We start from the raw sequence: 48100 nt of genomic DNA, 5'->3' as shown, positions 1-48100 counted from the left end.
GTGAATCCATATGAATGGCTTAAATATACCCTGGAGAATATTATGTCCATCAACCATAAAAATATCCGGAATCTCTATCCTCAGAATTATAAAAAATTACAGCTAGACTGAACATGATTTTATTATAAAAAAATAGATAATAAAATTACGCTAAATTAAAAGATGTAGTTGGTGGGGCGCATACTTTATATCTATGGAAACAAAATCTATGGAGTTTGGTAAATTTGAAAAGTAGCTTAAGTAAACTTTTTCAGGAATTATATTTCCAGAGAATCGGTTAAAAATATTGATCTGTTTAGAAAGTTCCAGATTATTATACTGAATTTGCTCACACTTTGTACACATTTGTTCCTGAGGTAAATATTTCATTTTATTGTTTGTTTTGTCCGGCTAAAATAAAAGCTGAAGAAGACAGCCTATGTCGTTGTTTTATAGAATATGTCAGCTTGTATTTTTGAAAAATGGAGAAAACTCTTTTTACTAAGTTAGATCCAACAAAGCCACCAACACCCATCTATCTGGAATACCTTCAAAATAATAAACCGGTTCGCCATATTTATCTTTTCGTTTTAAAACTTTACCATCTAAAACCCAGATTTTAGGTCCGTATTTATCCCTGTATCGAATGTGATATCCATCGAATTCGTATAAGCGATTGCCATATTTGTTTTTAAGCTTTACTGTGCTGCCATCCAGGTAATACAGGCTCTCTCCGTATTTATCTTTGAGTTTGATTTTGTTGTTATCCCGGTAGAAAAGCGCATCGCCATGCTTGTTCTTCTGTTTTAAAACATTTCCTTCTACAAAATAGATTTCTTCGCCATATTTATTTTTTTCTCTTATGACCTGTGCGTAAATTGGATTGTTGAAAAGGAAGAGGAGTAGAAGTGATATAAAAAAATGCCTGGGTTTCATATTTAAAGAGTTCTAGGAGTTATTAATTTTTGGAAAGTTTTAAGTGACTTTGTAAAAGATAATTTGATTTGTCATTGCGAGACCTCATTCAAAAAAAACTTGGAAAACGGCGATATTGACATAATGGATTCAGATTGGAAGTTTAAAAAAAGTTGCCACAAATATTTAAAGTTTGATAATTTTTAAGCTTGGAAAACTGATTTTTAACTAATTAAATTTACCTAAATTCTATCCCATATCAACCCTTCCGACTCCTTCCGCTGTCGCAGAAGAAGCCTCCTTCCCTTCAAAAGGGAAGGAGCACTTTCAATTCGCCTAACTAACCTGATAAGCGCTCCCCTACTTGGCAAGGAGGGGATGAATTCAGCTTTGCTGAAGAAGGGGTGGTTGCGTTTTTTGTTCATTTTTTATTTAAAATTTAAAAATTATTATAATTTTAAGTGGCTCATAATTAGAATATTACAAATTCAGTCAATGATAGGAACGAAGCAATCTCAACTTGTTGGTAATCAATAAGCAGATTGCTTCACTTCTCCCGATGGCTATCGGGACGTAATGACGTTAAATCTTGCTTTTGAGACAGCTACTTAGTTGTAATTGGCCAAACTACGTTCTAACTCTTCCTTAATTTGAGTTCTTAAACTTTTTGGTTCTATTACTTTTACCTGATCTCCATAAGAGAGGATTTCCATCTTAAAATCGTAGGTAGGGCGAATAAAATATTTAAACTGAATTTCATTTTTATTCTTTAAAATTAACTCCTGACTATGATGTAATGGGAGCGATTCTACATACCTGCCTTCCCGGGGCGTAAAGGAGAGAACAACTTCCACGGCTTCTTCGTCGGTTCCATTTATAATCCCGAAACAATCTTTAAACTCCTCATAGGCCTCGTATTCAATTGGTGCAAACCTGTCTTTAGTAATTTCCAATTCCATAATTCTATCTAAGGAAAAGTTTTTGATTATACCATCTTTAGTGTCTTCAGCGATAAGGTACCAGCGGTTTTGAGCTTCTTTAAGTGCGATGGGTTTTACCTTGCGTTTGCTCACCGATGTATCCCAAAATTTATAATATTCAAATTCCACTGCTAAATAATTCTGACTGGCGTGTAATAAACCGGCTAAATGTTGAGTGCCCAGGGGTTTCCTTTCCTCGAAAATCAGTTGATTACCAAAACTTTTTGAAAGCCTAATGGCATTTAAGAGATCAAAATTTTCCCGCAATCTTTGCGTGTGGGTTTCTTCAACATCCTCGATAATAGCATATTTTTTAGTGCTACGGTTACACTTAATTTCTATTTTGTGAATAGTTTCAATGTCTTTTATATCTCTTTGAAACGTACGTTGAGAACTGAATAAATCTTCTTCTACGGCATCGGGATCATCGGCCATCATATCCTGAACTTCTTCATAAGTCATAGGTCGTAACCTAAGCAGGGAGATGATTTTGTAATGGCGTTTTATGGTTTGACGAACAGACATGGTTTTTACTTTTGTGGTTTAATGCGATGGAAATTAATTTGAGTTCAAAAACGTCAGTTCGAGTGATTTTTCTTTGAAAAATTTTATCGAGAACAAGTTTTTGAACTTCATTCGCTGTTCTCGATACAAAATCCTTTCAGGATTTTACTCGAACTGACGGACTAGTGTAATAGATTTAAGCACAAATATCCCTAAAGAATTTCTCTACCTGATCTGTAAAAACATCTATAGGAATTCGATGACCTAATTGCGGTAGCACTTTGATGTTCAATTCTGATTTTTGCAGATTTTTGCCTAAAAAGTTTAGGGTTTCGGCTGCATTCACCACCTCGTCACTTCCGCCCAGTAAAATCTTTTTATAGGAATAGTTGCCGGTAAATTGATTATCGAGGTTTAGGCTTTGGTGCTTAACCAGTGGCGGATTAAACAATAATGCCGGTCTGCCTATAATTTCTGAAACCGCATAGGCGTTAAGCGCGCCCATACTGCTCCCCATTACAACATCAATTTCTATAGTTGAGTACTGTTTTAAAATCGTTTCCGGTTGGAAATGTTTTGCCGAATAATCAATATCAGGCGCGAAAACCTGTCCGTAGTCTTCCAGGATTTCTCGCTTTTCATCACTTAATTTGCTGTTGAGGCCGTGCAGGTAAAGTATTTTCATATTACTTGGTTTTTTCTTTTTTACTTAAATCAGTTCGGTAAGATTTGCCATCTTTTCCCCAATTCCAGCTATCCGAAATTTCCTTTTTCTGTGGAAGTTCTTCATCTGAAACTGCTAATTTTTCCCTTACAATCCTTCTTAATTTGCGATTGGCTTTCTGCTTTTCAGCTTTTTCTGAAGCAGCCTTGCAGTTAGGAAGAATTGGTGTTTTGCGTTTAGATCTACTCACTTTTATTTGATTTTAGAAAGACTCGTCTTCAAGATCATTTTCGGTTATCGCATTGATATTGACCAAAGAATTCATCATGTTTTCAAGTTCATCAAAGAAGCCAATTAATATTTTGAGATTAGTATCTTCGGTGCCGCGAAATTGATCCAGATCAAATTTATAGGTGTCGCCTGGTTCAAAAACAGTATTTATTTCAGCATATTCGCCGGTCATTCCTACATTGATGATTCTGGTGAGTAGTTCTTCATGCACCTTAAGTAGATGCTTGTAAGTAAGAATAATTTTCTCTCTGTATAAATCCATTTTTTTTATGCTTAGCGAGGTTTAGTTTTTATTGAAACTCCATTCTACTTCACCTAAATCTATCCTATTGATTTAATACCAATTTAATCATGTAATAACGCATTCAAACTCGTTCATTTTCCGCTCTATTTTCTTGCTCATAATTTCCATAGCTATGGCTATGCAAATCAATCGCAGCGTCATAGAACAAAAAAGCAACTTCGTTTTCTGTGCGACATTTCAAAATTAAGTTGGTATAATTCATTTCCAGGTAAGTATAAATATTAGGTACGCCCACGTGAAGCGTGATTTCAAAACCACCTAAAGTTTCTTCTTCCAGCATTGTTCTTCCGCCGTACTTGATCTCTTGTTGAATATGCTGGTATTGCTCTTCGGTAAGTGTTATTTCTAGTTTTCTCATTTCCCTTTGATTGAATTACAATAATACGGCAGGTAGGCGACAAAATATGACGCCTTTATTAAAACCATTAGATTTATATGTTTTAAATTGATAGGTGAGTTAATATAAATTAAGAGAAATCTATGACAACCTGGGGCGCTTTGTGTCCATATATAATGTTTCCCCTTCAGTCTCAGGCTGGATCAAATCGAAATTGAATTTTTCTTTATCAGCCAGTTGAATACAAACTCTTGCGTGATCATAAATTTTTTCCGGGCTACAGTTGGGATAAAGTTTTTGCAAAGCAATTTTCCGCAATTCAAAAACATCCTTTTTTTCCAGCGTTAATTTGTCAAGATAATACTCGGTATGTTTAAGGGGGAAGTAATCTTTATCATAACCGGGTTTTTGATTTGCTGATTTTTTAAGTTGCTTAAAAGGAAACTCATCTACCACATAATTTTTTGCCACGCAATAATCGAAAATAAGATTCCTCATAATGTTTTCTTGCAATTTAATATCGGTTAGACCATCCTGAGCTTTTGATTCCGCTTTACATATATTTGCTGAAATTATTTCTATTTTAGATTTAACTTCTTCAAATTTTATTTCTTTTGATGAATTAAGGTTATGAACCTCCTTAAATACTTTGTAAGTCAGAGTTTTTAATTCGCGGGAATTTTCCATTAATTGAAAATTGAGCTCCATTAAAAGGAGCAAGTGAATTTTGTTTTTGCTAAGCTACCAGGCTTAAGTGGCATTTCATTACGGTTTTCCGTAAAACACTACTTAATTTTTTTTAGTCTCCTGGGCTTGATTTTTTTCAGCTGGAGATAAATATAATTCTTTAAACCGTTTATGTGGTTTTTAATTTTCGATTCAGTCAAGTGATTTCTCGCTGTATATTCAGAAATTACTTTTCAGTAATTGTTGTTTCTATGATTCTCATTTATCTTCGTTTGAATTGCAATAGTACAAGAAGGAGGCGACCAGATATGTCGTCTTTATAAAATTAGTCCAATTAAAATTATTGAGCCGAATATTTACCTTATTCAGCTCAAAAAAGACGTATATTTGAGTTGAATAAATAACTTTTTTAGCTCATTATGTATAATTGGCAACTAAAAAATTGGCCGGCTTTCGACTATAAATCGAATGCTATAGAGGATATAGTAGTCGAATTTGCCTCTGAAACCTGGGAGGTAAAAGGTATTATAGATACTTTGCCACCCGATTTTAAAACAAGATGCAGTTATACAATTTATGATCGATGAGGCGATTAAGACTTCTGCTATTGAAGGGGAATATTTTAGTCGGCAGGATATAATGTCCTGAGCGCAGCCGAAGGGAGTCTCGTCCCACAAAGAAAAGCCTCACTAAAGTGGGTTTTTTATGCGTTTATTTCAAATATTTAAATTGCTACAGAATAGATGATATTTCCCATCATCATTCCTTTTTTCGGGTGTTGGAATATTCCTTTAAAATCACATTCAATATTTTATGATTTAACGAATAATCAACCGGTAAATCAATCACTTGCACTCCTTTTGCGTTTAGGGCTGTTTTTAAGTTATCTTCAAAATCTTCAACGGAACCTGGCTGATATCCCGTGGCCCCAAAACTTTCTGCATATTTTAAAAAATCAGGATTGTCGTAGTCCATACCATAATTTTCAAAACCATCCCCTTCCTGCTTCCATTTTATCATTCCGTAGGCATTATCATTTAAAATGATGACCACCAGATCGAGCTCCATTCGAATAGCGGTTTCCAGTTCTTGCGAATTCATCATAAATCCGCCATCGCCGTTAATGGAAATTACTTTTCGGTCTGGATACAATTCCTTCATCATTATGGCAGAAGGCAAACCGGCTCCCATCGTCGCCAGCGCATTGTCCAATAACACACTATTTTGCAAATAAGCCGGGTAATTTCTGGCAAACCATACTTTGTAAATTCCATTGTCCAGGGTAATCATCCCATCTTCCGGAATGCTGTCTCTTATTATCCTAAGGCAGCGTTGCGGTAGGATTGGGAAACGATCGTCCTGTTGGTATTTTGCCAAATGCGAGGCCACATTTTCTTTTATTTCTAGGAATAAATCGGTGTTCCATTGTTTTGCATTTGGCTTTAAAGCAGATGTCAACTGCGTAACACTATTGGCAATATCGCCAATTACGTTAAGTTGTGGAAAATAGACTTCATCTACTTCCGCAGGGAAAAAATTGAGGTGAATTACCTTTCTATCGTCCTCAGGATGCATAAAAAACGGTGGTTTTTCTATGGTATCATGCCCCACGTTTATAATTAAATCTGATTTATTTATTGCTTCGTGCAAAAAATCGAAATCGGAGAGTGCGGCGGTACCCAGGTATAACGGATGCCGTTCATCTATAATTCCTTTTCCCATTTGAGTATTAAAAAACGGAATCCCCAGCTCATCAACGAATTTTGTTAGTGCAATACTGGCGCGTTTGCGATTGGCGCCCGCACCTAATAGTAGCAGCGGTTTTTTGGCGGACTTTATGAGTTTTGCTGCTTTGTCTATTGTTTCTTTTCCTGCGTAAGGGATTTTATAACCCACTACATCAAAGAAGTGCGGGTCTTTTATTTCCTCCTTTGCAATATCCTCCGGGAACTCCATATGTACTGTTCCCGGTCTTTCTTCCTGCGCTAACCTAAAAGCTTCCCTCACAATAGAAGGCACGTTTCTACCGTGCGATATTTGTCGGGTGTATTTCGTAAGCGGGCGCATCATCTCCACCACATCAATAATCTGAAATTTACCCTGCTTACTTGTTTTTATCGGTTTCTGGCCGGTTATTAAAACCAGGGGCATGGCGCCCAATTGTCCGTAGGCCGCGGGAGTGACCAAATTGGTTGCACCGGGACCTAAAGTTGATAAACATACTCCGGCTTTTCCGGTAAGCCGCCCGTAAGTTGCTGCCATAAAACCGGCGCCCTGTTCGTGGCGTGTGACAATAAATTTTATTTTTTTTGATTTCCGAAGGGATTCCAGAAAATCTAAATTTTCTTCTCCCGGTACGCCAAAAATATATTCTACACCTTCATTTTCCAGCGCTTTTATAAATACATCAGATGCTTTCATTATCGAGGATTAATTTTATACACTATGCAAAAAGCGTATTTTGATTAGAATTAAATATACTTAAAATTTATGGGGTGCCCATAATAGTTAAGTTAATGACTCATATCGCCTTTGTACATACTGTCTCGTCCCCAATTTATTTCGATTTCTATTTTTAAACTCCAACCTTTCATAGCGCAAGAGAACTGTAATCCAGATATTTATAGTTTTAGATGAAACATAGATTTTAACCCTTCTCTACTTCAAGAAGGAGGTTTAAAATATAGTAGGGATAATTTGTTAGTTATTTTTTATATACCTATACTTCCGCCTTATCAATTATATTTTTTAGAAAATCTATAAGGTTAAAAACTTTAGATTTTCAATAGCCCACATTTTTATAAGTTTTTTTATTTAATTTTTTCTGTGCAATTTTAAGCCGGAAATTAATATGATTTGTGGGATCTAAATTGAATAAGATTTGCATTCTTAGTGAACTTTATTTTTAAACAAATTATATATGTCGATTAAAGTCTCCAGAAAAGAAAATGTTTCGAAATTTTTAGGCTTAGTAGTTAATAAGACTGTGTTTCTTTCCACTATCGCCGTAATTATTTTTAGCGTTTTATTTACATTAATTTTTAAAGAAGAAGCCGATCTTTATTTTGGGCAGGCGCAAACTTTTGTCTCGGCCCACGGTGGGTGGATTTACACTTTAGTCGCTAACTTTTTTATTATTTTTTGTTTTTACCTGGCTTTTAGCAGGTTTGGTTCACTAAGGATTGGTGGGAGCCAGGCGAGACCAGAATTTAGTGGCTGGTCCTGGTTTGCGATGCTTTTTAGTGCAGGGATAGGGAATGGATTAGTTTTGTTTAGTATTGCAGATCCTGTACGAGACTTTTTAAATCCGCCCAGGTTAGCTGGAGAATCCCCGGTGTTAATTGCTCAGGAGGCAATCAATTTTTCTTTTTTGCACCACGGGATTCACGGCTGGGCTATCTACTGTTTGGTAGGATTGTCTTTAGCCTATTTTACCTTTAATAGAAAAATGCCACTCACCTTGCGTTCTGTGTTTTATCCCGTTTTTGGAAATAGGATCTACGGCTGGTTGGGTGATGTTATAGATATCATGGCCGTGATTACTACTTTGTTTGGATTGGCTACCACTATAGGTTTTGGTGTAGGTCAAATAAACTCAGGATTGACTCACGTTTTTGGGCTGCCCAGTTCTTTATTCTATCAAATTATTATAATTACTGTGGTTACACTTGCCGCAACTCTTTCAGCCTTTAGCGGGGTGGACAAAGGAGTGAAAATTTTAAGTCAGTTAAATGTACGGGTGGCCTCATTAATTTTCATCTTGGTACTTTTGCTTGGCCCAACTACGTTTGTTTTTAAATCATATATCCAAAACTTAGGGAGTTATCTCGTTAATTTTGTAGAAATGGCTACCTGGACGGAAGCCTTACAGGGTACCGACTGGCAAAAAATTCGTACCATTATGTATTGGGGATGGTGGATCTCCTGGTCTCCATTTGTAGGTACATTTATCGCTCGAATTTCTAAGGGTAGAACCATAAAGGAGTTTATCTTGTGCGTGCTCATTCTGCCTGCTCTAGTTACTTTTTTATGGTTTAGTGCCTTTGGCGGCATTACCATGAGAGATATACTTGGTGGCGATACCGCTATGATTGCTGCGGTAAATGATAATATTTCCACAGCCTTATATGTGTTTTTTGATAAATTTCCATTAGCGATTGTATTAAAATGTTTGGGGCTCGTGCTAATTTGTAGTTTCATTATTACTTCTGCAGACTCTGGAGCCTTGGTGGTAGATAGTATTACCTCTGGCGGAAAGTTGAAAACCCCGGCTTTTCAGCGTGTTATTTGGGCAGGTGCAACTGGAGTTATCGCAGCGGTGCTTATGTACGGCGGGGGTTTAAATGCTTTACAAACAGTAGTTACTATTTCTGGTCTTCCCTTTGCAATTTTGTTGCTCATGATGTGTTATTCTTTATATACAGGAGTAAAAGAAGATTACAATAAAAATAAACGCAAAGAGAAACTCGTGGAAAAAGAGACCTATAGAAAGAATATTATTCAGTTAGTAAATAAAGATCGAGAAGAGAAAAAATTAAAAAAAATAGAAGATAATTCACAAGATCAGGACACATCTCCTATTAACGACAAGTAAGCTGAAATGAAAAAAAAGATAGACCCTAACGGCGAATTAACTTTAATGCTAGCTCTGGATTTAACCAAAATGGATGAAATTTTGTTAAATTACGTTAGCTTCTTATGCAAAGTGTGGAAAGTAAAGCACCTTTATATAACACATAACATTAAACAGTATAAGATATATGATCTATATGATGATTTTTTACGAGAAGACATTACCGTAGAAGATATTGTAGATAAAGCATTGCAACGAAATATTGAGAAATACTATACCGGTAGTGTAGATCATACATTAATAATTACTGCTGATGATTATACCGAAAGCATTCTTACCCATCTTACCCGCGAGTATCAAATAGACTTGCTTATAACGGGAAATAAAGATGAACTGCAAGGGACTGGTGCTCTTAGTCAAAAACTGGTGCGCATGATTGATGCTCATCTTTTATTGGTGCCCGAAACAACAAAACACCAAATTAAAAAGATCCTGGTACCTACAGATTTTAGCTCTGGTTCTGCAAAGTCTTTTAAAATAGCTAAAAGTTTAGCCGAGCAAACACAGGCAGAAATTGGTGCGCTTCACGTGTACAATATCCCTTCCTACTTTTTTCCCTATATTAATAGTGAGAAAGCAGTAGATAAAACGGAAAGACACTTGCAGACAAAGGTTAAACAGTTTCGTAAAAAGTATGAATTAGGCCAGGATTTGAAATTTCGTTATACCGATAGGGAAGAACTCTCTGTTGTGGAAGCCATTGAAAATCATGCGTTAAAAGGAAATTTCGATATTATTTTGGTTTCTGTGCGTGGAGGTAACAATATAACTTCACTATTTGTTGGGAGCGTTACCAATGCCTTATTAATTAGACATAGGGAAATGCCTTTGTTGGTTGTAAAATAACCTGAAGATTTGATAATTTAAGATCAATAGCGTCCTAAACACTTTTGGAGATATTTTATAAGAAACTATTATGATCGGGTTCCGATAGCTTTTTATAATGATTGGGATGATTTTTAGTTACGGTTTCTTCGGCCTATCGAAAATTTAGGGATTGAACGATAAATTTAGATAAAGTCTAGCTTGTCCCGAGCGAAGTCGCGGGATAAGCCTAGACTTTTTTGTTTCTTGTTTGGGCAATGCAATAAAGATAAAATCTATTTTAAAATTAGGACAATACAGCTTCGGCAAATCTTTTTTATGCTAAGAACGAATAATCTTAGATAACCACATTTCATTCAGATTTAACCCTTTTCTAACAAAGCTCACGAGTAAGCTCAGGCATCGATATAAAAAATCTGTTTTACGGAAAACCCGTAAGATGATTTCTTCCTCGGAATCGCTTTTTGAGTTCCAATAATTATTAGAATTTGCGGTTTCCATCGAATATTCCGGGATTGTTTTCTTCTCAAAGAAGTATAATAATCCAGAGAGTTTTATTGAGGCTTATCTTCATTTTTGTTTCTCTATGAGTTCTCGAACAAAAGTTAAGAAAATCATAAAATAATTGTAATTTTGGGCTATGATAAAGGCAGTAATTATTGATGACGAAATAAATGCGCAAAGCTTATTGGAGAAAACCCTGGATAGGTATTTGCCAAATAGAGTGAATATTGTTGCAAAATGTAATGGAGTAGATGCAGGTGTGCTGGCAATAAAAAAACATGAACCCGACCTGGTTTTTTTAGATATTCAAATGCCCGAAAAGAATGGTTTTGAACTCTTTAAGTATTTTAAAGTTATAAAGTTTGAAGTCATTTTTACCACTGCCTATGATAAATTTGGCATAAAGGCAATTAAACGTAGCGCTCTGGATTATCTACTTAAACCAATAAATCATTTAGAGCTGGCTGAAGCCATAAGGAAGTATGAAAAGAAAGACGAAGGTAATTCTGCTCAAAGAAAATTGTCTTTATTACTTGAAAACCTGAATGTAAACGATCAAAATGTAAGTAAAATTGCTTTTCCAACCCTGGAGGGATTTGAACTTATACATACCAATCAAATATTGTATTGCAAGGCCGAAAGTAATTACTGCCGTATAAAAAAGATAGACAGCACCGCAAAATTAGCTTCAAAGACTTTAAAATTTGTGGAAGAATTACTTCCGGTCAATTCTTTTAATAGAATTCATAAGAGCTACGTCATCAACTTAAATTATGTGGTAAGGTATAATAAGGCAGACAAGGAAATTGAATTAACCAACGGAGAGAAGCTTCCTGTTTCCTTTCGAAAAGAAGAAGAGTTTATTAATGCCATTCTGCAAGACCACTAAATTACTTCTTTTAATAATCTTTTGGTTTAATTTTGCTTTTTCTCAAAATTATCCCACTAGCAATTTTACTTCAGCTACAGATTTACCAAATAATTCGGTGAGATCCTTATTGGTGGATAGCAATAATAGTCTATGGATTGGAACTGAAAATGGCGTAGTTAAAAAACAAAATGACGAATTTCAATATTTCTTTGAAGAAGATGGACTGGCTCAAAACTCTTGTTGGGCTATTGCAGAAGACAATAATAATAAGTTGTGGTTTGGAAGCTACGGGGAAGGACTCAGCATTTATGACGGGTATGAATTCGAAATTATTTCAGTTAAAGATGGGTTGGTTCATAATCAAATCACCAAACTGTTTTCTTGCGGAAGCTATATGTATGTGGGAACGAGTGATGGTGTATCCCTAATTGATGTTAATACCTTTCAGGTAAAATCTTTAAAAATGCCTGCTACGGAAGAACTTTTTAGGGTTCAGGATTTTTTCGAATACCAGAGCCAAGTTTATGTTGTTACGTATAGAACAGGAATCTTCAGGATCTTAAACGAGGATGAAAAAGCTACTTTGATAAAGGTAAACGATCATAAATTTATTTATTCAGTTTTAAAGAATAATGATAGTATTTACAGCAGCAATAAGGGGTTCTTTACCAAAAGTTCGCTTAGTGATTATTTGAGTGATAAGGATTCTATTCCATTGAGAAAACACGGAGCTTCCATTATCTGGGATTATGTAAAAACAGGCGATCATAAAATTTTTGCTGCCGCCTGGGGAATTTACGATGCAAATGGCGGACTTTATGAAGTAATTAATGGGCGCTTAGTATCAAGGGCTAGCGATTTTAATGTTGGCAGTAAAGAAGTCATATCCCTGGCTTATGATTCAAAATTCGAAAAATTATATGCAGGAACCAGGGACGCGGGATTATTTGAAATCGCTTTAAACCCCAAAATTAAAATTCATGAGATTTCGGGGAATAATATTCTTGGATTTGCGAGTACAAAAAATACTTCCGCAGTATTGCTGGATGAGGGGATTACTTTAAAAAAAGATGAAAATGAGCAAATAATTACTTTATTTCAGCTTAAAAGATGGCAGGAAAAATACGTATTGAATACTGTGCTGCCCTTGCCAAAATATAAAGACGATTTCTACGAACTGGATTATACTACAAAAGCTGAAAATATCACTTTTTATGATATAAAAGCTTTTCAGGATACCTATTGGATAAATACCAATATTGGAGTGTTTGCGATCCGGGAATCTGGAGAGTTAGCGCATTATTTGCCTATACATTCTGAAGAGATCAATTTTACAGCTGAAGGGAATCTTATAGAAACCAATCCCTACGGAGGCCTTAGGGTGTATAGTGATTTAAACCTCTTTAAATACAAGCATTTTAAAAAGGAAGATCCTCAAACGCCCACTATGATTGTGAATAGTTGGCAGAAAGGGGGTAAAACCTATTTTTTATCTGTTTTCTCCGGACTGTATGTGTGGGAGAACAATCGTTTTAATTCCTATTTGGAAAACGGAATATGGAACGAAAAGAAATTAAAGCAAATCACCGGCCTTGGAAATGATCTTGCTATTTCAAACGAGTTTGGGGATGTATTTATCGTTAATGATGATAAATCATTTAAAATTAAAGAAAAAATACCCCGGGCAGCTATTCAGGGGAACTCCATTTCTTTTTTAGAGAATTACCAGGGGAGTTTAATTATTGGGACAGAAAAAGGATTAACACTATATAAGAATGGCAGGTCTATTTTTCTGGATAAGGAACAGGGCCTGGAGCAACCTTTACTGAGTGCCAAAGTAAGTGGAAATGCATTATCGGTGGGAAGTCATAACGGCTATTACACTATATTACTCGATGAAATATGGGACGAAAAAGCTTTAATAGAAGAAATAAAGCTGAAAGAACTTTTTATTAATAATAATAAAGCTTCATTAGAGTCGTCTCTTGAAAAAAATAAGCTAAAATTGAAGCACGATGAAAATACAGTCTTGCTTAAATTTAGTACTAATGCGCATCCCTACCCCAACAAATTAAAATACCAATATCGATTAAATAAGGATGAACCCTGGAGTCTTTCATCTTCTAAACCTGAAATATTCCTGGCTTCTTTGCCAACAAAAAAACATGAGCTGGATGTAAAAGTAATGGATAAAAGTACAGGTTTAAGTCATATCCAGCCATTGCTAAGTTTGACGGTACTTCCGCCATTTTGGAAGACCTGGTGGTTTATTTTACTCCTTTTGAGTATAATGATTGCAATAGGGTATAGCTTCTATAAAATTCAAATTAGACAGGCTAAGAAATTTGAAGCACAAAAAGGAGTGATTCAAAAGCGTTTTGAAGAAACTAAGATGGAGGCCTTACTGGCACAAATGAATCCGCATTTTATTTTTAATGCCATGAACTCTATTCAATACTATATTATGGACAATGATATAGATAAGGCTACAATATTTTTGGGAGATTTCTCAAAGTTAATCAGGTTAAACCTCGACCATTGTACCAAACCTACTATTTTATTAATTGAGGAAATTGAACATCTGCAGTCTTATATTAAAGTTGAAAACACGCGGTTTGATGATAGGGTAGAGGTAATCTTTGAAACCGATCCTTTAATTGATCCATACGAGATAGAAATTCCCAGTATGTTATTGCAAACCTTTGTTGAAAATGTTTTTGTTCACGCTTTTCCAATGGATTTACCCAATCCGACATTAAAAGTTTCTTTTAAGTTGTTTTCCGAAGGAATTTTACAGTGTAAAATAGAAGATAACGGAATTGGATTTTCTAAAAACTCAACCAATAAACTTCACAATTCAAAAGGAGTTGCCCTGGTGAAAGAGCGCTTAGCTTTTCTGGGTTACGATATCGAGGAAGCCGTTACGATTAATTCTGCTAGAAATAAAGGTACTGCTGTTACTCTTAAACTGAAGATCTAACGCTTACTTTAAAAATCGCCACGTTCACTAAACGAAGAACATTTGTTTTAGCATAACATTTAATTTTGTGCCAAATTAAAGTAAGTGGCAGCTACGCCTTTTTTGGTTGCTTTTAGATTAATATTATGAGTAGGGTTATATTATTTTTTAAAAGCCATAGTAGAGGTCACTTCTTTAATCTTAAATTATAATCGTTCAAAATCATTGTTACTTATACTTTCGATTTTTAAAACTATACGCTAACCGCTTTAAGTTAAAATAAAAACAAAACTACAACAGCAACTCAAGCCTTTCCCTTTGAATGGTTCAGAAATTCATTGGTTTTACCTCAATTTTGGAAAGCCTGGAATATCACCTCTTTTTCTCTGTTGGACACTTAACTACCAGAGTATGTGCAATGGGAGAGCTCGAGCGCTTGCGCGATTTAAAGATAATAATAGTAATATCGGATCAGGAACAATTTCTGGGAAGTAAAACAATAGTTGTTGTGAACAAAATCTATCCTCACTCATTCATAAAGTGGTTTCCCTCTTTGAGACCTATCACATAAAAATTTGCGCTTGTCGCTATGCTTCCTTCCCGTTATTTTTATGTCTAATCAACGTGCTAACGCCTTGTTTTAATAAGCAAATTACTGGATATTCCCCTGGTATTAGACACTTTGTAACCAGATCAAAAACCTAATGTTGAAGTAGTGAAATCAGATTAAGAATTGCTTTAGACCTCTCTAGGCTAGTAAAATATAAATTCTAAAAACACCTAAAAATGAAGATATTTCAAGTTAAATTTACAACCCGATTGGTTTTTTTGTTCCTGGGTGTTTTTCTTTTAAGTAGCATGGCTTCTTTTGCACAAAGTCTTGAAGGGAAATGGAATATAGCCAAGATGGATACCAAGCGCTCCAGGATGATAGAATTTACGAAAGACAGTTTAATATTTTATGAATTCGATAAACGCCACTCGGCAACTTCCTATGAGGTTAGTGATAATCGTATTACTGTGAGCGATGCTTCAATTCCAATAAATGGAACGTATGAGTTTGTGAATGCGCAACGTTTGCGTTTAAAACCAGATCGCGCAAAGCGTCCTATTGATTTTGTACGATTAAAACCTACAAAAACTTCTCTTACTAAAGCTGAAATTGAGAATCTGAATTTTACAATAAGTTATAAAAATCACCCACTTACTGTTAATTTCGATCGTGTGGAAGAGGGGTCTGGGAAAACAACAAAGCTAGAAAAGATTGACGCTACCTACTTTCTTTCTTTTTATCAAAATGATCAAAGATTAGGTGCAATTCCAATTGAGCAGGTAACCACTGAAGAAATTAGCGTATATGGATTTCCCGAAAAACCTTATGTAGTGACTGGAGAACTGGTAAGTTCCAATGGAAATTCAACCAGCGCTAATACTGCATCCTCTCAAGTAGATTTGAATACCACAGAGGCAATCATTGGCAAGTGGTTTTATAAAAGTATAAAAGGACGCACGTCCTTATCAAACTGTACTAAAAAAACCTTTTTTCAATTTACAAAAGATGCATCATTACAAATAAAACCGTATGCTAAAAATCATAGTAATGGAAACTGCATAGCGGGTGATAGTTTAAACGGCACCTATAACCTCGTTACAGACGATCAAATTGAGGTCACCCAAAACGGCAAAACTAATGTTTGGAAAATTCAATCGCTTACAAATACAAAACTCGTTGTAGAAAGGGATGGTGGTGTCCTTACACTTATTAAGAAATAGCTTTTGCTTTATTAATTTATTTTTAAAGTCTATTTTTGTACTTTTCTTTGAGTCAAATTAACAACCTCGACCCAAGGCTAAGAGGCATACCTCCAGATGAAGTTCTTTTATTTTGAGTCAGTCCCGGGGGGAGTTAAACTTGTGGTTTTCGCCTCGCGATTAAAATTTGCCAAATATGCATAGAGTACAAATAGGTGATAAAAAAAGTCCATTCCTTAGTGAGGCACTTAAAATTTATGAAGCTTCTTTCCCTGTAGAAGAGCGACGCAACAACGAATCACAAATTGCACTGTTAGAGAACGAGTTACTTAATTTTGACGTTATTATAGAGGAGGGACAATGCATTGGTATTCTTTTTTGGTGGGCTATCGATAATTACCGGTATATTGAATATTTTGCTATTCATTCAAAATGCCGAAATACCGGAATTGGTAAGAGAATTATTTCTGAATTTATTGCAGAAAGCAGGATCCCGGTAGTATTGGAGGTAGAAAAACCGAAAGATGATCTTGCAAGAAGACGTATTGGTTTTTACGAACGTTTAGGCTTTGAGTTAGCTAAAGAAGAGTATGCACACCCACCCTTGACTCCGGGTAAACCATTTTTAGAACTTTGTTTAATGACATATCCACACGTTTTCACGAAAGAGGAAGTTGCCAGATTTATTGCGTTAACGCACCCGGTGGTACATCGGGATTATTTTGAGAAATGCTGAGTCAGTAGCATTTAAATTATGAGGAAAAGACATTTATATCTTTAGCGTAGCTACTACTCTCATACCAAATACTGTACTGAGCCTCACTTCTTCAGAATTAAGAACCTGTCCTCAAACTCCTATAATCACCTAACAAAAAGTTCTATATTCTTTAAGAGTTTACGTTAAATTATAATTAATATCGTGACAATCAGGGTTTAATAATGCTATCTTTAAATGTATAAAACATTAATTAAAAATCCTGAATTATGTTAAAATGGTTCTTTATCTGTATTGTGATCGCGATTGTAGCTGGAATTTTAGGTTTCGGTGGAATATCTGACGTGGCTGCGGGAATCGCCAAAATCATATTCTTCATTTTTGTGATAGGAGCAATTATTTTCTTTTTATTGTTTAAAAAAATCTTCTAAATCTCAAACTGAGCCTGTCGAGGTTTTTAAGTTTTTGAACTTTAATAGAATTCTAACAGGTCTATATTTAGCCTATCATAATCGTCTGTCTATCTTTAATATTCGGATGTTTGTGACGAAAGCAAAAACCTCAAAGTTTTTTGGGCCTGGGGTTTGTTGCAACGAGTAATTTTAATCTATTTTGCACTATACACTATTGAATCATACATCGTACATCATACATCATCACATCATCACATCACCACATCACCACATCACCACATCACCACATCACCACATTAGCATATTAGCACATCATCACCTCCTTTAACCCCCAATTTTGTTAGCTTTATCGAGCTTGTCTCATTGGATTAATGTTTATTTTTGTAATTAATTTTACAGCGATCTGCAATGAAAACTAACCTTCTTACTTTCTTATCAATTTTTTGTCTTGTAATCTTATCTCACTCCCAGGATAGACAGGGAAATATCGTTGAATATTTTGGAAAAGAGAAAATAAATGACGTGCAGGAGGGAGAAGTGCTGCATCTTTTCAAAAGTGGGCTAATGCTTAAAACTGAAAGTCCGCGCTTTAATGCCCTGGCGGTAAAACACGATGAGGTTTTAGCTAAGGCTATAGGAAATGACAATTTTAATGTGTCCGAAAATGATCTTGCTGAATTAAAAGGTGCGCCTAAGGACTTAAGATGGAACGCTGTAAATGTAAAAGAAGATGGGCAATTTCAGGAAGATGGGTTGCGTTCCGCATACCTTTATTTAGAATATAACGCAGAAAAAGCCAAAACCATCATTTTTGAAGCTTCAGGACATACTATGGCGATTGTTAACGGCGTGCCGCACGAAGGAGATTATTATGATTTTGGCTATAGTTTGATTCCCGTGAAATTAAAGGCTGGTACCAATTGGTTTCTGCTGGAAGGCGGTCGCTTTAATCGAATGCGCGCCCGGTTACTGGAAACTAAAGCTCCGGTGCAAATCACTACCCGCGATATGACCCTTCCCGATATTTTAAAAGAAGAGCAAAAGGAACTAAAGGGTGGCGTTAGAATTGTAAATGCTTCAGAAGAAAATATAAAAAACCTTAGCCTGGAGGTTGAGATTGATGAGGTGAAAACCAGTACCAAACTTCCTGAGATCTCACAGCTTTATGTGCGTAAAATCCCTTTTACCATTCCTGCTCCGAATAATAAAGATGAGAAAGAAGCTCAAATGATTTTACGCCTTAAAAATAACAGGGGTAAAGTGCTGGATGTAGATACGGTTCAAATTGGTGTAAAATCTAAATATAAACATCATAAAAAGACTTTTATTAGTGATATTGATGGTAGCGTGCAATATTATAGCGTAGCACCTTCTCTCACTAAAGACAAGGCCGGGCAGGCAATGTTTCTTTCGGTGCACGGGGCATCTGTAGAAGCGGTAAATCAAGCTGCAGCCTACGAGCAAAAAGACTGGGGGCACCTGGTAGCGCCAACAAATAGACGACCTTTCGGTTTTGCCTGGGAAGACTGGGGCCGTTTGGATGCTTTGGAAGTGTTAAACCACGCCGAAAATTTATATAAAACCGATGCACAGCATACCTATTTACAAGGGCATTCTATGGGTGGCCACGGCACCTGGTACCTGGGGGCAACCTATCCCGATAGGTTTGCGGCCATAGCACCGGCGGCCGGTTATCCAGATTTGTTACTGTATAGGGATAGCTTTACAAAACGCAAAAAGGGAATAAAATCTAAGGAGTTTGCCCAATTGAAGGACGGCGCAGTTTCCGATCTCTGGAAGCGATCTAAAACCGGATTAACTACCGAAAGTGACTTTGCGCTCGATTCTTTGATAAGACGTACGGGAAACCCCAGTCGTACATTAAAACTCATTCAGAATTATTTACATTTTGGCGTTTATGTGCTGCACGGGGAGGTAGATGCTGTGGTACCAACCTTTATAGCGAGAGACATGCGTCGTCGACTGGGACATTTTCATACAGATTTTAGTTACTTTGAATACCCCAATGGAACGCACTGGTATGGAAACCACAGTGTAGATTGGCCACCGCTTTTTCAATTTTTTAAACAGCGGCACATTAAAGAGCCACAAAATATAGACGATATATCTTTTACCACGGGTTCCCCGGGTGTGTCAGAAGGCTCACATTTTATTAGCATATATCAGCAGGAAAAAGCTTTTGAAATAAGTAAATTCGATTTTATCAGGACCGAAGATAGTGTTTCGATATTAACAGATAATGTTGCGTTGCTAAAAATAGATTTTGCTGAAATGGGGATAGGCGATACTACAGCAGTTTCAATAGATAAGCAGATTATAGACGGAATTAAAACCGATGCCACGCAATATTTCGAGAAACAAGGTGAAAAGTGGTTCATTACCACTGCACCTGATGCTTCTGAAAAAAGTCCGCAGCGCAATGGTGGGTTTAAAGATGCTTTTCGTCATAATATGGTATTTGTTTATGCCTCCCGAGGTGATAAAGAGGAAGATGAATGGTATTATAACCGTGCTAAATTTGATGCCGAAAAGTTTGGATATCGGGCCAACGGGAACATCGCGCTTATAAAAGATACCGATTTCAATCCTAAGGATTACCGCGATCAAAATGTGATTTTATATGGAAATAGAAGTAATAATGCCGCCTGGCGAAAATTACTAAAAGATAGTCCAGTACAGGTTCGAAACGGAAAAATAACGGTTGGTGAGAAAACCTTAAATGGGGATAATTATGGAGCTTATTTTATAGTGCCCAGAAGTGATAGCGATTTTGCCAGTATTGGGGTGGTGACGGCTACCGGAGAAAAAGGAATGCACGCTGCTTATGCAAATGATTACCTGGTAAACGGCACCACCTTTCCAGATTTGATGGTTTTTGATGAGAATATGATGAAAAAAGGTATTGACGGAGTGATAGGTAGTGGCTTTTTTGGAAACGATTGGAGTGTAGAAAACGGCGAATTTGTATGGCGTGAGAAATAGAAGGGAGATTGGAGCCAAATAAATAGGGCGGGGTGGTTTTTCGATTTCATCTTTCAATTTTTCTTATGTCCATTTGAGCGGATTCGAAGGTTAAGACAATAACGAAAGAATCAAAAATTTGTTACGAAAACAGAAATCCACTGATACAAAATGATAATCTTATTCGATGTTTTCATAGAGCTTTGCAGTCTTCGTGGCAGAGGTAATTGTTCTTTAGAAAACCTGGTAAAGCATAGTCACTATAACTCCTTTCTTGTTTTCTGGAACAAGCGAAACTAAATGGCGCTCTTCTTTAACCTTAAAATTAAATGGTGCTGCTAAGAGGTTTACCCCGCTGTTCTTTTTTAACCTAATTCCCTGTCCCGAAATGATGTCTATATTGGGAGTGAAATCGCCTTGGGGAACGTGTTCGGTTAAGATGACATATTTATAATAATTTAGTTTTTCTGCTACTTTAGCGATTTCAGCATTCGATAAATGTTGTAAAACCTGTCGCAGTATAGCGCAATCACCGGGTGGTACATTATCTGTAGCGATATTTAGGCAATGAAATTCTAAATTCTCCGCGCTAAAATTATTTTTGTGATGTTCAATTAGTCGTGGAACTATATCTACGGCAGAGTATTTTTTGGTATATTTTACCAATTCTTTGCCAATATTAAAATCGCCGCAACCCAAATCACAAACTACCGGAGAAGCTTTAAAAGAAGTGAAGAATTTCGATACAACTGCAAGGTATGGGGCAACCAGAGCTGGATAGTGCGAACCATCACCAGAGTAAAATTCAGATTGATTGCCACCCCATAAATTCTTTTCATAAACCTGTACCATCGCATCTTTTGTGGGCCAGGGTTTTTTATTTTTTCTATGCTTAATCATCAATTCATCTTGGTTCGGACCTGCTGGTTGCAATATTACAAAAGTAGCTGTTATATTGGCAAGGAGGATGAAGAACGATGCGGTGAATAGAACCTTGAACCTTTTTTTCAGCTTGAAATTTAAAATGTACCTTTGCAAAAATCTTTAGAGCTTGTTTAAGATTGACTCAATTCTGTTCTTAATATATTTTGTAGCCTGGGATAACCAAAGTGCTGGATCTTTTTTACCGGCTTTTAAAAACCTTAAGCAAGGCTAAAAAGAATTACAGGATGGTTTACTTAAACAAGGACCTTAACCTTAATAATTAGTATAGCATGCAACTGTACAATAAATTAAGCGCTAAAGAAAGGGCAGCGCTCATAGACGAAGCGGGAGAAGACCGCTTAACCCTTTCATTCTATGCTTATGCCAAAATTGGCAATCCGCATTTATTCAGAAACCACCTTTTCCTGGCCTGGGACCAAATGGAAGTTTTGGGACGTATTTATGTAGCTCACGAGGGCATAAATGCACAACTTTCGGTGCCGGCGAAACGCTTTGAGGAATTTAAGAGTTTTATTGATGAAATTTATTTTCTAAAAGGCGTAAGATTAAATATTGCCATAGAACACGATGCCAAGGCTTTTTTAAAGTTAAAGGTAAAAGTTCGTAAAAAAATAGTTTCTGATGGGCTTAATGATGATACTTTTGATGTAACAAATAAAGGTGTGCACGTTGATGCCTTAAAGTTTAATGAGTTGATTAGCGATCCCAATACCGTTTTGGTAGATATGAGAAACCATTACGAAAGTGAAATTGGTCATTTTAAGGGCGCGGTGACACCAGATGTTGATACCTTTAGAGATTCTTTGCCAATTATTGAAGAGGATCTTAAAGAACATAAAGAGGATAAAAACCTGGTGATGTATTGTACAGGTGGCATTCGTTGTGAAAAAGCCAGTGCCTATTACAAACATCGGGGATTTAAGAATGTTTATCAACTGGAAGGTGGGATTATTGAGTATGCCCGGCAGGTTGAAAAACAGAAGCTGGAAAATAAGTTTATTGGTAAGAATTTTGTTTTTGACCATAGAAGGTCAGAGCGAATTTCAGAAGAAGTTATAGCACATTGTCACCAGTGTGGTAAACCTTGTGATACGCATGTGAACTGCGCAAACGAAGCTTGTCATTTGTTGTTTATTCAATGTTCAGCATGTGCTGAAAAAATGAATAATTGCTGCTCCACGAGTTGTATGGATATTGCAGCATTACCTTACCGCGAGCAAAAAGCTTTGCGTAAAGGGAAAGGAAACAGCAATAAAATATTTAAAAAAGGCCGCTCTAAAGTTTTAAAATATAAGAGTTAACAGCGAATTTGTTTATCTTTTTAATTGTTCAGAAATATCTCGATCAATAGTTTTTTGTTACTTTATGGAATATGGAGATTCAAAAAATTACTAAATAACTTAGGGATTTTGGAAATGCTTAATGAAATTTAAATGAGCACAACACGTTCTATTAAAGTAGGTGTCAATTAACCGCCATTATTTATAAATCGATGTGACAAATAGTGTCTCGGCGGTTAACCCCGACTTAGTTGTACCAATTTTTGAGTATAAAAAATGTTGGTAAAACTTAGTCGCTGTAGAGCATTGAGATTAATCTCGTGATTATTCTGGGTTAATATTGGTATATTTACTCAATAGAACAAAATGGATTCGATTTATTATTATCGGTCTTGATTTTTTGAAAGAGTAGGCTTTAATGCAAAGTGGAAGGACTATTTATGTTCGTTTACTCATTGCAAAAAACGCTGCTTTTTTCAGCATTTAATTACTAATCTAAAAGTCTGTAACATAGAATTACAAGACTTACAATATATATAATTTATGGCTTGTAGCAGTTGCTCAACCAAAGATGGTCAGCCAAAAGGATGTAAAAATAACGGAACCTGCGGAACAGATGGGTGTAATAAACTCACGGTGTTCGATTGGTTGTCAAATATGTCGCTGCCCAATGGGGTAGCTCCTTTTAATTGTGTGGAGGTACGTTTTAAAAACGGCAGGAAACATTTCTTTAAAAACACCGAGAATCTAAGTCTTAGCATGGGTGATGTGGTCGCTACTGAGGCGTCACCCGGTCACGATGTGGGTATGGTGAGCCTTACGGGGGAATTGGTAAGGGTGCAAATGAAGAAGAAAAAGGTAAAACCCGATAGTGAAGATGTACTCAAAATATATAGAAAAGCGACCCAAAAAGATATAGATGTTTGGGAAAAGGTAAGAGAGCGCGAAGAACCTATTAAAAAACGTGCACGTGAACTTGCCATTAAGCTCAACCTGAGTATGAAGATTAGCGATGTGGAATTTCAGGGAGATGCTTCCAAAGCTACTTTTTATTATACCGCCGATGATAGGGTGGATTTTAGGCAATTAATTAAAGAATTTGCCCGGGAATTTAACACTCGCATAGAGATGCGGCAAATTGGCTTGCGCCAGGAAGCTTCACGTCTTGGTGGAATTGGTTCTTGTGGGCGCGAATTGTGCTGCTCTACCTGGCTTACAGATTTTAGGTCGGTAAGTACCTCGGCAGCGCGGTATCAACAGTTGTCCTTAAATCCGCAGAAATTGGCGGGACAATGCGGTAAATTAAAATGTTGCCTTAACTATGAACTCGATTCTTACCTGGAAGCTTTAAAAAGTTTTCCGCGAACAGATACTAAGCTTCATACCAAAAAAGGGACAGCAGTTTGTCAAAAAATAGATATTTTTAAAGGTGAACTTTGGTATGCCTATGAAGGGGAATGGATGAACTGGCATAAAATTACTGCAGAGCAGGCCAATAAAATCATTTCGTCTAACCGCAAGAAAGAAAGTGTAGGTAGCCTGGAAGAATTTGAGGCACAAATACAAACAGAGGAAGAAGAAAGACCAGACTTTAATAATGTAGTTGGCCAGGACAGCTTAACGCGATTTGATAAACCAAGAAAGCGACATAGCAAACAAAAGTCTAAGCGAAGAAGAAAACCCAAAGGAAAATCTTCTAAAAATGGATAGACCTTTTATTTATCTAACCCTAATAGCTTTTTTTAGTCTTTTTGTTTCTTGCGATAAAAAACGGGTGTACGATGAGTATAAAGCGGTTTCAGACGGCTGGAATAAAGATTCCAGTTACGTTTTTAAACCAGAAAAATTAGACTCTTTAAAGAGTTACAACCTGTTTATTAATGTTCGCAACAATAAAGATTATAAGTATAGTAATCTTTTTTTGATTACCGAGATGCAATTTCCGCAGGGAAAAGTAGTGACCGATACCCTGGAATATAAAATGGCAGCTCCAAATGGCACCTGGCTTGGTACGGGTTTTGGTGATGTAAAAGAAAGCAAACTTTGGTATAAAGAAAAAGTGAAGTTTACAGAGCCCGGTAGGTATCGTATAAAAATTAAGCAGGCAATGCGTAAAAACGATGCGGTAAATGGCATTAAAAATTTAGAAGGAATTACCCATATAGGTTTTAGAATAGAAAAAAACCTGCAATAAGTATATAAATGGCTCAAAAGCAAAAGAAGAAACAAAAGTCTAAACCCAGCAAAAGACCATATATTATAGGGTTTTGGGCGTTATTTGGAATAGGATTACTAGCGGTTGTTTTAGTTTTTCTCCTGGCAAGTTGGGGTGCGTTTGGGAAAATGCCCGAATTTGAAGAGCTGGAAAACCCTGAAACCAACCTGGCGACAGAGATTTTTTCTTCAGATGGGGAAACTATAGGGAAATATTACAGCGAAAACCGAACTCCCATAAAATATGAAGACCTGCCAGATCATTTGGTAGAAGCCCTGGTAGCTACCGAAGATGAGCGCTTTTATAAACATGCCGGGATAGATGCCAAAGGTACTTTAAGAGCTGCCGTTTACCTTGGTACTCGCGGCGGTGCCAGTACTATTACCCAACAGCTTTCTAAATTATTATTTACCGAAGATGTAGCAAATAACACGTTTGCCCGCATCATGCAAAAGATAAAGGAATGGGTGATCGCTACCCGCCTGGAAAGACAATATACAAAGGAGGAAATTATCACCATGTATTTCAATAAATACGACTTTGTATATCAGGCCGTAGGCATTCGTTCTGCTTCTAAAATTTACTTCGGAAAAGAAGCTAAAAACCTGAGTATAGAAGAATCTGCAGTTTTAGTGGCGATGCTAAAGAATGCGGCACTTTACAATCCTGTGCGAAGACCGGTACTGGTTAAGCAACGAAGAAACCAGGTGTTTGTGCAAATGCGTAAAAACGGATATATTTCTGAAAGAGAAGAAGACTCGCTTCAGCAGTTGCCATTAAACCTCGATTTTTCTCCAGAAGGTCACGATGAAGGAATGGCAACCTATTTTAGGGTGTACCTACAAGGTTTTATGCAAGATTGGATTGAGAAAAACCCCAAACCCGATGGTTCAAACTACAGTCTCTATCGTGACGGCTTAAAAATTTACACGACCCTCGATTCTAAAATGCAACAATATGCCGAATCTGCGGTAGAAAGACATATTTCCCATCTTCAGAAGGAGTTCGATCGCCAAAATAAGAACAATAAAACAGCACCTTTTAGAGATATTAATAAAGACCAGGTTAGCGCGATTATAAACAGTGCTATGCGCCGTTCTGTGCGCTGGAAGCAAATGGCAAATAAAGGAATAGACGAAGAAGAAATTATCGCTTCTTTTGATAAGGAGGCTAAAATGCGTGTTTTTAGTTGGGATGGAATTAAAGACACAGTGATGACACCAAGAGATTCTATTTTTTATTATAAAGGTTTCTTACAAGCTGGTTTAATGTCTATGACGCCGCAAACCGGGGAGGTAAAAGCCTGGGTAGGCGGCACCAACTTTAAGCATTTTAAATATGACCACGTAGAGCAGGGAAAACGACAGGTAGGTTCTACCTTTAAACCGTTTGTGTATGCCACGGCTATCGATCAGTTAAAACTTTCACCCTGTGATATGATGCCAAAAAACCGATTTACCATAGAGAAAGGTAAATACGGAAATGCAAAAGACTGGTCTCCAAGTAATGCAGGTGGGGAATATACCGGCATGCTCAGTTTAAGAAATGCTTTGGCGCAATCTGTAAATACCATTACCGCCAGGGTAATCGATAAAACCGGGCCTGGCCCCGTTTTGGACCTGGTAAGTAAACTTGGTGTTGATACTAAAAATTTCTCTAACGGTCCTGCTATTGCATTGGGAACAGAAGATATGAGTCTTTATGAAATGGTTTCGGCCTATAGCACATTTGTAAATGAAGGGGTTTATATAGAACCAATTTTTGTAAATCGTATTGAAGATAAAAACGGTACCGTGCTCTACCAACATATCCCAAAAGCCCGGGATGTCATGAATAAGGAAGCAGCTTATGTGACGGTAAACCTTTTGGAAGGAGTGACCAGAAATGGTTCTGGTGTGAGATTAAGAGGAACTTATGCCAAAGACTTTACGCATTATAAGCGGGGAGTTACCGGTTATCCCTATGATTTTAAAAATCCTATAGCCGGAAAAACCGGAACTACCCAAAACCAAAGTGACGGCTGGTTTATGGGAATGGTGCCCAATTTAGTTACCGGGGTTTGGGTTGGCGCTGAAGATCGCGCCGTGCATTTTCCCAACTTAACTTACGGGCAGGGAGCGACTATGGCTTTGCCAATTTGGGGAATGTATATGAAAGATCTGTATGCAGATGAAGACCTGGAGATCTCAGATGGAGAGTTTCCAAGACCAGATAACCTTTCCATACGTGTAAACTGCGACGAAACTGAGACCGATAGTACTTCGGAAGACAATAGTGTGCCAGACGAACTGGATTTTTAGGATTTAGGAATAAACAAGCCTTTATTTTTAGAAAAGTATAACCAATAGCGCAAAAAGCATTGGTGTAAGGTTTTTATTTTCGTATTTTTCGGTAAAATTATATACCGATGATTAGAAAAACCGTAGCAAATGTTAAGGATGCCTTGCAAGGCGTAGAGGACGGCATGACTTTTATGCTGGGTGGTTTTGGGCTCAGTGGTATCCCAGAGAATGCCATCTCAGAACTGGTTCATCTCAACGTAAAAAAACTTACCTGTATTTCCAATAACGCCGGGGTAGATGACTTTGGCCTGGGACGTTTGCTTAAAAAGAAACAAATCGATAAAATGATCTCTTCTTATGTTGGGGAGAACGACGAATTTGAGAGCCAGATGTTAAGCGAAGAGCTGGAGGTAGAGCTTATTCCGCAGGGAACTTTGGCGGCTCGCTGCCAGGCTGCCCAACAGGGTTATCCGGCGATGTACACCCCAGCAGGATATGGTACCGAAGTTTCCCAGTTTAAAGAAACCCGGGAATTCGACGGAAAAATGTATGTACTGGAAAAAGCCTTTAAAGCCGATTTCGCTTTTGTAAAGGCCTGGAAGGGTGATAAAGCTGGTAACCTAATCTTTAAAGGTACTGCCCGTAATTTTAATCCGCTTATGTGTGGTGCCGCAAAAGTCACCGTTGCTGAAGTAGAAGAACTGGTTGAACCCGGCGAATTAGACCCCAACCAAATCCACATCCCCGGGATTTTTGTACAACGCATTTTTGAAGGAAAAGATTACGAAAAAAGAATAGAGAAGAGAACAGTGCGGAAAAAATAATTTGAAGATTTGATGATGTGATAATTTGAAGATTGGGAGCACTTGCAGGGACTCTTGTTTTGTAAAACTTCAGGGTTTAATTTGCGAATATGATCCTAAGTAAAATTCTGAATGTACATTAATAAAAATTTAAATATTTTATTATGAGAAATGACAAAGAGAATATAATAGTTGGTAAGACCTTCGATTTTGCATTACAAATCATTGATTATTCAGAAGAATTAAGATCACGGCATAAGTATGAAATGTGCTCTCAGCTTTTTAAAAGCGGAACTTCAATAGGAGCCAATGTATGGGAGGCTCAAAATGCTGAAAGCACTGCCGATTTTATTCATAAATTCAAAATATCTGCAAAAGAAGCGGATGAGACAACGTATTGGCTGAAACTTTGTGAAGCATCCAAACATTATCCTACTCCAGATAAACAGCTTTTCTTAGAATTGACATCAATTATTAGAATAACATCAAAAATTATAAGTTCATCCAAAACGCGATAGGACTCATTTTCAAATTTTCAAATTAACTAATTTTCAAATTGAGTTATGTTAGACAAAAACGGAATAGCACAACGTATAGCCAAAGAGGTTAAAGACGGATATTATGTAAACCTGGGAATTGGGATTCCAACCCTGGTGGCCAATTTTGTGCGCGACGATATAGAAGTAGAATTTCAAAGCGAGAACGGAATCCTGGGAATGGGACCTTTTCCTCTGGAAGGTGAAGAAGACGCCGATCTAATTAATGCGGGAAAACAAACCATTACCGCCTTGCCGGGAGCGAGTTTTTTCGATTCGGCTTTAAGCTTTGGGATGATTCGCGGGCAACACGTAGATCTTACTATTTTAGGGGCTATGGAGGTTGCTGAAAACGGCGATATTGCCAATTGGAAAATCCCCGGAAAAATGGTAAAAGGTATGGGCGGTGCGATGGATCTTGTAGCCAGTGCCGAAAATATTATCGTTGCGATGATGCACACCAATAAAGCCGGAAAATCGAAGTTGCTTAAAAAATGTACCCTGCCTTTAACCGGGGTAGCTTGTGTAACTAAAATCGTGACCAACCTTGCCGTGATTGAGGTGACTAAAGAAGGTTTCAAACTATTGGAACGCGCCCCCGGGGTAAGTGTAGAGGAAATTACGGAAGCTACCGAAGGGAAACTGATTGTGGAAGGCGATATCCCTGAAATGAAGTTGTAAAGTTTCTAAAGCAAGTTGATTAATATTATACAATGTAAATCTCGTTATTTGGAGAAAAATTTTAATGTATTACATTGCGGGTGATGAAAGTTGAGGTAAAGAAGATAATATTGATTCTGTTTCTTGTGGTGGCTCCTTTTTTATTAATAGCCCAGGATAAGAAAAATCCGCCACCACCAGACATGCTTGTTGCACAAGGAGGTCCCCCTCCACCGGGTCTGCCTATAGATTTTGGAATTTCAACTTTAATTGCGGCTGGCCTGGGACTGGGAATTTACCACTTGAAAAGCAAGGAATAAACACGTAAATCAAACCATTATTATCTCAATAATTATTCAGTTTAATATGCAGAAAGTGTTTCTTGATGAGGTGGTTTGTTAATACGATTCGTTAAACCATTGATTCGATATTTGAACCATCAACTGACGCAAACATTATATGAATGTAAATGTAATGATTCAGCAGATGGGGGAGTAATGTAATCCGAGAACTGAAAATAATAGTAAAGAATCACATATTCCGCATCTATCCCAATTCCTGGATACGTTGTACATATTTTCCTATTACATCAAACTCTAAGTTAACTACGTCTCCTTCTTTCAGGGATTTGAAATTTGTGTGCTTGTAAGTGTAAGGAATAATAGCGACGCTAAATTCGTTTGCTTTGGAATTTACCACAGTCAAACTAACGCCATTCACCGTAATAGAGCCTTTTTCTATCGTTATATTCTGCAGGATAGGATCATAGCTGAAAGTAAATTCCCAACTTCCGTCTTTTTCCTGAACTTTTTCACAGACCGCAGTTTGATCTACGTGCCCCTGTACAATGTGCCCGTCTAGCCTATCACCAAGCTTCATACCGCGCTCCAGGTTTACTGGGGCTCCTTCTTTTAAATTTTTTAAGTTTGTTTTTTGCAGTGTTTCGGCTACCGCGGTAACAGTGTAGGTGTCTTCCTGTAGGGATACTACAGTTAGGCAAACACCGTTGTGGGAAACACTTTGATCAATTTTCAACTCGGGTGTCATTTTTGCTTCAATGCTAAAATGCATATTCCCCGCTTGCTTTTCTACTTTATTGACCTTTCCTATTTCTTCAATTATACCTGTGAACATAGCCGTTATTGATCTAAATTTCTATTGCAAAAATAGAAATAAATAAACGAAGTTAATCGTGCCTATGTTTAAATTGGATTAAAGATAAAATGCTGGCACAGTATCGGTTATTTTCCAAACTATAGAATTTTGTTTAAAAATCAGCAATAACTTCATTTTAAATGCCGATTGTCTTTTTGCTTTCTTCGGAAACAAACAAAGTTTATTCCTCAAAAAATATTAAACTCAATCTTTCTTAATTATTAAAAGAAACCACGGTAGTTTTGCCCGAAGCTTTTAAGGGACTATCTTAATTAATTCCGATAGATTTTTTAAATTAGGCCAAAAAGCGAAAAATCGCAGAAAATATAATAAAATAAACAGATGAAGCAGGCGAAAAAAGTGAAGTTAGGGATAAGTATAGGGGATTTAAATGGGATTGGCAGTGAAATTGCCTTAAAAACCTTTGATGACTCCCGAATGCTCGATTTTTGTACCCCGGTAATTTTTGCCTCGGCCAAAGTGATTACCTTTCTAAAAAAACACTATAAATTATCATTAAATTTTCAAGGTATAGATCACCCTTCTAAAGCTATAGATGGTAAAATTAATGTGATGAACGTTTGGAAAGAAGGTGTGAATATAAAGTTTGGGGAAGAAGATGCAAAAATTGGGGAATATGCTTTTAAATCTTTACAGGCAGCCACCCAGGCTTTAAAAAAAGATGAAATAGATGTCCTGGTAACCGCTCCCATTCATAAGCACAGCATACAAAGTGCCGATTTTAATTTCCCCGGCCATACCGACTACCTGGCGAAAGAACTTGAGGGTGAGAGTCTTATGTTTATGATCACCGATACGCTTAAAATTGGTTTGTTTACAGACCATGTAGCGCTTAAAGACATTGCCAGTACGATCACGCCAGAGTTAATTAAAAAGAAGTTAGAAATTATTCAGCATACTTTAAAACAGGATTTTAGAATCCAAAAGCCTAAAATTGCGGTATTAGGAATTAATCCGCATAGTGGCGACCAGGGCGTGATTGGAAAAGAAGATGAAAATACATTAAAACCAACCCTTCAGGAATTACGGGATAAGGGAGATCTTGTGTTTGGACCATTCTCGGCCGATAGTTTTTTCGGTACAAAAAATTATGTAAACTTTGATGCAATTGTGGCTTCCTATCACGACCAGGGTTTAATTCCCTTTAAAACCCTTTCTTTTGGCAATGGTGTGAATTTTACGGCTGGGTTAAGCAAGGTGCGCACTTCGCCAGATCACGGTACGGCTTTTGAAATTGCCGGCACAAATTCAGCAAATATCAATTCTTTTAAGGAGGCTGTTTTTCGCGCTATCGAGATTTTTAATTGCAGGGAAGAGTATAAAGAGCTAACCCGCAATCCCTTAAAAAAGCAAGGAAAAAAGATATAAACAAAAAATTGTTTATAAGAGGCCTTGGATTTATTAATTTTTATATCTTTGCACCCGCCTAAGCCGAAGCGGCCCGGGCAAGAAACTGATGATGAGATGAGGAATTTAGCAGCGTTTACAATCCCTTTCGTGGGTTTAAAGCTGGGAAAGCACCAGTTTGAATACGAAATTGATAATGAGTTCTTTGAGCATTTTGAGTATGACGAGTTAAATGATACAAATGTAAAAGTAGATTTGTGTCTTGAAAAAAAGACTACCATGATGGAGTTTACATTTAAAGCTTCTGGCTTTGTAAATGTAAATTGTGATGTCACAAACGAGCCTTATGATCAACCTATTGATGGCAGTTTATTTTTGGTAGTTAAATTTGGCGAAGAATATAATGACGATAATGAAGATTTGCTTATTCTGCCACACGGGGAATTCGAAATCAATGTTCAACAATATATTTATGAGCTTATCGTATTGTCTATCCCATTAAAAAGGGTTCATCCCGGGGTGGAAGATGGCACCTTAGACTCAGAAGTACTCGATAAACTTGAGGAATTAAGCATTACAAATAACGAGAATAAAAAGGAGGATGAAACAGATCCTCGTTGGGATAAATTAAAAAACTTATTAAAAGATAAATAATAGCAAGCCATGGCACATCCAAAAAGAAAAACTTCTAAAACCAGAAGAGATAAAAGAAGGACACATTATAAAGCTTCTGTACCAAAAATAGCTACAGATCCTACTACAGGAGAAGCACATCTGTATCATAGAGCACACTGGCATGAAGGTAAATTATATTACCGCGGGCAGGTTTTAATTGACAATACAGAAGAAATAGAAGCTTAATTAATTTAGGCGCTAACATATCATAAAAAAACTCTCACCATGTGGGAGTTTTTTGTTTTAAGTTGAATAAGTGCTAAAAAGAACTTAATTTGCACCCCTGTTAATAGAAAAATTAGTAATTTTCTTCAAATTTTCTGTGCAAAATAGTAGTACAGAGGGGTTTAAATGTCAAATGTATGAATAGAATCACAGCAGCTATTACCGCTGTGGGTGCTTATGTACCTGAGGAGGTGTTAACCAACAAACAGTTGGAAAAAATGGTGGAGACCAACGATGAATGGATCACCAGCAGAACCGGAATTAAAGAACGCCGCATACTTAAAGACCCAGATAAGGGTACATCATATTTAGGAATTCAAGCAGCACAAAATTTAATTGAAAAATCTAATCTCGATCCCAAAGAAATTGATTTGGTGATCCTGGCATCTGTAACTCCCGATATGCCTGTTGCTGCTACCGCAGTACATGTTGCTACAAGTATTGGTGCTGTTAATGCATTTGCTTATGATCTACAAGCAGCCTGTTCGGGATTTTTATACGCCATGTCCACGGGTTCAGCTTATATAGAAGCCGGCCGCTATAAGAAAGTATTGGTGATTGGCGCCGATAAAATGTCGTCCATCATTGATTATACCGATAGGACTACCTGTATAATTTTTGGTGATGGGGCAGGAGCGGTACTTATGGAACCTAATGATGAAGGTTTAGGATTACAGGATGAAATTTTACGCAGTGATTCTATAGGAAGAAAAAGCTTAAATATTGCTGCAGGTGGCTCGTTGTTGCCGCCTAGCGAAGAAACAGTAGCTAAAAAACTTCATTATGTGAGGCAGGACGGGAAAACCGTATTTAAATTTGCGGTATCCAATATGGCAGGGGTTAGTGAACAAATTATGCAGCGAAACCATTTAACCAATGAAGATGTAAATTGGTTGATCGCGCACCAGGCCAATAAACGTATTGTGGGTGCTACCGCAAGCCGTATGGGACTGGAAGATGAAAAAGTGCTTATGAATATACAGCGCTATGGAAATACCACTTCGGCTACCTTGCCTTTGCTGCTTAGCGATTTTGAAAAGCAGTTTAAAAAAGGAGATAATTTAATTTTTGCATCATTTGGAGGCGGCTTCACTTGGGGAGCTACCTATTTAAAATGGGCATATAATTCTTAAAAATAAATTCCAAAGACTATGGATTTAAAAGAAATTCAAAATTTAATCAAGTTTGTAGCCAAATCTGGTGCCAGTGAGGTTAAACTGGAGACTGGAGATGTTAAAATCACCATCAAAACCGGTTCAGACGAAAAAGAAACGATAGTGCATCAAGTGCCTGTAGGCGGACAAATGCAACAGCCTATGCCTATGCAGCAACCTCAGCAGCCGCAGCAACAAGCTCCCGCTCCTGCGCAGGATAGTGGTGCTCAGAATAAAGGAGAGGATAAAGCTTCAGCTGGTGAAGATGATTCTAAATACATCACGGTAAAATCACCTATAATAGGGACCTTTTATCGTAAACCTTCTCCAGATAAACCAATTTTTGCTGAAGTTGGAGATACTATTAAAGAAGGGGATGTACTATGTATCATTGAAGCAATGAAACTCTTTAATGAAATTGAGAGTGAAGTTTCAGGGAAAATAGTAAAAGTACTTGTTGACGATTCTTCCCCGGTAGAATTCGATCAGCCATTATTTTTAGTAGATCCATCATAAATTACCGCCCATTTAGCTAAAGTTTTTTTGAAAAACCATAACTTTTAGATTAGCTTTTCTTTTTAAAGTGATAATTGCTAGTAAAACAGGTTTTTCTGATTAAAATCTTGAGGGGGTTTCCCCGGGCAAAAAAACAATAGGTATGTTTAAAAAAATATTGATTGCAAACAGGGGCGAAATTGCACTGCGCATTATTCGTACCTGTAAAGAAATGGGCATAAGCACTGTGGCAGTTTATTCTACGGCAGATGCCGATAGTTTACACGTGATGTTTGCCGATGAAGCTGTTTGCATTGGCCCACCGCCAAGTAACCTGTCTTATCTAAAAATCTCAAATATTATTGCTGCCGCAGAAATTACCGATGCAGACGCTATTCACCCGGGCTACGGATTTCTTTCTGAAAATGCCAAGTTTTCTAAGATTTGTGGAGAACACGGTATAAAATTTATAGGCCCTTCAGCAGAAATGATCTCTAAAATGGGGGATAAGGCTACGGCGAAAGCAACGATGAAAGCTGCCGGGGTACCTTGTGTTCCGGGATCTGAGGGAATTATAAAAGATTTTGCCGAGTGTAAAAAACTGGCCAAAGAAGTTGGCTATCCGGTAATGCTTAAAGCTACTGCCGGTGGTGGTGGTAAAGGAATGCGTGGGGTTTGGAAAGAAGAAGACCTTCAGAATGCCTGGGATTCCGCAAGGCAGGAGTCTGCAGCCGCTTTTGACAATAATGATATGTATATGGAAAAGCTCATTGAAGAGCCACGCCATATCGAAATACAAGTTGTTGGCGATAGTAATGGAAAAGCCTGTCATCTTTCTGAGCGGGACTGTTCTGTGCAACGTCGTCACCAAAAATTAACCGAGGAAACTCCTTCTCCATTTATGACCGATAGTCTTCGGAAAGAAATGGGGGAAGCTGCTGTGAAAGCTGCCGAGTATATTAAATATGAAGGTGCGGGAACTATAGAATTTTTGGTTGATAAACACCGCAAATTCTATTTTATGGAGATGAATACCCGTATTCAGGTAGAGCATCCCATTACCGAGCAGGTGATAGATTATGATCTTATTAGAGAGCAAATAATGGTAGCTTCCGGAGTGCCAATTTCAGGAAAAAATTATTTCCCGAAGTTGCATTCTATAGAATGCCGAATTAATGCTGAAGACCCTTTTAACAACTTTAGGCCTTCCCCGGGAAAAATCACTACTTTACACGCTCCCGGCGGACACGGAATTAGAATAGACACCCACGTATATAGTGGATATATTATTCCGCCGAATTACGACTCTATGATCGCTAAATTGATCACTACCGCCCAAACCAGGGAAGAAGCGATCAATAAAATGAAGCGAGCTTTAGATGAATTTGTAATAGAAGGCGTAAAAACTACTATTCCTTTCCATAGACAACTTATGGAACACCCAGATTATATTGAAGGGAATTATACCACTAAATTCATGGAAGATTTTGAAATGAAACCAATGGAAGAGGAATAATAATTCTTTCTTAGAAATATTAAAATATAGACCTCACAGTCTCGAATACAACTATCGGGATTGTGAGGTTTTTTATTTACTAGATATGGCAGAGTAGTAAAAGCAATCAAATGGAGGTTTGGTTTAAAGAATTACGGAATCGATATTTTGAGAAATTTATTCATATTTTTGAATCAATTCATGTGTTAAGAGGATCAGTATTTAAGATATTTCTAAATTTAAATGATAAAAAGACTCTTTAAATTCCTGGCAAAGCTAATGGGGTTGTTTATCCTATTTTCGTTGTTTTTAGTTCTGCTCTTCAAATGGGTACCGGTACCGTTTACCCCGCTTATGGCCATTCGGTACTTTGAAAAGCCTGAGGAGGAAATTAACCATAATTGGGTGGCAAAAGAGAAAATCTCCCGGCATTTGCAACTTGCGGTAATCGCCAGTGAAGACCAGAATTTTGCTACACATAATGGTTTCGATTTTGAAGCAATTGAAAAAGCCATAGAAGGTAACAGGCAGGGGAAGAGAATAAGAGGGGCGAGCACTATCTCTCAACAAACTGCAAAAAATGTGTTTTTATGGCCGGGCCGCACCTGGCTTCGAAAAGGCCTGGAAACATATTTCACCTTTTTAATTGAAACTTTTTGGAGCAAAGAACGAATTTTAGAAGTTTATCTAAACAGTATAGAAATGGGCAGCGGAGTTTACGGTGCCGAAGCTGCCGCACAATATTGGTTTCATAAATCGGCAGAAAATCTTTCTATTGCTGAAGCTGCTGCAATTGCTGCTATTTTACCTAATCCACGAAAGTATAAAGCAAACCCCGCAAGCAATTATATCCAACAGCGTAAGAATTGGATTATGGGCCAAATGCAGAATTATGGAGCGTTTAACTTAGAATAGTCCGGACCTCACAGGTCTCGAAGACCTGTGAGGTCTAAGGTTTAACAAAATTAATTTATGCTTTCAACCAAAGAAAAACTTTTTAAAGCTTGTAAAGCTTATCTCGAAAAACGAATAAATCGTATTAGATTGGCAATGCAGGACCTAGAAAACGATCTGGAGAATGAAACCAAGAGTAGCGCGGGAGATAAATATGAAACGGGCAGGGAGATGATCAATTTGGAGTGGAATAAATTATCCAGGCAATTACAGGAATTTAAAAACCTGGAGAATACTTTAGAAATGTCACGGAGATCTTCTGCCAAAAACGTTGTTCAATTGGGCGCAGCGGTACGCACAACTACTGCAAATTATTTGATAAGTATTCCTGCGGGGCAGCTGCAGGTTGATAATAACACCTATTTCGCCATAGGCGCCAATTCCCCAATCGCGCAATTGCTGTTAAAGAAAAAAGTAGGGGAAGAGATTATCTTTAACGGGAAAAAGACTGAGATCCTTGAGATATTTTAATGTTCATTATATCATAAGAAAAGTTGCCACGAATGCACGAATAATAGAAAAAAGAACAAGGAGCAAAGAATCAAGAATTGATGGAAACTGATAGTAAGCTTCGATTCTAAATTTTTGCCACTAAGACAGAAAATCACCAAGATGCACCAAGATGCTCTTAGTGTTTCTTGGAGTTTTGGAGTCTTTGTGGCTATTGTTAACTTTCGGGTAGCAGTTTATTCAGGTATATTTATTTAAGCCTGGAAGCAATTAATTCATCTGAAACTTTTAGGTTCACCATCTTTCCCGCTATTAGAGAAGCGTCGTGATAAAAATAGATGGTTTTATTTTTTAACATGGTACTTATAAGCCAGTTTGCCCCGTTAAACCACGATTCTTTTACTTCTACCTTAATACCTTTTCTATTGCTTAGGCGTATTTCTTGAGGATAGAGAATTACTTTTTTTCTACTTTTTTCCTCCGGTTTTAAATCCTGCAGACTAAGTTCATTTACGTCGCCAAAAAGAGAAGCCACATATTTGTTAGGCGGATTTTTATACAAATCTTCCGGATGCCCTGTTGCATAGATTTTGGCATTTTTAAGCACTATGGTTTTGTCGGCAAAAGAAAGCGCATCGGTGCTATCGTGGGTGGCTACAATACAGGCGATATTTTGTTCTTTAAGATAGGCAAAGACTTTTCTGCGTAAATTGTTTTTTCTAAAGTGGTCTATATGGCTAAAAGGCTCGTCCAGGAGCAAAAGTTCAGGTTTTTTCGCCAGCGCTCTCGCCAGGGCAACCCGTTGCTGCTGTCCACCGCTTAGTAGTTTCGCTTTTTTATCTGCGAGATCAGTCATCTCTACAACCTCCAAAAGTTCTTTAATCCGATTTTTCTTTTGCTGCGGAAATTGATTGCTCAGGTATTTTCCAATATTATCGGCCACGCTTAATGGCAGCATCAAATCAAAATCCTGAGCCAAATATTTTATAAAATCCTCTCCTGGCACCAGGTTGAAGTTTGGTCCTAAAAGTTCTTTCTCATCCCAGTAAATATTTCCATCGGTATGGAGCAAGCCGTAAATAAGTTTAAGTAAAGTGCTTTTTCCGCAGCCGCTTTCCCCAATGACAGAAAGGAGTTCGCCTTTGTCTAACTTAAAACTGATGTTTTTTAGAATGGGTTCCTCGGCGTAAGCAAATGAAACGTTTTTGAGTTTAAGCATAGATTACGAAGATAAGATTTTCTAGCCGTATTAGAGAAATTCATTCTTGATAAAAAGTTTTGGTTGAACTTAATCGCTTTAGTTCTTAATTGTAAATAATCTGGATTTAACCTGAAATTTGTTACGTAATTTTTAATGTCGCTTTTACTTGATACTGGAGTTTAAAATGCTCTAGTTTTACCTCAATTTAAATGATTTTCCTATACAATACCTTTTATCCCAGGGTAGTTTATTGAAATTATTACTTTATCAAATTACCAGACTAATTAGTGCTAATGTGAAATGCGATTTTAAATGTATTTTGAACGAAGACCACTAAACGAACCACATATCTCTCTGAGCTCTCATAGGAGCGGAATATTTATAGTCATAACGAAGGGGTGATCCATAAGCTCCAGCGGAGTGGACATAAATTCAACAAAAAAAATCCTCACAAGTTTTGAAAAACCAGTGAGGATTGAAATAGTTCAATTATTGGAACAATAAAATTAACTTTCTTTATTTTTCTGGTTTGAATTTGGTAAAGATTCAAAGCCCATATTATACAGGGTGAACCCAAAAATATCGGCATATTCTTCGATGATCATACTGGTGGGTTTCCCGGCACCATGACCCGCTTTAGTCTCAATCCTGATTAAAACTGGTTCGTTCCCGGCTTGTTTTTCCTGTAATTCGGCAGCAAATTTAAAAGAGTGAGCCGGTACCACCCTATCGTCGTGATCTCCCGTAGTTATTAAAGTCGCGGGATATTCTGTGCCTTCTTCTACATTATGCACAGGAGAATAGTTGTATAGGTAATTAAACATTTCTTTGTTGTCTTCTGCTGTACCATAATCGTAAGCCCAGCCTGCACCGGCAGTGAAAGTATGGTAACGCAACATATCCATTACGCCCACTGCGGGTAGCGCAACTTTTATAAGGTCTGGTCGTTGCGTCATGGTTGCTCCAACTAAAAGTCCGCCGTTAGACCCACCGCGAATAGCAAGGTAATCGCTGGAGGTGTAATTTTCAGAAATAAGATATTTGGCTGCAGCGATAAAATCGTCGAACACATTTTGTTTTTTCAATTTAATGCCGGCATCGTGCCATTCTTTTCCGTACTCTCCGCCGCCACGAAGATTGGGAACCGCATAAACTCCGCCCTGTTCCATCCAAACAGCGTTGGCCGTGTTAAAGGAGGGTGTTAAACTAATATTGAAGCCTCCATATCCATAAAGCATAGTAGGATTTTTCCCGTTCAGTTCCAGGCCTTTTTTGTGCGTGATGATCATCGGGATTTTAGTGCCATCCTTAGAGGTGTAAAATACCTGCTTGCTTTCGTAATCTTCTGGGTTGAATTTGATATTGGGTTTGTTATAAACTTCAGAGGTTCCTTCTTCAATATCATATTTATAGATGGTGCCCGGGGTCACGTAATTGGTAAAGGAATAATACAGTTCATCATTTTCCTTTTTTGTACCAAAGCCACCGGCCGAACCAATACCCGGAAGCTCCACTTCCCGCACTAATTCCCCATTGTAATCATATTGCTTTACTTTAGAAACTGCATCTACCATATAGTTGGCAAAGAAATAACCGCCGCCTGTTGCAGGCGAAAGTACGTTCTCGGTTTCAGGAATAAATTCTTCCCAGTTCTCAGGCTGCGGATTGGCAGCATCTACAGCCACCAGTTTTTTATTAGGGGCATCCATATTGGTCACGATAAAAAGTTTGCTGCCTTCGTTCTCTATCACATAAGTGTCGGAATCTTCGTGATCTAAAATAGTCACTAACTCCGGATTGTTTTTGGAAAGATCCATCATAAATAATTTTCCTCCGGAAGTTGAATTTCTGGCTGAAATAAACAAAAACCGGTCATCTTCTGAAACACTGCCGCCTACATAACGATGCTTTTGTGCCTCAGAATCTCCAAAAATCACTTTGTCCTCGCTTTGAGCCGTACCGAGTTTATGATAAAATAATCGATGCTGATCTGTTTTTGCTGAAAGTTCACTGCCCTCTGGTTTTTCATAACTGGAATAGTAAAAACCTTCGTTACCTTTCCAGGAGATTCCGCTAAACTTTATATTCTGAAGGGTGTCTTCCACGCGCTCCTGGTTTTTAGCATCTATAACAATAACTTTTCTCCAGTCACTTCCCCCTTCCGAAATAGCATAAGCTGCTTTACTTCCATCTTTGGAAAAACTTAAGCTGGCCATAGAGGTAGTGCCGTCCTCGCTAAACTTATTTGGGTTGAGAAAAACTTCAGCTTCAGCTTCTTCATTTTTCTTTCTATAAACCACATATTGGTTTTGCAATCCGTCATTTTTGTAGAAATAGGTATAATCACCTTCTTTAAATGGTGCACTTATTTTTTCATAATTCCATATTTCAGAAAGCCTGTTTTCCAGGTCTCTTTTATAAGGAATATCATTTAAATAACCGAAAGTAACTTCGTTTTGTGCCTTTACCCAAGCTTCTGTTTCTTTGCTGCGGTCATCTTCCAGCCAGCGATAGGGATCTTTTACTTTAGTGCCAAAATAATCGGTTACGGTATCTACTTTTTTGGTTTCGGGGTAATTAAGTGTCAATTCATCTTCTTTTTTAGAGTCGTTGCAGGAAGCCAAAAGACCAAATGCAAGAATTCCCGGGATTAGTTTTTTCATCAAAATTAAAATTTAGCGTTCGATTAGCTTAAAGTGCCAGTTTTATACAAGACATTAGTATAAAAACAGCGCTCTAAGTTACAGCTTTTGGTTGTATTTTCAATTGATAGAAAATAAGCTAAAGTTTTTCTGTTTTTTGAGCAAAAAAAAGTAGGGAGCAGGCTTATCTGGTTAGTTAATTGAATTGAAAGCGCTCCTTCCCTTCGAAGGGAAGGTGGCTTTTTTTGCGATAGCGGAAGAAGTCGGAAGGGTTGAGGTGTGATAGAATTTAGGTGAATTTAATCAATTAAGATCAGTTTTTTCAAACCTAAAAATTACTAAAATTCTAAATACTTTGTGACAACTTTTTTACCGTTTCAACCTAAATTCATTAAGTCTATGTTGTCGTTTTTAATTTTTTAGTGGCTTTCGCAATAACAAACCAAAGTATTTCTACGAAAGCCACAAACCCTTCAGCATAAACATTTATATTCCTATTCTTCAGCAAATTTACAGCTAAACTAATTTATTTTCAATCAGGTATTCCGCAATTTGAACCGTATTTGTAGCGGCGCCTTTTCTAAGGTTATCGGCCACAACCCACATATTTAAAGTGTTAGGTTGGGAGTAATCCCTTCTAATGCGTCCTACAAAAACATCGTCTTTCCCTTCGGCATAAATAGGCATGGGATAGGTGTTTGTTTCAGGATTATCCTGAACGGTAATACCCGGAAACTGACTTAAAATTTTTCTGATTTCAGCTTCATCAAAGTCATTTTCAAACTCTACATTAACTGCTTCCGAATGTCCGCCAACTACAGGAATCCTAATTGCAGTCGCACTTAATAATACCGAATCATCTCCCAGGATTTTTTTGGTTTCATTGGTGAGTTTCATTTCTTCTTTGGTATAGCCGTTATCCTGAAACACGTCGCAGTGGGGTAGGGCGTTTTTATGAATGGGATAGGGATAGGCCATTTCGCCTTTTTCACCATTAAATTCATTTTCCAATTGTTCTACCGCTTTTACTCCCGTTCCGGTGATTGATTGGTAGGTAGAAACCACCACTCTTTTAATTTTGAATTTATCATGCAGAGGTTTTAGCGCCATCAATAACTGAATAGTAGAGCAGTTTGGGTTGGCAATAATTTTATCCTCTTTGGTTAAATTTGAAGCATTAATCTCGGGGATTACCAGTTTTTTAGTCTCGTCCATTCTCCAGGCTGAAGAATTATCGATTACGGTGGTGCCGTTTTCAGCAAACTTTGGTGCCCATTCCAGGGAAGTTTCCCCGCCGGCAGAAAACAAGGCGATATCTGGTTTAAGCGCTACTGCAGTTTGCAGGCCTATCACTTCATATTCCTTTCCTTTAAATTCCATTTTCTTCCCAACAGATCGTTCTGAAGCCACCGGGTATAAGTCTGTTATTGGGAAATCTCTTTCAGCTAATACTTTTAACATTATTTGGCCAACCATGCCGGTTGCGCCCACTACTGCTATTTTCATAATTTTGGTCTTGTCTTTTTGTAATTAAATCTCACAAAGACCTCACAGGTTTTTGAAACCTGTGAGGTCTAAGAGTATTGAGCACAAATTTATCATACTTCGGTTAACTTCCCTATAATCAGTAGCTCAAATTGGGAAGAATTATCAATTTTAAACGAAATCGTATTATTAGTTAAAAAAAGACCCCACAGTTTCCCGTGGGGTTTGGTTAAATTACGATTTGTATAAAAATGAGCAGTATAGCGGTGCTCGTATTATGTTTCTATTTGAGTCGAAAAATTGAAATTACCAAAATCCTGTAATCTTTCAAAAGTTAATTGATAATTTTTCGGGTTACCCGCTGGGAAATTCCGGTAATGAGCTCGTAAGGAATGGTGCCGCCGGCTGCTGCAAACCTGGTCGCGTGTTGCGGGCCGCCAAAAACAATCACTTCATCTCCTTCTTTACAATCAATTTGGGTGACATCTATCATTATTATATCCATACAAACCTTACCAACAATTGGCGCATATTTGCCGTTTACAAAAAAACCGGCTTTTCCGTGACCGTAAATACGTTTAATACCATCGGCATGACCCAGGGGAACAGTAGCGGTGCGGGTGGGGCCTTTCACTTTAAATGCCCTGCCATAACCTACGGTATCTCCTTTTTCTAATTCCTGAATTTGAGAAATTACAGTTTTTAGTGTGCCTACCGGTTTTAGCCTGGCGTTGAGCTTGGGGTCATTGGCAAATCCATAAAGGCCGAGTCCGCTGCGCACCATGGAAAATCCCGCTTTGGGATAATTAAAAATTGCCGAGGTATTGCAAATATGCAATAAGGGTTCATAATCGATATCTTTAACTAACTGGGTGGCGAGATTACTAAAATTATGAATTTGAGAAAGTGTGAACTCTCTTTCCCTCCAGTTTTCGCTCGCCGCTAAATGAGAAAATGCCGAAACAATCTTTATCGCACTTGTTTTTTTTATTTTTTCGGGAATATTATAGTAATTAACTTCGGTAAAACCCAGTCGGTTCATCCCGGTATTAAATTTTATATGCACTGGATAATCTTTCTGCTTTTGTTTTTCAGCAATTCTTATAAACAGCTCAAGCGTCCTGGCACTGTATAAATTGGGTTCCAGACAGTGCTCAATAATTTTAGGAAAATTAACTGGCTGAGAATGTAAAATTAAAATAGGGCTGGTTATTCCGGCTTTTCGTAGCCTAATGCCTTCTTCGGTATAAGCAACCGCAAAATAATCTGTGCCCAGCTCCTCCAACTTTTGGGCAATCGCTACAGAATCATTTCCGTAGGCATAAGCTTTAATCACCGACATAAACTTAACGCCCGGTGTAAGTTGGGATTTAATAGTTTTAAAATTATGGGCTAAGGCGTTTAGGTCTATTTCCAAAACGCTTTCCTCTGCTTTAGGCATCTTTCTTATTTAATGGGTTCTTCACTTCCTGCATACCTTCTTCAATGTCAATTTTCCTTGTTTTTTGTTCCTGCATAGCTTTATAATATGCTGCCCTGCTAAGAGGCTCATATTCCTCGGTTTCACCAAGCAAAACAAGTTCATCATTTACCGCTTTTCTAAAACTGTACTGTGCCAGGTTTCCGGTTCTTGTACAAACGGCGTGTACTTTGGTTACATATTCGGCCGTCGCCATAAGATAAGGCATGGGCCCAAAAGGATTACCTTTAAAATCCATGTCCAGCCCCGCAACAATTACCCTTATACCGCGATTGGCCAGGTCGTTGCATACCGTAACAATTTCATCATCAAAAAACTGGGCTTCATCTATGCCAATTACATCGCAAGAATCGGCGAGAAGTCTAATATTGGAGGCCGAGGGCACCGGGGTAGATCTTATTTCATTATAATCATGAGAAACCACCAACTCTTCATCATAGCGTATGTCTATGGCTGGTTTAAAAATCTCTACATTTTGCCTGGCGAATTGCGCGCGTTTTAACCTGCGAATAAGTTCTTCTGTCTTGCCAGAGAACATACTACCACAAATAACCTCAATCCAGCCAAATTGCTCTTCGTGATTTACTGTATTTTCGAGAAACATTTTGTAATTTTCAAGTCGAAATGGGAATTAGCCCTTTTGGTTAAAGGTGGAACAAATTTATTAAAAATACAAACCATTGCCGGCCGGGAAATGCTAAAGTTATTAAACCGTCCCGGGCATATTTTTTGTGGTAGTTTATCTTTTAATAAGTTATTTCTTTCCAAATTAATAATATGAATAACCTTTGGGTTGCAAATAATTGCTTTTGAAAATATTGTAAAAATGAAAACTGAATTAAAGAAGGAATTGATAAAACTTGCCGAAGAAATTATTTCTGAACAGGAAAATTTAGATGCCCGCGCCTTAAAAGTAAAAGCTGCTTCTTTATATGAGCAACTGGCTATATTGAATTTTACCGAGCAGAACCTTCAGGCATTTATGGCTCCACAAGCGATAGAAAGTCCTAAAATTGAAAAACCGGCAGAAGAAACCATTGAGAAACGCGCAGAAACTGTAGAGGAATTATCAGAAACTCCTGCGGAATCAGAAAAAACTGAATTAGCTCATAAGGAACCTGCACTTGAACCAGAAAGTGATGAACACGCGCCAGATGGTACTGAATTTAGAGAAGATGGAGAAGCAATAACCGAACCCAATACCGAAAAAATTAAAGATATTGTTGCCCATATGCCCGCTGAGAATGAGTATGCGAACGATCTTTTTAATCAAATGTCACCGCCGCAACCAACTCCTTCCCCAGAACCTGAAAGTATGCCACCTGCAGAACCCAAACAGCCAAAACAACCCGAGAAACCCAAGGATGATTTTAGAAGTATTGGGGTAGATTATGATAACCTGCCAGATTTTGAACCTCTTAACAATAAGCAAAAGGGACAAAAACCCAGATCTTTAAACGATCGCTTAAATAAGGGAATTAATATTGGATTAAATGAACGACTTTCTTTTATTAAACACTTATTTGGTGGGGATGCTTCAGACTATAACAGGGTGTTATCGCAATTAAACACTTTTAGTTCCCAGGAAGAAGCCGAGAAATTTATTCAATTGGTCGTAAAACCAGATTATAATAAATGGGAAGGCAAAGAGGAGCAGGAAGCCCGATTTATGCAGAAAATAGAGAATAAATTTAGTTAGAAAAGCTTCCGAAGAAATGGGAAAATTATTCCTGGTGCCTACGCCTATAGGAAATCTGGACGATATGACTTTTAGGGCGGTGAAAGTCCTTAAAGAAGTAGATTACATCCTGGCAGAAGATACCAGGAATAGTGGCAAGCTTCTAAAACACTTCGAGATTTCAACGCCTATGCAAAGTCACCATATGCATAACGAACATAAAACCGTAGATGCAGTGGTGTCGCGTATTAAAAACGGAGAAACTATCGCGCTTATTAGCGATGCCGGGACACCCGCAATTTCAGACCCAGGGTTTTTATTGACCAGGGCGTGTGTAGAGGCGGGGATAGAAGTAGATTGCCTCCCCGGGGCTACCGCATTTGTTCCGGCTTTAGTAAACAGTGGGCTGCCTAATGATAAATTTGTTTTTGAAGGTTTTCTCCCGGTAAAAAAAGGCAGGCAAACCCGTCTTAAAATACTGGCCGAAGAAACCAGAACCATGGTGTTCTATGAGTCCCCGCATAAATTATTGAAAACGCTGCAACATTTTTCAGAATATTTTGGAGAAGATAGGCAGGTTTCGGTTTCCCGTGAAATTACAAAACTGCACGAAGAAACAATTCGCGGAACTGTAACCGAAGTTTTACAGCACTATAGCAACAAACCGCCTAAAGGGGAGTTGGTAATCGTGGTAAAAGGTAAGTCTTAATGCAACGGTTACTTAAGGAAATAAGAAGTTGTACTTTTTGTGAAAAACATCTGCCTTTGGGTGCGAACCCTATTGTAGATTTCAACAAAAATTCTAAAATAGTTTTGATAAGTCAGGCGCCGGGTAGGGTGGTGCACCAAAGTCATATTCCCTGGAGCGACCAAAGCGGTATGAAATTGCGGGAATGGCTGGGAGTAGATCACGAAACTTTTTATAACCCCAATAATTTTGCGGTAGTGCCAATGGCGTTTTGTTATCCCGGCAAGGCGAAGAGTGGCGATGCGCCGCCGCGTAAGGAGTGTGCTCCTTTATGGCATAAAACCGTTTTTTCTGAACTAAAAAATGTACAATTAAAGATTCTTATTGGTGCTTATGCCGCTTCCTATTATCTGCCTGGAAAAAGTAATTTAACCCAAAAAGTTGAAAATTACGAGCAGCATTTGCCAGAGTTTTGGTGTTTACCGCATCCCTCGCCCGTAAATCAATTTTGGCGAAAAAAGAATCCCTGGTTTGAAGAAATTACCGTGCTCAGGCTGCAAAAGCATATTTCAGAAATATTAGAAAAATAAATATCTACGGAATATTCCCTAAATCGATAATTTCTAATTTTATTAGCATTTCCCTTTTTACATTTATCATTTTAAAGTTACCACTATGCGCTGGACACTTAAACCTAAACCAAATCCTGAAACCGTAGCAAGATTAAGCAGTGATCTTGGCGTTTCAGCTTCTATTGCTACCTTGCTTGCCCAACGCGGAATTGAAACTTTTGAACAAGCCAAGAGCTTTTTTAGGCCAGATTTAAACGAGCTGCACGATCCATTTTTAATGAAAGATATGGATAAAGCAGTCGCCCGAATTGAAACCGCCCTCGCAACAGGAGAAAATATTATGGTCTATGGCGATTATGATGTAGATGGCACCACCAGCGTGGCTTTAATGTCTTCTTATTTAAAAACGCTTACTCCAAATATCGCCAGTTATATCCCAGATAGGTATGCAGAAGGCTATGGAGTGTCTTATCGCGGGATCGATTTTGCTGCCGATAATGATATTTCACTTATCATCGCGTTAGACTGCGGAATTAAAGCGGTTGATAAAGTGGCATACGCGAAGAAGAAGGGCGTAGATTTTATTATTTGCGACCACCATCGCCCCGGTGCAGAAATTCCCAAAGCAGTCGCCGTATTAGATCCTAAACGTGAAGATTGTGAATATCCTTTTAAAGAACTCTGTGGTTGCGGGGTTGGTTTTAAATTAATTGAAGCTTTTAATAAAAAAAGGGGCGGTACTTTTGAGGTGTTATTGCCGTATTTAGACTTGGTAGCTACCGCCATTGGCGCCGATATCGTGCCAATTACCGGCGAAAACAGGATTCTGGCCTACCATGGATTGAACGTAATTAATGTGGCACCAAGAATGGGTTTTAAAGCTATTCTAACCCATATTAAAAAGGAAAAACTCACTATTACCGATGTGGTTTTTATTATTGCGCCCCGCATTAATGCCGCCGGAAGGATGAAACATGGTTTGCATGCCGTGAATTTATTGACCGAAGAAGATGAGGCCACCGCCATGAAATTTGCTGCAGAAATTGAAAATTTTAATGCTGAAAGGAAAGATACCGATAAAGCGATTACGAAAGAAGCTTTGTCGCAAATTGAAACTTTAAAAGAGCAGGAACGGCTTAGCACGGTGGTATATCAGGAAGATTGGCATAAGGGGGTAATTGGAATTGTCGCTTCTCGTTTAACCGAAACTTACTACCGGCCTACCTTGGTTTTTACCAAGAGTGGAGATAAACTTGCAGCTTCGGCGCGTTCGGTAAAAGGTTTTGATGTTTATAATGCTTTGGAAGCTTGCAAAGATCATATTGAGCAGTTTGGCGGACATAAATA

At 37.7% G+C, this 48100-nt stretch carries 46 protein-coding genes (1 of these 46 running past the window's edge); 30 read left to right on the top strand and 16 right to left on the bottom strand.

Annotated elements, in window-relative coordinates; genetic code table 11:
- Window positions 1-150 precede the first annotated feature (150 nt).
- From BUA71_RS12440 to BUA71_RS12405, 8 genes are all read right to left on the bottom strand, one after another.
- Window positions 151-369 carry a hypothetical protein gene (locus BUA71_RS12440; protein WP_072880249.1) on the bottom strand — a complete coding sequence of 73 codons (219 nt, stop codon included), beginning with the start codon at window positions 367-369 and terminating at the stop codon, window positions 151-153.
- Between the two features lie 111 nt (window positions 370-480).
- Window positions 481-915, bottom strand: a complete 435-nt coding sequence (locus tag BUA71_RS12435) for a hypothetical protein (RefSeq protein ID WP_072880247.1) — start codon at window positions 913-915, stop codon at window positions 481-483.
- A 587-nt stretch (window positions 916-1502) separates the two neighbouring features.
- Complete coding sequence (locus tag BUA71_RS12430; protein ID WP_072880245.1) at window positions 1503-2399, bottom strand: helix-turn-helix transcriptional regulator; 897 nt, start codon at window positions 2397-2399, stop codon at window positions 1503-1505.
- Window positions 2400-2574: 175 nt separating this feature from the next.
- The gene (locus BUA71_RS12425; protein ID WP_072880243.1) at window positions 2575-3063 is read right to left on the bottom strand and encodes a YqiA/YcfP family alpha/beta fold hydrolase; all 489 of its coding nucleotides are present in this window, start codon (window positions 3061-3063) and stop codon (window positions 2575-2577) included.
- A 1-nt stretch (window position 3064) separates the two neighbouring features.
- Window positions 3065-3292, bottom strand: coding sequence for a hypothetical protein (locus BUA71_RS12420; RefSeq protein ID WP_072880241.1), 228 nt, complete (start codon window positions 3290-3292; stop codon window positions 3065-3067).
- Window positions 3293-3304: 12 nt separating this feature from the next.
- Window positions 3305-3595, bottom strand: a complete 291-nt coding sequence (locus tag BUA71_RS12415) for a hypothetical protein (protein WP_072880239.1) — start codon at window positions 3593-3595, stop codon at window positions 3305-3307.
- A 103-nt stretch (window positions 3596-3698) separates the two neighbouring features.
- Window positions 3699-3995, bottom strand: a complete 297-nt coding sequence (locus BUA71_RS12410; RefSeq protein WP_072880237.1) for a hypothetical protein — start codon at window positions 3993-3995, stop codon at window positions 3699-3701.
- 120 nt (window positions 3996-4115) lie between these two features.
- The gene (locus BUA71_RS12405) at window positions 4116-4661 is read right to left on the bottom strand and encodes a hypothetical protein (RefSeq protein WP_139277100.1); all 546 of its coding nucleotides are present in this window, start codon (window positions 4659-4661) and stop codon (window positions 4116-4118) included.
- A 419-nt stretch (window positions 4662-5080) separates the two neighbouring features.
- Between BUA71_RS12405 and BUA71_RS18025 the strand changes: the two genes are divergently transcribed.
- Together BUA71_RS18025 and BUA71_RS18020 are read left to right on the top strand one after the other, a co-directional pair.
- Window positions 5081-5248, top strand: a complete 168-nt coding sequence (locus tag BUA71_RS18025; protein ID WP_083572097.1) for a DUF4172 domain-containing protein — start codon at window positions 5081-5083, stop codon at window positions 5246-5248.
- A complete protein-coding gene (locus tag BUA71_RS18020) occupies window positions 5238-5309 on the top strand; it encodes a hypothetical protein (protein ID WP_394333535.1) in 72 nt (23 codons plus the stop codon). Before BUA71_RS18025 ends, BUA71_RS18020 begins: the two co-directional genes overlap by 11 nt.
- A 111-nt stretch (window positions 5310-5420) precedes the next feature.
- On the opposite strand, the gene BUA71_RS12395 is transcribed toward BUA71_RS18020, so the two are convergent.
- Window positions 5421-7082 (bottom strand): acetolactate synthase large subunit, encoded by a 1662-nt coding sequence (locus BUA71_RS12395; protein ID WP_072880232.1) that lies wholly within the window; start codon window positions 7080-7082, stop codon window positions 5421-5423.
- A gap of 499 nt (window positions 7083-7581) precedes the next feature.
- Between BUA71_RS12395 and BUA71_RS12390 the strand changes: the two genes are divergently transcribed.
- The 8 genes from BUA71_RS12390 to BUA71_RS12355 all read left to right on the top strand — a co-directional run bounded on the left by BUA71_RS12390 (window position 7582) and on the right by BUA71_RS12355 (window position 20336).
- Window positions 7582-9255: a BCCT family transporter gene (locus BUA71_RS12390; RefSeq protein ID WP_072880230.1), complete on the top strand. Its 1674-nt coding sequence runs from the start codon at window positions 7582-7584 to the stop codon at window positions 9253-9255.
- A 6-nt stretch (window positions 9256-9261) separates the two neighbouring features.
- Window positions 9262-10140 (top strand): universal stress protein, encoded by an 879-nt coding sequence (locus BUA71_RS12385; RefSeq protein ID WP_072880228.1) that lies wholly within the window; start codon window positions 9262-9264, stop codon window positions 10138-10140.
- 619 nt (window positions 10141-10759) lie between these two features.
- The gene (locus tag BUA71_RS12380) at window positions 10760-11512 is read left to right on the top strand and encodes a LytR/AlgR family response regulator transcription factor (RefSeq protein WP_072880226.1); all 753 of its coding nucleotides are present in this window, start codon (window positions 10760-10762) and stop codon (window positions 11510-11512) included.
- Entirely contained in the window at window positions 11490-14474 is a 2985-nt protein-coding gene (locus BUA71_RS12375; protein WP_072880224.1) for a sensor histidine kinase, read from the top strand. The genes BUA71_RS12380 and BUA71_RS12375 overlap by 23 nt, the downstream gene beginning before the upstream one ends.
- Window positions 14475-15239: 765 nt before the next feature.
- The gene (locus BUA71_RS12370) at window positions 15240-16226 is read left to right on the top strand and encodes a lipocalin-like domain-containing protein (RefSeq protein ID WP_072880222.1); all 987 of its coding nucleotides are present in this window, start codon (window positions 15240-15242) and stop codon (window positions 16224-16226) included.
- Window positions 16227-16401: 175 nt separating this feature from the next.
- The gene (locus BUA71_RS12365; protein ID WP_072880220.1) at window positions 16402-16941 is read left to right on the top strand and encodes a GNAT family N-acetyltransferase; all 540 of its coding nucleotides are present in this window, start codon (window positions 16402-16404) and stop codon (window positions 16939-16941) included.
- A gap of 248 nt (window positions 16942-17189) precedes the next feature.
- Window positions 17190-17351, top strand: coding sequence for a DUF1328 domain-containing protein (locus BUA71_RS12360; protein WP_072880218.1), 162 nt, complete (start codon window positions 17190-17192; stop codon window positions 17349-17351).
- A gap of 390 nt (window positions 17352-17741) precedes the next feature.
- Entirely contained in the window at window positions 17742-20336 is a 2595-nt protein-coding gene (locus BUA71_RS12355) for an alpha/beta hydrolase-fold protein (RefSeq protein ID WP_072880216.1), read from the top strand.
- Between the two features lie 213 nt (window positions 20337-20549).
- Here BUA71_RS12355 and BUA71_RS12350 read toward each other — a convergent pair whose 3' ends face one another.
- On the bottom strand, window positions 20550-21215 hold the full coding sequence (locus BUA71_RS12350; protein WP_072880261.1) for a class I SAM-dependent methyltransferase: 666 nt from the start codon (window positions 21213-21215) through the stop codon (window positions 20550-20552).
- Window positions 21216-21529: 314 nt separating this feature from the next.
- On the opposite strand from BUA71_RS12350, the gene trhO reads away from it, so the two are divergent.
- From trhO to BUA71_RS12310, 8 genes are all read left to right on the top strand, one after another.
- On the top strand, window positions 21530-22561 hold the full coding sequence (trhO, locus tag BUA71_RS12345) for an oxygen-dependent tRNA uridine(34) hydroxylase TrhO (protein WP_072880214.1): 1032 nt from the start codon (window positions 21530-21532) through the stop codon (window positions 22559-22561).
- A gap of 522 nt (window positions 22562-23083) precedes the next feature.
- Window positions 23084-24250, top strand: coding sequence for a PSP1 domain-containing protein (locus tag BUA71_RS12340; RefSeq protein WP_072880212.1), 1167 nt, complete (start codon window positions 23084-23086; stop codon window positions 24248-24250).
- Window positions 24243-24734, top strand: a complete 492-nt coding sequence (locus tag BUA71_RS12335; protein ID WP_072880210.1) for a gliding motility lipoprotein GldH — start codon at window positions 24243-24245, stop codon at window positions 24732-24734. Before BUA71_RS12340 ends, BUA71_RS12335 begins: the two co-directional genes overlap by 8 nt.
- A gap of 8 nt (window positions 24735-24742) precedes the next feature.
- Window positions 24743-27055, top strand: coding sequence for a penicillin-binding protein 1A (locus BUA71_RS12330; protein WP_072880208.1), 2313 nt, complete (start codon window positions 24743-24745; stop codon window positions 27053-27055).
- Between the two features lie 107 nt (window positions 27056-27162).
- On the top strand, window positions 27163-27861 hold the full coding sequence (locus tag BUA71_RS12325; protein ID WP_072880206.1) for a CoA transferase subunit A: 699 nt from the start codon (window positions 27163-27165) through the stop codon (window positions 27859-27861).
- A gap of 143 nt (window positions 27862-28004) precedes the next feature.
- A complete protein-coding gene (locus tag BUA71_RS12320) occupies window positions 28005-28358 on the top strand; it encodes a four helix bundle protein (protein WP_072880204.1) in 354 nt (117 codons plus the stop codon).
- A 45-nt stretch (window positions 28359-28403) separates the two neighbouring features.
- A complete protein-coding gene (locus tag BUA71_RS12315) occupies window positions 28404-29057 on the top strand; it encodes a CoA transferase subunit B (RefSeq protein WP_072880203.1) in 654 nt (217 codons plus the stop codon).
- Between the two features lie 83 nt (window positions 29058-29140).
- Entirely contained in the window at window positions 29141-29356 is a 216-nt protein-coding gene (locus tag BUA71_RS12310; protein WP_072880202.1) for a hypothetical protein, read from the top strand.
- Window positions 29357-29582: 226 nt separating this feature from the next.
- Here BUA71_RS12310 and BUA71_RS12305 read toward each other — a convergent pair whose 3' ends face one another.
- Window positions 29583-30170 (bottom strand): riboflavin synthase, encoded by a 588-nt coding sequence (locus tag BUA71_RS12305; RefSeq protein WP_072880201.1) that lies wholly within the window; start codon window positions 30168-30170, stop codon window positions 29583-29585.
- A gap of 363 nt (window positions 30171-30533) precedes the next feature.
- Here BUA71_RS12305 and pdxA point away from each other — a divergent pair, with 363 nt between their 5' ends.
- From pdxA to BUA71_RS12265, 8 genes are all read left to right on the top strand, one after another.
- Window positions 30534-31580: a 4-hydroxythreonine-4-phosphate dehydrogenase PdxA gene (pdxA, locus tag BUA71_RS12300; protein ID WP_072880200.1), complete on the top strand. Its 1047-nt coding sequence runs from the start codon at window positions 30534-30536 to the stop codon at window positions 31578-31580.
- Window positions 31581-31676: 96 nt separating this feature from the next.
- Entirely contained in the window at window positions 31677-32213 is a 537-nt protein-coding gene (locus tag BUA71_RS12295; RefSeq protein ID WP_072880259.1) for a YceD family protein, read from the top strand.
- Between the two features lie 9 nt (window positions 32214-32222).
- Window positions 32223-32420, top strand: a complete 198-nt coding sequence (gene rpmF / locus BUA71_RS12290; RefSeq protein WP_072880199.1) for a 50S ribosomal protein L32 — start codon at window positions 32223-32225, stop codon at window positions 32418-32420.
- A 176-nt stretch (window positions 32421-32596) separates the two neighbouring features.
- Entirely contained in the window at window positions 32597-33592 is a 996-nt protein-coding gene (locus BUA71_RS12285) for a beta-ketoacyl-ACP synthase III (protein WP_072880198.1), read from the top strand.
- 18 nt (window positions 33593-33610) lie between these two features.
- Window positions 33611-34129 carry an acetyl-CoA carboxylase biotin carboxyl carrier protein gene (gene accB / locus BUA71_RS12280; protein WP_072880197.1) on the top strand — a complete coding sequence of 173 codons (519 nt, stop codon included), beginning with the start codon at window positions 33611-33613 and terminating at the stop codon, window positions 34127-34129.
- A 142-nt stretch (window positions 34130-34271) separates the two neighbouring features.
- Window positions 34272-35624, top strand: coding sequence for an acetyl-CoA carboxylase biotin carboxylase subunit (gene accC, locus BUA71_RS12275; protein WP_072880196.1), 1353 nt, complete (start codon window positions 34272-34274; stop codon window positions 35622-35624).
- A gap of 222 nt (window positions 35625-35846) precedes the next feature.
- Window positions 35847-36518, top strand: a complete 672-nt coding sequence (gene mtgA, locus BUA71_RS12270; protein ID WP_072880195.1) for a monofunctional biosynthetic peptidoglycan transglycosylase — start codon at window positions 35847-35849, stop codon at window positions 36516-36518.
- A 57-nt stretch (window positions 36519-36575) separates the two neighbouring features.
- Window positions 36576-37028: a transcription elongation factor gene (locus tag BUA71_RS12265; RefSeq protein ID WP_072880194.1), complete on the top strand. Its 453-nt coding sequence runs from the start codon at window positions 36576-36578 to the stop codon at window positions 37026-37028.
- 229 nt (window positions 37029-37257) lie between these two features.
- On the opposite strand, the gene BUA71_RS12260 is transcribed toward BUA71_RS12265, so the two are convergent.
- The 5 genes from BUA71_RS12260 to BUA71_RS12240 all read right to left on the bottom strand — a co-directional run bounded on the left by BUA71_RS12260 (window position 37258) and on the right by BUA71_RS12240 (window position 44419).
- Window positions 37258-38226 carry an ABC transporter ATP-binding protein gene (locus BUA71_RS12260; protein WP_072880193.1) on the bottom strand — a complete coding sequence of 323 codons (969 nt, stop codon included), beginning with the start codon at window positions 38224-38226 and terminating at the stop codon, window positions 37258-37260.
- Between the two features lie 488 nt (window positions 38227-38714).
- Complete coding sequence (locus tag BUA71_RS12255; RefSeq protein ID WP_072880192.1) at window positions 38715-40871, bottom strand: prolyl oligopeptidase family serine peptidase; 2157 nt, start codon at window positions 40869-40871, stop codon at window positions 38715-38717.
- Between the two features lie 495 nt (window positions 40872-41366).
- A complete protein-coding gene (locus tag BUA71_RS12250) occupies window positions 41367-42356 on the bottom strand; it encodes an aspartate-semialdehyde dehydrogenase (protein ID WP_072880190.1) in 990 nt (329 codons plus the stop codon).
- Window positions 42357-42669: 313 nt separating this feature from the next.
- Window positions 42670-43776: an alanine racemase gene (alr, locus tag BUA71_RS12245; RefSeq protein WP_072880188.1), complete on the bottom strand. Its 1107-nt coding sequence runs from the start codon at window positions 43774-43776 to the stop codon at window positions 42670-42672.
- The gene (locus BUA71_RS12240; protein ID WP_072880186.1) at window positions 43769-44419 is read right to left on the bottom strand and encodes a thymidine kinase; all 651 of its coding nucleotides are present in this window, start codon (window positions 44417-44419) and stop codon (window positions 43769-43771) included. The genes alr and BUA71_RS12240 overlap by 8 nt, the downstream gene beginning before the upstream one ends.
- 222 nt (window positions 44420-44641) lie before the next feature.
- Here BUA71_RS12240 and BUA71_RS12235 point away from each other — a divergent pair, with 222 nt between their 5' ends.
- From BUA71_RS12235 to recJ, 4 genes are all read left to right on the top strand, one after another.
- The gene (locus BUA71_RS12235) at window positions 44642-45514 is read left to right on the top strand and encodes a hypothetical protein (protein ID WP_072880184.1); all 873 of its coding nucleotides are present in this window, start codon (window positions 44642-44644) and stop codon (window positions 45512-45514) included.
- 16 nt (window positions 45515-45530) lie between these two features.
- Entirely contained in the window at window positions 45531-46202 is a 672-nt protein-coding gene (gene rsmI, locus BUA71_RS12230) for a 16S rRNA (cytidine(1402)-2'-O)-methyltransferase (protein WP_072880182.1), read from the top strand.
- Window positions 46202-46771 (top strand): uracil-DNA glycosylase family protein, encoded by a 570-nt coding sequence (locus BUA71_RS12225; RefSeq protein ID WP_072880180.1) that lies wholly within the window; start codon window positions 46202-46204, stop codon window positions 46769-46771. Before rsmI ends, BUA71_RS12225 begins: the two co-directional genes overlap by 1 nt.
- An 85-nt stretch (window positions 46772-46856) precedes the next feature.
- A protein-coding gene (gene recJ, locus BUA71_RS12220) for a single-stranded-DNA-specific exonuclease RecJ (RefSeq protein ID WP_072880178.1) crosses the window boundary here: on the top strand, window positions 46857-48100 show its 5' portion. 451 nt of this gene lie beyond the right edge of the window; the window shows 1244 of its 1695 coding nt (coding positions 1-1244); it begins with the start codon at window positions 46857-46859; its stop codon lies off the right edge, out of view.

Origin of the sequence: Salegentibacter echinorum (genome assembly GCF_900129445.1) — a bacterium.
Classification (GTDB): Bacteria; Bacteroidota; Bacteroidia; order Flavobacteriales; family Flavobacteriaceae; genus Salegentibacter; species Salegentibacter echinorum.
Note: the sequence above shows the minus strand (reverse complement) of the source record. Positions and strands in the feature narration are given on the sequence as shown.

Bases quoted from the DNA above. Each gene is read 5' to 3' on its own strand.
- BUA71_RS12440 (WP_072880249.1), bottom strand. From the start codon at position 369: ATGAAATATTTACCTCAGGAACAAATGTGTACAAAGTGTGAGCAAATT.
- BUA71_RS12435 (WP_072880247.1), bottom strand. From the start codon at position 915: ATGAAACCCAGGCATTTTTTTATATCACTTCTACTCCTCTTCCTTTTC.
- BUA71_RS12430 (WP_072880245.1), bottom strand. From the start codon at position 2,399: ATGTCTGTTCGTCAAACCATAAAACGCCATTACAAAATCATCTCCCTG.
- BUA71_RS12425 (WP_072880243.1), bottom strand. From the start codon at position 3,063: ATGAAAATACTTTACCTGCACGGCCTCAACAGCAAATTAAGTGATGAA.
- BUA71_RS12415 (WP_072880239.1), bottom strand. From the start codon at position 3,595: ATGGATTTATACAGAGAGAAAATTATTCTTACTTACAAGCATCTACTT.
- BUA71_RS12410 (WP_072880237.1), bottom strand. From the start codon at position 3,995: ATGAGAAAACTAGAAATAACACTTACCGAAGAGCAATACCAGCATATT.
- BUA71_RS12405 (WP_139277100.1), bottom strand. From the start codon at position 4,661: ATGGAAAATTCCCGCGAATTAAAAACTCTGACTTACAAAGTATTTAAG.
- BUA71_RS18025 (WP_083572097.1), top strand. From the start codon at position 5,081: ATGTATAATTGGCAACTAAAAAATTGGCCGGCTTTCGACTATAAATCG.
- BUA71_RS12395 (WP_072880232.1), bottom strand. From the start codon at position 7,082: ATGAAAGCATCTGATGTATTTATAAAAGCGCTGGAAAATGAAGGTGTA.
- BUA71_RS12390 (WP_072880230.1), top strand. From the start codon at position 7,582: ATGTCGATTAAAGTCTCCAGAAAAGAAAATGTTTCGAAATTTTTAGGC.
- BUA71_RS12385 (WP_072880228.1), top strand. From the start codon at position 9,262: ATGAAAAAAAAGATAGACCCTAACGGCGAATTAACTTTAATGCTAGCT.
- BUA71_RS12380 (WP_072880226.1), top strand. From the start codon at position 10,760: ATGATAAAGGCAGTAATTATTGATGACGAAATAAATGCGCAAAGCTTA.
- BUA71_RS12375 (WP_072880224.1), top strand. From the start codon at position 11,490: ATGCCATTCTGCAAGACCACTAAATTACTTCTTTTAATAATCTTTTGG.
- BUA71_RS12370 (WP_072880222.1), top strand. From the start codon at position 15,240: ATGAAGATATTTCAAGTTAAATTTACAACCCGATTGGTTTTTTTGTTC.
- BUA71_RS12365 (WP_072880220.1), top strand. From the start codon at position 16,402: ATGCATAGAGTACAAATAGGTGATAAAAAAAGTCCATTCCTTAGTGAG.
- BUA71_RS12360 (WP_072880218.1), top strand. From the start codon at position 17,190: ATGTTAAAATGGTTCTTTATCTGTATTGTGATCGCGATTGTAGCTGGA.
- BUA71_RS12355 (WP_072880216.1), top strand. From the start codon at position 17,742: ATGAAAACTAACCTTCTTACTTTCTTATCAATTTTTTGTCTTGTAATC.
- BUA71_RS12350 (WP_072880261.1), bottom strand. From the start codon at position 21,215: ATGATTAAGCATAGAAAAAATAAAAAACCCTGGCCCACAAAAGATGCG.
- trhO (WP_072880214.1), top strand. From the start codon at position 21,530: ATGCAACTGTACAATAAATTAAGCGCTAAAGAAAGGGCAGCGCTCATA.
- BUA71_RS12340 (WP_072880212.1), top strand. From the start codon at position 23,084: ATGGCTTGTAGCAGTTGCTCAACCAAAGATGGTCAGCCAAAAGGATGT.
- BUA71_RS12335 (WP_072880210.1), top strand. From the start codon at position 24,243: ATGGATAGACCTTTTATTTATCTAACCCTAATAGCTTTTTTTAGTCTT.
- BUA71_RS12330 (WP_072880208.1), top strand. From the start codon at position 24,743: ATGGCTCAAAAGCAAAAGAAGAAACAAAAGTCTAAACCCAGCAAAAGA.
- BUA71_RS12325 (WP_072880206.1), top strand. From the start codon at position 27,163: ATGATTAGAAAAACCGTAGCAAATGTTAAGGATGCCTTGCAAGGCGTA.
- BUA71_RS12320 (WP_072880204.1), top strand. From the start codon at position 28,005: ATGAGAAATGACAAAGAGAATATAATAGTTGGTAAGACCTTCGATTTT.
- BUA71_RS12315 (WP_072880203.1), top strand. From the start codon at position 28,404: ATGTTAGACAAAAACGGAATAGCACAACGTATAGCCAAAGAGGTTAAA.
- BUA71_RS12310 (WP_072880202.1), top strand. From the start codon at position 29,141: ATGAAAGTTGAGGTAAAGAAGATAATATTGATTCTGTTTCTTGTGGTG.
- BUA71_RS12305 (WP_072880201.1), bottom strand. From the start codon at position 30,170: ATGTTCACAGGTATAATTGAAGAAATAGGAAAGGTCAATAAAGTAGAA.
- pdxA (WP_072880200.1), top strand. From the start codon at position 30,534: ATGAAGCAGGCGAAAAAAGTGAAGTTAGGGATAAGTATAGGGGATTTA.
- BUA71_RS12295 (WP_072880259.1), top strand. From the start codon at position 31,677: ATGAGGAATTTAGCAGCGTTTACAATCCCTTTCGTGGGTTTAAAGCTG.
- rpmF (WP_072880199.1), top strand. From the start codon at position 32,223: ATGGCACATCCAAAAAGAAAAACTTCTAAAACCAGAAGAGATAAAAGA.
- BUA71_RS12285 (WP_072880198.1), top strand. From the start codon at position 32,597: ATGAATAGAATCACAGCAGCTATTACCGCTGTGGGTGCTTATGTACCT.
- accB (WP_072880197.1), top strand. From the start codon at position 33,611: ATGGATTTAAAAGAAATTCAAAATTTAATCAAGTTTGTAGCCAAATCT.
- accC (WP_072880196.1), top strand. From the start codon at position 34,272: ATGTTTAAAAAAATATTGATTGCAAACAGGGGCGAAATTGCACTGCGC.
- mtgA (WP_072880195.1), top strand. From the start codon at position 35,847: ATGATAAAAAGACTCTTTAAATTCCTGGCAAAGCTAATGGGGTTGTTT.
- BUA71_RS12265 (WP_072880194.1), top strand. From the start codon at position 36,576: ATGCTTTCAACCAAAGAAAAACTTTTTAAAGCTTGTAAAGCTTATCTC.
- BUA71_RS12260 (WP_072880193.1), bottom strand. From the start codon at position 38,226: ATGCTTAAACTCAAAAACGTTTCATTTGCTTACGCCGAGGAACCCATT.
- BUA71_RS12255 (WP_072880192.1), bottom strand. From the start codon at position 40,871: ATGAAAAAACTAATCCCGGGAATTCTTGCATTTGGTCTTTTGGCTTCC.
- BUA71_RS12250 (WP_072880190.1), bottom strand. From the start codon at position 42,356: ATGAAAATAGCAGTAGTGGGCGCAACCGGCATGGTTGGCCAAATAATG.
- alr (WP_072880188.1), bottom strand. From the start codon at position 43,776: ATGCCTAAAGCAGAGGAAAGCGTTTTGGAAATAGACCTAAACGCCTTA.
- BUA71_RS12240 (WP_072880186.1), bottom strand. From the start codon at position 44,419: ATGTTTCTCGAAAATACAGTAAATCACGAAGAGCAATTTGGCTGGATT.
- BUA71_RS12235 (WP_072880184.1), top strand. From the start codon at position 44,642: ATGAAAACTGAATTAAAGAAGGAATTGATAAAACTTGCCGAAGAAATT.
- rsmI (WP_072880182.1), top strand. From the start codon at position 45,531: ATGGGAAAATTATTCCTGGTGCCTACGCCTATAGGAAATCTGGACGAT.
- BUA71_RS12225 (WP_072880180.1), top strand. From the start codon at position 46,202: ATGCAACGGTTACTTAAGGAAATAAGAAGTTGTACTTTTTGTGAAAAA.